Annotated in this window: 35 protein-coding genes and 1 tRNA gene; 15 read left to right on the plus strand and 21 right to left on the minus strand. The window is 31.2% G+C overall.

The features are described 5' to 3' along the window. Positions 1-115 precede the first annotated feature (115 nt). Entirely contained in the window at positions 116-649 is a 534-nt protein-coding gene (locus tag AABM47_RS00275) for a 3-hydroxyanthranilate 3,4-dioxygenase (RefSeq protein ID WP_338408917.1), read from the plus strand. Positions 650-811: 162 nt separating this feature from the next. Further along, a complete protein-coding gene (locus AABM47_RS00280; protein WP_338408918.1) occupies positions 812-2,365 on the plus strand; it encodes an aldehyde dehydrogenase family protein in 1,554 nt (517 codons plus the stop codon). Between the two features lie 66 nt (positions 2,366-2,431). Here AABM47_RS00280 and AABM47_RS00285 read toward each other — a convergent pair whose 3' ends face one another. Beyond that, positions 2,432-2,815, minus strand: coding sequence for a TraR/DksA C4-type zinc finger protein (locus tag AABM47_RS00285; protein ID WP_338408919.1), 384 nt, complete (start codon positions 2,813-2,815; stop codon positions 2,432-2,434). A 6-nt stretch (positions 2,816-2,821) separates the two neighbouring features. Then, positions 2,822-6,223: an isoleucine--tRNA ligase gene (gene ileS, locus AABM47_RS00290; protein WP_338408920.1), complete on the minus strand. Its 3,402-nt coding sequence runs from the start codon at positions 6,221-6,223 to the stop codon at positions 2,822-2,824. A 242-nt stretch (positions 6,224-6,465) separates the two neighbouring features. Here ileS and AABM47_RS00295 point away from each other — a divergent pair, with 242 nt between their 5' ends. After that, a complete protein-coding gene (locus AABM47_RS00295) occupies positions 6,466-7,557 on the plus strand; it encodes an acyltransferase (protein WP_338408921.1) in 1,092 nt (363 codons plus the stop codon). Here the strand turns inward: AABM47_RS00295 and recO are convergent. From recO to AABM47_RS00335, 8 genes are all read right to left on the minus strand, one after another. Next, a complete protein-coding gene (gene recO, locus AABM47_RS00300) occupies positions 7,537-8,262 on the minus strand; it encodes a DNA repair protein RecO (RefSeq protein WP_338408922.1) in 726 nt (241 codons plus the stop codon). The genes AABM47_RS00295 and recO overlap by 21 nt on opposite strands. Positions 8,263-8,269: 7 nt before the next feature. Further along, entirely contained in the window at positions 8,270-10,549 is a 2,280-nt protein-coding gene (locus AABM47_RS00305) for a two-component regulator propeller domain-containing protein (protein WP_338408923.1), read from the minus strand. Positions 10,550-10,655: 106 nt separating this feature from the next. Continuing rightward, a complete protein-coding gene (gene gdhA / locus AABM47_RS00310) occupies positions 10,656-11,999 on the minus strand; it encodes an NADP-specific glutamate dehydrogenase (protein WP_338408951.1) in 1,344 nt (447 codons plus the stop codon). Between the two features lie 312 nt (positions 12,000-12,311). Then, a complete protein-coding gene (dgt, locus tag AABM47_RS00315) occupies positions 12,312-13,655 on the minus strand; it encodes a dGTP triphosphohydrolase (RefSeq protein ID WP_338408952.1) in 1,344 nt (447 codons plus the stop codon). Between the two features lie 106 nt (positions 13,656-13,761). Continuing rightward, positions 13,762-13,986 carry a hypothetical protein gene (locus AABM47_RS00320; protein WP_338408924.1) on the minus strand — a complete coding sequence of 75 codons (225 nt, stop codon included), beginning with the start codon at positions 13,984-13,986 and terminating at the stop codon, positions 13,762-13,764. A 109-nt stretch (positions 13,987-14,095) separates the two neighbouring features. Continuing rightward, positions 14,096-16,528, minus strand: coding sequence for a ribonucleoside-diphosphate reductase subunit alpha (locus tag AABM47_RS00325; RefSeq protein WP_338408925.1), 2,433 nt, complete (start codon positions 16,526-16,528; stop codon positions 14,096-14,098). A 206-nt stretch (positions 16,529-16,734) separates the two neighbouring features. After that, positions 16,735-17,712, minus strand: coding sequence for a ribonucleotide-diphosphate reductase subunit beta (locus tag AABM47_RS00330; protein ID WP_338408926.1), 978 nt, complete (start codon positions 17,710-17,712; stop codon positions 16,735-16,737). A 274-nt stretch (positions 17,713-17,986) separates the two neighbouring features. Then, a complete protein-coding gene (locus AABM47_RS00335; RefSeq protein ID WP_338408927.1) occupies positions 17,987-18,553 on the minus strand; it encodes a DUF3109 family protein in 567 nt (188 codons plus the stop codon). A 140-nt stretch (positions 18,554-18,693) separates the two neighbouring features. Here AABM47_RS00335 and AABM47_RS00340 point away from each other — a divergent pair, with 140 nt between their 5' ends. Both AABM47_RS00340 and AABM47_RS00345 read left to right on the plus strand, forming a co-directional pair. Beyond that, positions 18,694-19,266, plus strand: coding sequence for a MarC family protein (locus tag AABM47_RS00340; protein ID WP_338408928.1), 573 nt, complete (start codon positions 18,694-18,696; stop codon positions 19,264-19,266). Between the two features lie 12 nt (positions 19,267-19,278). Further along, on the plus strand, positions 19,279-19,479 hold the full coding sequence (locus tag AABM47_RS00345) for a hypothetical protein (protein WP_338408929.1): 201 nt from the start codon (positions 19,279-19,281) through the stop codon (positions 19,477-19,479). 266 nt (positions 19,480-19,745) lie between these two features. Here the strand turns inward: AABM47_RS00345 and AABM47_RS00350 are convergent, their stop codons facing one another. From AABM47_RS00350 to AABM47_RS00360, 3 genes are read right to left on the minus strand one after another with little or no spacing between them, the layout of a single operon-like run. Continuing rightward, the gene (locus AABM47_RS00350) at positions 19,746-21,320 is read right to left on the minus strand and encodes a S41 family peptidase (protein ID WP_338408930.1); all 1,575 of its coding nucleotides are present in this window, start codon (positions 21,318-21,320) and stop codon (positions 19,746-19,748) included. Continuing rightward, positions 21,320-21,745 carry a dCMP deaminase family protein gene (locus AABM47_RS00355; RefSeq protein ID WP_338408931.1) on the minus strand — a complete coding sequence of 142 codons (426 nt, stop codon included), beginning with the start codon at positions 21,743-21,745 and terminating at the stop codon, positions 21,320-21,322. Before AABM47_RS00355 ends, AABM47_RS00350 begins: the two co-directional genes overlap by 1 nt. 4 nt (positions 21,746-21,749) lie before the next feature. Next, positions 21,750-22,346 carry a HupE/UreJ family protein gene (locus AABM47_RS00360; RefSeq protein WP_338408932.1) on the minus strand — a complete coding sequence of 199 codons (597 nt, stop codon included), beginning with the start codon at positions 22,344-22,346 and terminating at the stop codon, positions 21,750-21,752. Between the two features lie 128 nt (positions 22,347-22,474). Here AABM47_RS00360 and AABM47_RS00365 point away from each other — a divergent pair, with 128 nt between their 5' ends. Continuing rightward, positions 22,475-22,906 (plus strand): TerB family tellurite resistance protein, encoded by a 432-nt coding sequence (locus AABM47_RS00365; RefSeq protein ID WP_338408933.1) that lies wholly within the window; start codon positions 22,475-22,477, stop codon positions 22,904-22,906. A gap of 45 nt (positions 22,907-22,951) precedes the next feature. Here the strand turns inward: AABM47_RS00365 and AABM47_RS00370 are convergent, their stop codons facing one another. From AABM47_RS00370 to fbp, 5 genes are all read right to left on the minus strand, one after another. Then, positions 22,952-24,472: a hybrid sensor histidine kinase/response regulator gene (locus AABM47_RS00370; RefSeq protein WP_338408934.1), complete on the minus strand. Its 1,521-nt coding sequence runs from the start codon at positions 24,470-24,472 to the stop codon at positions 22,952-22,954. Then, a complete protein-coding gene (locus AABM47_RS00375) occupies positions 24,469-24,954 on the minus strand; it encodes a Rab family GTPase (RefSeq protein WP_338408935.1) in 486 nt (161 codons plus the stop codon). The genes AABM47_RS00370 and AABM47_RS00375 overlap by 4 nt, the downstream gene beginning before the upstream one ends. After that, positions 24,947-25,759, minus strand: coding sequence for a cell envelope biogenesis protein OmpA (locus tag AABM47_RS00380; protein WP_338408936.1), 813 nt, complete (start codon positions 25,757-25,759; stop codon positions 24,947-24,949). The genes AABM47_RS00375 and AABM47_RS00380 overlap by 8 nt, the downstream gene beginning before the upstream one ends. A 9-nt stretch (positions 25,760-25,768) precedes the next feature. Continuing rightward, positions 25,769-26,131, minus strand: a complete 363-nt coding sequence (locus AABM47_RS00385) for a fructose 1,6-bisphosphatase (protein ID WP_338408937.1) — start codon at positions 26,129-26,131, stop codon at positions 25,769-25,771. 82 nt (positions 26,132-26,213) lie between these two features. Further along, complete coding sequence (gene fbp, locus AABM47_RS00390) at positions 26,214-27,212, minus strand: class 1 fructose-bisphosphatase (RefSeq protein WP_338408938.1); 999 nt, start codon at positions 27,210-27,212, stop codon at positions 26,214-26,216. Positions 27,213-27,735: 523 nt separating this feature from the next. Here fbp and AABM47_RS00395 point away from each other — a divergent pair. The 3 genes from AABM47_RS00395 to AABM47_RS00405 all read left to right on the plus strand — a co-directional run bounded on the left by AABM47_RS00395 (position 27,736) and on the right by AABM47_RS00405 (position 33,017). Then, entirely contained in the window at positions 27,736-28,206 is a 471-nt protein-coding gene (locus tag AABM47_RS00395; protein ID WP_338408939.1) for a GNAT family N-acetyltransferase, read from the plus strand. Between the two features lie 13 nt (positions 28,207-28,219). Then, positions 28,220-29,473 carry an aspartate kinase gene (locus AABM47_RS00400; RefSeq protein WP_338408940.1) on the plus strand — a complete coding sequence of 418 codons (1,254 nt, stop codon included), beginning with the start codon at positions 28,220-28,222 and terminating at the stop codon, positions 29,471-29,473. A 142-nt stretch (positions 29,474-29,615) separates the two neighbouring features. Beyond that, on the plus strand, positions 29,616-33,017 hold the full coding sequence (locus tag AABM47_RS00405) for a hypothetical protein (RefSeq protein ID WP_338408941.1): 3,402 nt from the start codon (positions 29,616-29,618) through the stop codon (positions 33,015-33,017). Positions 33,018-33,025: 8 nt separating this feature from the next. Here the strand turns inward: AABM47_RS00405 and AABM47_RS00410 are convergent. Then, positions 33,026-33,099 (minus strand) — tRNA-Ala (locus AABM47_RS00410). Between the two features lie 89 nt (positions 33,100-33,188). Between AABM47_RS00410 and AABM47_RS00415 the strand changes: the two genes are divergently transcribed. Then, on the plus strand, positions 33,189-36,638 hold the full coding sequence (locus tag AABM47_RS00415) for a T9SS type B sorting domain-containing protein (RefSeq protein ID WP_338408942.1): 3,450 nt from the start codon (positions 33,189-33,191) through the stop codon (positions 36,636-36,638). A gap of 24 nt (positions 36,639-36,662) precedes the next feature. Beyond that, entirely contained in the window at positions 36,663-37,070 is a 408-nt protein-coding gene (locus AABM47_RS00420; RefSeq protein WP_338408943.1) for a hypothetical protein, read from the plus strand. Positions 37,071-37,251: 181 nt separating this feature from the next. Here AABM47_RS00420 and AABM47_RS00425 read toward each other — a convergent pair whose 3' ends face one another. Together AABM47_RS00425 and AABM47_RS00430 are read right to left on the minus strand one after the other, a co-directional pair. Beyond that, positions 37,252-38,937 (minus strand): DUF6029 family protein, encoded by a 1,686-nt coding sequence (locus AABM47_RS00425; protein ID WP_338408944.1) that lies wholly within the window; start codon positions 38,935-38,937, stop codon positions 37,252-37,254. Beyond that, entirely contained in the window at positions 38,937-39,407 is a 471-nt protein-coding gene (locus tag AABM47_RS00430; RefSeq protein WP_338408945.1) for a TlpA disulfide reductase family protein, read from the minus strand. Before AABM47_RS00430 ends, AABM47_RS00425 begins: the two co-directional genes overlap by 1 nt. 144 nt (positions 39,408-39,551) lie before the next feature. Here AABM47_RS00430 and AABM47_RS00435 point away from each other — a divergent pair, with 144 nt between their 5' ends. The 4 genes from AABM47_RS00435 (at position 39,552) to AABM47_RS00450 (ending at position 43,649) form a co-directional block, all read left to right on the plus strand. Beyond that, the gene (locus tag AABM47_RS00435; RefSeq protein ID WP_338408946.1) at positions 39,552-41,234 is read left to right on the plus strand and encodes an Omp28-related outer membrane protein; all 1,683 of its coding nucleotides are present in this window, start codon (positions 39,552-39,554) and stop codon (positions 41,232-41,234) included. Positions 41,235-41,286: 52 nt separating this feature from the next. Continuing rightward, on the plus strand, positions 41,287-42,018 hold the full coding sequence (locus AABM47_RS00440; RefSeq protein WP_338408947.1) for a T9SS type A sorting domain-containing protein: 732 nt from the start codon (positions 41,287-41,289) through the stop codon (positions 42,016-42,018). A gap of 15 nt (positions 42,019-42,033) precedes the next feature. Next, positions 42,034-43,086: an Omp28-related outer membrane protein gene (locus tag AABM47_RS00445; protein WP_338408948.1), complete on the plus strand. Its 1,053-nt coding sequence runs from the start codon at positions 42,034-42,036 to the stop codon at positions 43,084-43,086. Between the two features lie 113 nt (positions 43,087-43,199). Continuing rightward, on the plus strand, positions 43,200-43,649 hold the full coding sequence (locus AABM47_RS00450; RefSeq protein ID WP_338408949.1) for a 6-carboxytetrahydropterin synthase: 450 nt from the start codon (positions 43,200-43,202) through the stop codon (positions 43,647-43,649). Positions 43,650-43,822 lie beyond the last annotated feature (173 nt).

Genomic DNA, 43,822 nt, shown 5'->3' on the forward strand with positions numbered 1-43,822 from the left:
AGAAAGCACACTGATAATTACAAAATAAAAAGTACAATTTAATTTGTTTATTAAAGGTTAGTTTAGGCTAACCTTTTTTATTTTTAGTAACTTTGTGTTTCAAAAATAAATTGCTATGCCTACACAAAAACCATTCAACCTAAATAAATGGATCAAAGAAAACAGAGCTTTACTAAAACCTCCTGTTGGAAATAAAAATCTATATGTCGATTCTGGTGATTATATTGTAATGATTGTAGCCGGACCAAATGCAAGAAAAGATTACCATTATAATGAAACCGAAGAATTATTTTATCAATTAGAAGGTACTATTACAATCTTTATTCAAGAAGATGGTGTAAAAAAAACAATGGAATTAGGCCCTGGAGACATGTTTCTTTTGCCTGCAAAAGTGCCTCATTCTCCTATTCGATCGGCCAATTCAATTGGATTAGTAATTGAAAAAAAACGGGCTCATTTAAATTTAAATGATGGTCTAGTATGGTACTGTGATAATTGTAACCACAAGTTGCATGAGGTGTATTTTGAATTAAAAAACATTGAAATTGATTTCTTTAATCACTTCCACCATTTTTATACTTCAAAAAAATTGAGAACCTGTAAAAACTGCAGCACAGAAATGGAAACCGATTTAAGGTTTATAAAATAGAACTTTTTTTAAAATTTTTAAATCCTTAATGCCACGAGCCTTGTTAATGTATTTAAAAAATTAATATTAATACGGGAATTACTCTCTGGGTTAATTATGAATATGTCAAAAAAAACCCTTATTTTTGTTTCATATTAAACAAAATCATTAAATAAAGTTATAATGTCAACAATAGCCCAACAATTCGGAATGATTGAAGCACTAGAAAAACTAGGTGTAAAAGCCATAAACGAAGGAACCTCAACAGGAAACAATTGGTTTTCAAACGGAGAAATCATTGAAAGTTATTCGCCAGTTGATGGTCAATTAATAGGAAAAGTAAAAACAACAACTGCTGCAGATTACGAAAAAGTAATGCAATCAGCAACTGCTGCTTTTAAAACTTTTAGAACAATGCCTGCACCACAAAGAGGTGAAATTGTGCGTCAGTTTGGAAACAAATTAAGAGAATTAAAAGAGCCCTTAGGCAAGTTAGTCTCTTATGAAATGGGAAAATCACTACAAGAAGGTTATGGTGAGGTACAAGAGATGATTGATATATGCGATTTTGCTGTTGGTTTATCTCGTCAGTTAAATGGGCAAACAATACCTTCAGAACGACCTGGGCACGTAATGCGTGAACAGTGGCATTCTATAGGAGTTGTAGGGATTATTTCTGCATTCAACTTTCCCGTAGCGGTTTGGGCTTGGAATACCGCTTTGGCTTGGATTTGTGGCGATGTTTGTGTTTGGAAAGGTTCTGAAAAAGCTCCTTTATGTACAATAGCTTGTCAAAACATTATAGCTGAAGTTTTAAAAGAAAACAACTTACCAGAAGGTATTTCGTGCATCATTAATGGTAATTATAAAGTTGGTGAAATGATGACTACGGATGCCCGAATTCCGTTAATTTCTGCAACAGGTTCGACTCGAATGGGAAGAATTGTTGGAGCTAAAGTAGCCGAACGTTTCGGTAAATCTTTATTAGAATTAGGTGGAAATAATGCAATTATAATTACTCCAACTGCAGACTTAAAAGTAGTTGTTCCTGGTGCTGTATTTGGTGCTGTTGGAACTGCTGGACAACGTTGTACTTCTACCAGAAGATTAATCATTCACGAATCAGTATACGAAAAAGTAAGAGATGCTATTGTGGGTGCTTATGGTCAATTGACTATCGGAAATCCATTAGATCAAAAAAATCACATCGGACCACTTATCGACAAAGATTCTGTAAACACATATTTAGCAGCAATTGAATCAGCTAAAGCTGAAGGTGGAAAAGTATTGGTTGATGGTGGTGTGCTTTCGGGTAAAGGATACGAATCTGGTTGTTATGTAAAACCAGCTATTATTGAGGCAGAAAACTCCTTTAAAATTGTGCAACACGAAACGTTTGCACCCGTTTTATATTTGATGAAGTATTCTGGCGAAGTTGAAAACGCAATTGATATACAAAATGGTGTAGTTCAGGGGTTATCATCTGCAATTATGACTAACGAATTAAAAGAAGCAGAAAAATTCTTATCGTTTTCAGGTTCAGATTGTGGAATTGCCAATGTAAATATTGGAACTTCTGGTGCTGAAATTGGGGGTGCATTTGGAGGTGAAAAAGAAACTGGAGGTGGTCGTGAGTCGGGTTCTGATGCTTGGAAAGTATATATGAGACGCCAAACAAATACCATAAACTACTCAGACGAATTGCCTTTAGCACAAGGAATTAAATTTGATTTGTAGGAAATAGAACAAAGAAAAACCCTTCTAAACAATAAAGTTGAGAAGGGTTTTTATTTAAAGCAAAATTTATCGCTGCATGTTTTTAGCTTCAATGCTCATTGTAGCATGAGGAACAATTTTTAAGCGCTCTTTGTTAATAAGTTGCCCGGTTACTTTACAAATACCGTAGGTTTTGTTTTCAACACGAAACAGGGCGTTTTTTAAATCACGAATAAACTTTTCTTGTCTAATGGCTAATTGAGAATTTGCTTCTTTAGACATTGTTTCGCTACCTTCTTCAAATGCCTTAAACGTTGGTGATGTGTCGTCTGTACCATTGTTTAGGTCATTCATATAAGCACTTTTTATTAAATCTAAATCATATTGCGCTTTTGCAATTTTATTTAAAATCAATTCTTTAAATTCAGCCAAATCTGCGTCTGAAAATCTCATGTTTTGTTCTGATGTCATTTTATATTATTTGGAGATTAATATATTTGTTTTTATATCGTCAAATTCTATTTCTGTTCCATTATTTATTAAATCTACAAAAATTAAACTATCGGTTAGGGTTTCTGATTTTATATAAGCTTCATTACTTTTAATTGCTTCTTCTAAAATACCGTTTTTTTGCAATTCTACTTTTATTTTATCCGTTACTTCAAAACCACTATCTTTTCTAATGTTTTGAATTCTGTTCACTAACTCTCTAGCTATTCCTTCATTTTTTAATTCCTGACTGATGGTTATATCTAAGGCTACTGTAATTCCATTAGAGCTGGCAACCATCCATCCAGGAATATCTTGGGATGTAATCTCTACATCTTCAATGGTTAAATTTATGCTTTTTCCTTGAATATTTATAATTAAACTTCCTTTAGCGTCTATCTCACTTATTTGTTCTTTTGAAAAAGACTGTATCTCTTTGGTAATCAAACCTATATCTTTTCCGAAACGGGGTCCAAGCGCTTTAAAATTTGGCTTAATGTGCTTAACTAATACACCCGAATCATCGTCTAAAAGGATGATTTCTTTAACATTAACTTCGGCTTTTATTAAGTCTGAAACTGCTTCAATTTCGGCCCTTTGTTGCGCGTCAAGTATTGGAATCATTACTTTTTGTAAGGGTTGTCGTACTTTAATCATTTCCTTTTTACGCAACGATAATACCAATGATGAAACCGTTTGTGCTTTTAACATTTTACTTTCCAAAGATTTATCAACATATTTGTCAACATATTCAGGAAATTTAGACAAATGTACACTATCAAAATTTTCAGACTGTGTAGCTTGCGTTAAATCTCTGTAAAGTTTATCCATAAAGAAAGGTGCAATAGGCGCACTTAACTTAGAAACGGTTAGCAAACAGGTGTATAAAGTTTGATAGGCTGCAATTTTATCGGTTCCATATTCCCCTTTCCAGAAACGTCTTCTGCATAAACGAACGTACCAGTTGCTTAAGTTTTCTTGAACAAAATTAGATATTGCTCTAGCCGCTTTTGTAGGTTCATAATCGGCATAATAAACATCTACATTTTTTACTAAAGTATTTAATTCAGATAAAACCCAGCGGTCAATTTCGGGTCTTTCGTTTAAAGGAATTTCGGCTTCAGTATAGGTAAAGTTATCAATGTTTGCATATAAACTAAAAAAAGAATATGTGTTGTATAAGGTTCCAAAAAATTTACGGCGTACTTCTGCAATTCCTTCAAGATCAAATTTTAAATTGTCCCATGGATTTGCATTTGAAATCATATACCAACGCGTAGCATCTGGCCCATATTCGGTTAAAGTAGTAAATGGATCAACAGCGTTTCCTAATCGCTTTGACATTTTTTGTCCATTTTTATCTAAAACTAATCCGTTTGAAACTACATTTTTATATGCAATTTTATCAAAAACTAAAGTGCCTATTGCATGTAATGTATAAAACCAACCGCGTGTTTGATCTACACCTTCGGCTATAAAATCTGCTGGAAAATCTTGATTGTTGTCAATTTTTTCTTTGTTTTCAAATGGATAATGCCATTGTGCATAAGGCATCGCCCCTGAGTCAAACCAAACATCAATTAAGTCGCTTTCTCGTTTCATTGGTTTTCCAGATGCAGAAACCAGTACAATTTCATCTACTACATTTTTATGCAAATCAACTAAATCGTAATTTGAGTCACTCATATTTCCAGCTTCAAACCCTTTAAAAGGATTTTTGGATTGAAAACCCGCTGCTACTGATTTTTCAATTTCGTTATATAATTCTTCAATTGAGCCAACTAATATTTCTTCTGTTCCTTCTTCATTTCTCCATATAGGTAGTGGAATTCCCCAATATCTAGAACGTGATAAATTCCAATCGTTTGCGTTTTTTAACCAATTACCAAAACGTCCTTCTCCGGTTGCTTTTGGCTTCCAATTAATGGTTTCGTTGAGATTAAACATGCGATCTTTAACTTCGGTAACTTTTATAAACCACGAATCTAAAGGATAATATAAAATAGGCTTGTCCGTTCTCCAACAATGTGGATAACTGTGCACGTATTTTTCTACTTTAAAGGCTTTGTTTTCTTCTTTTAACTGAATGGCTATTTCAACATCAACAGATCGTTCTGGGGCTTCATTTTCATTGTAATATTCGTTTTTAACATATTTACCCGAAAATGTTGCTAAACCTTGAATAAATTTTCCTTGTAAATCTACTAAAGGCACTAAATTATCATTTTCATCCTTAACTAACATTGGAGGAATTTCTGGAATAGCTTCTTTTGCTACTTTAGCATCGTCTGCTCCAAATGTTGGTGCAGTGTGCACAATTCCTGTTCCGTCTTCTACAGTTACAAAATCTCCTGCAATAACTCTAAATGCATTTTCTGGATTGTCATTTGGGACTGCTAATTTCATCAATTGTTCGTAGCGAATGCCCACTAAATCAGACCCTTTAAATTGGGCTAAAATTTGGTATGGAATTTTTTTATCGCCTTCTTTAAAATTTTCATAATCTGAAGCTTTATTCGATTCAAAAAATCCTTTACTAAATTGTTTCCCTACTAAATTTTTAGCCAAAATTACTTTTGAAGGACAAAACGTATATTGATTAAACGTTTGTACTAAAACATAATCAATTTTTGGACCAACTGTTAAGGCGGTATTTGAAGGCAAAGTCCAAGGAGTTGTGGTCCATGCTAAAATATGAACATCTCCAAATTCCGTTAAAAAACTTGGCAATGATTTGTTTATTACTTTAAATTGAGCCACAACCGTAGTGTCAGTAACATCTCTATAGCTTCCTGGTTGATTTACTTCGTGCGAAGACAAACCTGTTCCTGCTTTTGGTGAATAGGGCTGTATGGTATACCCTTTATAAATTAAATCTTTGTTATAAATTTCTTTAAGCAACCACCAAACCGTTTCCATGTATTTGGATTTATAGGTAACATAAGGGTCTTCCATATCTACCCAATAGCCCATTTTTTCAGTAAGATCATTCCATACGTCTGTATAGCGCATAACCGTTTTCTTACAAGCTTCATTATATTCAGAAACCGAAATAGTTTTCCCAATGTCTTCTTTTGTAATACCTAATTCTTTTTCTGTACCAAGTTCTACCGGTAAACCATGTGTGTCCCAGCCTGCTTTTCGTTTTACTTGATACCCTTTTTGGGTTTTATAGCGACAAAAAATATCTTTAATTGCTCGAGCCATTACATGGTGAATGCCCGGTAAACCATTAGCTGAAGGAGGCCCTTCAAAAAACACAAAAGCTTGGTTTCCTTCGCGAGAAGTAACAGATTGTTCAAATATCTTATTTTCTTTCCAAAATTTAAGGGTTTCTGTTGCTACAGTTGGTAAGTCAAGTCCCTTATATTCAGTAAATTTTGTGCTCATTTTGTTGTTTTCTTAAATCAATTTGCGAAAGTAAGGAATTTTGAAAAAAAGAACAGCTATTTAGTTAAAATTCATCATTTTTTTATGATAATTATAGATTTATAAAGGCAATGCTAAAAATTATGAAAAAATTTCTTTAAAACATTAAGAGATATAGTTGCCCTTTATAATAAAAAATAAATCATTAGGAATATTAATATTTAAAAAATAAATTTGGAAACCATTCTAAACTAAAATTTTAAATGAAAAAAATTCCTAATATTACAGGATTAAGGTTTTTTTTAGCTGTTTGTGTTTTGATTTTTCATACGTCAGAATTTTGCAGTAAACACAATATTCCATTTTATAATAATTTACCAATATTTAATAAAGGATATGAGGCCGTTTGTATGTTTTTTTCATTAAGTGGTTTTTTAATTATAAGACAGCTCTATGTCGAAAAAAAATCATCTGATACTATTTCACTTAAGAAGTTTTATTTAAGACGGTCGTTGAGAATTTTTCCACTTTATTTTTTAATTTTATCTTATGGCTTCTTACATTATAATTTTATTCTTCCAAAATTTGGTTTTGAAGGTGACTTCAATAACAATTATAATTTAATTGAAGGAATACTCCTTTCGGTTTTTTTTATGCCAAATGTATTTGCTAGTATACACAGTCCTGGTGGAATAATTGAGATATTATGGTCATTAGGTGTTGAAGAGCAGTTTTATTTATTTATTGCCCCTATGTTATTTTTGATTCCTTTAAAAAAACATGTGCTTTTTTTATTGTTTTTTACATTTATATTTTTTGGTTTATATTTTTATGTTGAAGAAAGTTTGTTGTCCAAGTTTGGTATGCTATTTTTCTATTTTACTTCAAGTGGAATAATTTCAGTTTTGTTATTAGAAAAAAAGATTTTATTAAATAGTACCGTAATTCGTTTTATTTTAATTTCTCTTTTTATTATTTATTTTTCAACTACTATTTTTGTTGATTTTTTATCAAATGCAAATTATAATCTTGTAAGTATGCTTCTTTTTTCTATTGTAATTGGCTCATTAAGTTGCAATTCATATTTTTTATTAAATAATCATTTAATTACATATCTTGGTAAAATATCTTATGGAATTTATATGTTTCATCCTATTGTGGTTCAATTTACTGGATTGCTGTATCTCAAATTATTTTTGAAAATGGAAATAAACAGTTTTTTGATTATTCTTTTTTATAATATATTTGTAGTAGCTTTAACACTTATTATGTCTTATTTGTCTTACAAATATTTTGAGACTTTTTTTATAAAACTTTACCCAAAAAACTCTTCCCTAAGTAAAAACCTCCTTTAAAACCTCCAAAGATTTGGGTTTTTTAAACCCGTCTAAATGCGCAGCATAATAATCGAGAAGTATTTTTAAAAGAATTTGTCTTTCTGCAGCAGCAAAGTTTTTTTGGTTATCTTCAAATTTAACATCAATCAATCTGTTAAACAAACTTGTTTGATGTTGCGACAAACAACTTGTGCCTTGTAATGGAGAAAACACCCCTTCAATTGTTTCAAAATAAGCTAAGTCTCTTTGCGAAATGTCAGGATAAAAGCCTAAATATTTTGTTATTTCTAAAAGTAAAATTAAATGGAAATTAGAAACCTCATCGTTGGTGTCTAGCCATTGTAATGCTGTTTCGAGATATAAAAAAAGATTTTCGTTTTTTTCTTCTTCTTTGATGCTGTGGTGCAACACTTCTGAAAGAAAAATTACAATTGTACTTTTAAAGATATTTGTATTAATTGATTGATACGGAAAAGATAGTTTAACTTCTTTAAAATGTTCTAATGTACCTTTGTTTTTGTGGTGGGCTTCAATTTCAAGAATGTTTAAAAGCTGAAAATAAGCCATTTTGTTGGATGACGATTGTAAGGTCTTTTGAGAAGAAAAGGCATTTCTAACAAAGTAAGATTTAAGCCCGTCAGACTGTGTAAAACATTTGACAATAAGGCTTTTTTCTTGAAATTTTAATGTGGAAATTACAATGGCTTTTGTTTTTACTTGCATTTTAAGGTTACCGTATAATCATTACTTTTTTTACTTTAGTTTCAAGACCGTCATCTGATGAAATAAAAATCATATAAACCCCCGATGCAACTTTATATTTTCCAAAAGCACTGGTGTCCCATTCAATAGTTCCTCCTTCGGATGTTGTTTCGTATACCAAATTACCTTCAATATCTGTAATTTTAACATTCGCATCATTTATTAAACCACTTACTTTTACAGTGCCCAAAAAATCAGGGCGAACGGGGTTTGGATAAACAAACACATTGGCTAAATCATCACTTGGTTTTGTATTTGTACCTAAAAAAGATATTAATCCTTTTTCTGTGGCAAAAAAAACTTCCCCAGAGGCACCGTCAATTTCAATATCTAATATGTTATTACTAGGTAAGGGAGAGTTTTCATTTGTAAAATGATAACGTGTTTCTTGTCCATTAGGCGAAACTAAAAAAACTCCAGCACCAGCAATTGAAACCCATTTATTGTTAGCACCATCTACGGCAATATCTATAATGGATTGCTGGTAAAATAATTCTTGAGCTAATCCGTCTTCTTCAATAATTATGGCTTTAGCGGTTAACTCTGTTTCATTAATAAATTGATCAACAGAGGTTAAAACGCGCAACCCTCTATACGTTCCTATCCATAATTGATTGCTGTTGTCTATGGCCAAACATCTAACGCCTAAACTAGGCAAGTTACCTGCATCTTCAGCTTTTAAAAAAATAAATTTATTGTTGTAATTTTCATTAAACCCAATTAGGCCGTTTGCTCGATAAGATGGAATCCATTTTGTATTATTTTTATCCACAACTAATGGGGCATATAGTTCTGATGTAGCATCAACTAATTCGTTAGACAAATCTATAGATTGCCACTGACCATTTGATCTTAGAACTTTTAATCCCTTATTTACAAGAGCATTTGTCATCCATAAATTGCCGTCGTTGTCATATGCAGGCCCATTTATTCGTACAGAAATATATGTTGGAATTACTAATTGTTGATTTTCTAGCCCGTCTGGACCTGTGTTTGTTTCGTTAAAAATTGAAATATCTCCGTCTTTAATTCGCAGTAATCCATTATGATGTGACGCTATATATATTTCAGATTCATCATTTGGGTTTGCGGTTATATTGCTCAAAGTTGTTGCGCCTAATAATTGATTATAAGGGATAATGTTCCAACCGCCTTCATTGGAAAACTTACTTATACCTGCTTCTAGAAGGTTAGGGTGATATGTTATATCATAGCCTCCGTAGACTGCCCATAGTGACTCCGTCGTTTTTTTTATCCTAAAAATATAATTTTGAACAGGGCCGTCAGGAGATAACAATTCAAAGTTTGTGGGGTTTGATAATTGGGTTTGATACAGGCCCTCTTTTTTTGTTCCTATAAATAAATTATCGTTGATACTAACGGCACACGAAAATTGATTAATATTTTCTAGAATTTGTGTAATATGAGCAATGGTTGAAAACAAAATGTCTAAAACAAACACATGATTACTGCAGGTAATTACTAAATTATCGCTTGTTGAAATAAACTTTATTGCTTGTTGCGGAAGAGAAAATACTTGTTGAAAAGTTGTTCCGTTGTGTTTGTAAATTATATTATTAGCGTTTAACACTACTAATTGATTGTTAAAATTTGTAATTCCTTGCCAAAGCCCATTGTCAAAAGTTTGCCATTGACTATAATCTATTAAATTAGGATTTGCTATTAAAGCTGTTTTAATTCCTTGATTACTGGTAACTGCATATATTGAACCGTTATAAACGACGGTTTGTAACACCGGTACGTTTTCACCACCAGACCCTATATAATACGTGTCTTCAAACTCTAAATTTGAGAGTTTAAGAACACTTATTCCATAATTTGTTGAAATAAAAACTTTACCATCATGTTCATAAAAGTGATTTATTTTTTTGGCATTTGGAGGAACGGGCACTTGATTAATAATATCAACTTTATTAATTATTGTTCCGTCATTGTTTGCAATAATTAGCAAGCCATTATCATTTCCTGTTAGGGTTAAATTATAATTTTGACTGTAATAAACCGCCGTAATTGTTTGAGGTTTAAATCCATCAATTGAGTTTCTAATGTTTATATCGCCAGATGTAATGTTTTTTGAAAACAACGCATTTTCTGTTGCAGCTATTACTTTAGTATCTCCATAAGAAATGTCAATAATTTCATTATAAGAAAAATATCCTTTCCAAAGTTGATTGCTTTGTGAAAAAGATAAAACAGAAAAAAATAAGAATAAAAACGTCTTTTTCATTTGAATTATTTGAAGCAAATATAATACAAACGTTTGTATTATATTTTTATGATAAAAAAAGTCCTTCAATTGAAGGACTTTTTTTAAAATATATTAAAAAGCGTGTTTAAACCACTCCTTGAGCAAGCATAGCATCAGCAACTTTTACAAAACCGGCAATATTAGCGCCTTTAACATAGTCTACATAGCCATCAGAATCTTTACCATATTTGACACAAGCTTCATGAATATTTGCCATGATGCTTTTGAGTTTTTCATCTACTTCTTCGCTTGACCAGCTTAAACGTATTGAATTTTGAGACATTTCTAAGCCTGATGTTGCTACACCACCCGCATTAGATGCTTTTCCTGGCGCAAACAATATTTTTGCTTTATGAAATACTTCAATGGCCTCTGGAGTCGTTGGCATGTTGGCCCCTTCGGCAACACAGATACATCCGTTTGATACCAAAGTTTTTGCTTCGTCTTCGTTTAATTCATTTTGAGTCGCACAAGGTAAAGCTACATCACATGCAACTCCCCAAGGGCGTTTTCCTGCCACAAATTTTGCATTAGGATATTTTTTTACATATTCTGAAATTCTTGAGAAATCAACATTTTTTATTTGCATAATATGCGCAAGACGTTCCGCATCAATTCCGTTTTCATCGTAAATATATCCTGATGAATCTGAAGCCGTAACAACTTTTGCGCCTAATTCTGTTGCTTTTTCAATTGCGTATTGTGCTACATTTCCTGAACCAGAAACTACAACTGTTTTGCCGTTGAAACTTTCTCCTTTTGTTGCTAGCATGCTTTGAGCAAAATATACATCTCCATAACCTGTAGCTTCAGGACGTATTAATGATCCCCCGAATGAAATTCCTTTTCCAGTTAAAACACCAGAAAATTCATTTCTTAATCTTTTATATTGTCCAAACATAAATCCTACTTCTCTTCCTCCTACACCTATATCACCAGCAGGCACATCTGTGTTTCCACCTATATGACGAGACAACTCAGTCATAAATGATTGACAAAAACGCATGATTTCATTTTCTGATTTTCCTTTTGGATCAAAATCGGCTCCACCTTTTCCACCACCCATTGGCAATGTAGTTAAACTGTTTTTAAAGGTTTGTTCAAAAGCAAGAAATTTTAAAATGCTTAAATTTACCGAAGGGTGAAAACGAATACCTCCCTTATAAGGTCCAATTGCAGAATTCATTTGAATTCTATAACCTCGGTTTACTTGTGTTTTTCCATCATCATCTGTCCAGACTACTCTAAACATGATAACTCTTTCTGATTCTACCATACGCTCCAAGAGCATTTTGTTTTGGTATTTATCGTTTTGTTCAATAAAAGGGATAACTGTTTCAGCTACCTCTTTAACAGCCTGCATAAACTCTGGCTCGTTTGGGTTTCTTTTAGCAACCGCATCAATAAATGATGAAATATTTGCATTCATAATTGGTGTAATTATAGTTTTAGAAAACGTTTTCGTAATTGTTGACAAATATACATTTATTTGTAATAATAAAGTTTATTATTTAAAAAACTGGATGAAAATTAACCTCCTTTTATGAATTTCTTATTTTGATGCCAAATTTTACTTACTTGGTTTTAAAAATTTAAACAATTGCTTTTTAAATAATTATTTATTTAAACAATTAAAAATATGAGAAGGATAAATAATTAAAAAGATTTAGTTGGTGTTTTTATTTATTTAGAAAGTAAATTGAATTTATAAAAAAAAACAGTGTTAATGTTTTAAAAAAAATTAACAGTTATTAGATTCAATTGTGTTGTATAATTGTAATGCTTTTCCGTCAGTAAGCATTGAAACAAAGTGACAAATATGCAATAATCTTTCGTATAAATTTTCTTTTTGAAAATGATACCTTTCAGGTAATACCTTTAAAATTAATTTATCATAACTGGTTGCGTTACCGTTTATATTATTGTTGTATGCTGTACAAAATTTATCTAAAAGAGTATTGATAACTTTGTAACCAACCAATTCTTTTTCAAGAACTTCTCTGCTTTGATAAACGTTTTTAATGCTGATTTGAATGATGTCGTTCATTTGTGCAGCATACTGACTTTTATCCATCAGGGCATGTGGAAACTTTCCATTTAAAATAGCTTCTTCATTTTTAACAAATATTTTTACTGCATCTTGTATTAAACTTCCAATGGCTAAAGCTCTTAAATAACTAATCCTATCTTCTTTTGTAGTAAGGGCGTTGTATTTTTTGGTATCAATGCCGTTTTTGACTAATTTAATTAAATATTCTAAAGCAAATTCTTCTTGAATTAAGCCTAGGTTTATGCCGTCTTCAAAATCTATTATGGTATAACAAATATCATCTGCGGCTTCAACTAAATAGGCTAATGGATGCCTTTCAAACCCGATGTCGCCATTTGATTTGTTGGGCATAAGGCCTAATTCATTTGCAACATCACAAAAAAACAATTTGTCTTGTTGAAAAAAACCATATTTTTTATCGCATATTTTAGGTGTTGGTTTTTTAGGCAAGCTTTCCTTTGGGTATTTCATAAAAGCACCAAGGGTAGCATATGTTATTCTAATAGATCCTTCAATTCCTTCACGAGATGTTGTTAAAACTGAAAATCCGTTTGCATTGCCTTCAAAATCTATTAAGTCTTGCCACTCTTTATTGGTAACTTTGTCTTTAAATTGTTTGCCGTTTCCTGTTTTAAAATATTCTCCAATAACTTTTTCTCCTGAGTGACCAAAGGGTGGGTTTCCTATGTCGTGTGCTAGTGAAGCTGCTGCTACAATAGCTCCAAAATCATTCATTTGAAAGCCGTGAATTTCTGATAAATGAGGGTGTTTTTCGAGGATTTTTTTTCCGACTAATCTCCCTAAAGAACGTCCTACAACAGACACTTCTAAGCTATGAGTCAATCTGTTATGAACAAAATCTGTTTTTGACAAGGGGATAACTTGGGTTTTGTCTTGCAAACTTCTAAAAGCCGAAGAAAAAATGATTCTGTCGTAATCTACCTCAAAACCAAGACGTGTTTCGTCTTCTTCTTTTCGAAGTCTCTTACTTGTATCGCCTTGCCTTTTTAAGGATAATAATTGTTCCCAGTTCATCATAAAAATATGTTTTATTTATATCAAAGTTTTTCATACAATGATGGATGTAATACCAACTTATTAGCCCTAATTTGGAATGTAATTAAAAGTAACCCTTTCTCTTTTATTCTTTAAGATTAGCTAAAAAGAAATTTCGTGATTTTTTTGGATACTTATCATAACTTATATCGCTAGGGTTTTCAATAATAGTTTTGATGTTTACCTCATCTCCTATTTTAAATGATGCAACAGTGTATTTATAATCTAATAAATAAGGGCCACAGAAAAAGTTTCCGTCTGTATCTTGCTCAATTATTCCTGTATGAACGCCTTTTTTTTCTTTTGACATGATTGTTGTATTTTTATTTTTTCAAATGTACAAATTGTAATTCTAATATAACAAAACAGCCCTCAAATTAATGAAGGCTGTTTTTCACTTTATTTTTTTCTCTATTACCTTAAGAACCACACATTTCACAATCATCTATATCAGCATTTTTTGCTAATTCAATCATTGCTTTGTATTCATCTGCTGTCATTTCTACAGGTTCGTTAACAACCGCTATAGATTCCAATTCGGGTTTAATCATTGGTTTTTCTACAACTGCTGTAGGTTCTGTTTTTTTATCGTTATTTAGGGTAAACTTAATTGCGTCAACAGCAGATTTTGTTCGCAAGTAATACATCCCTGTTTTTAAGCCGCTTTTCCAAGCATAAAAATGCATTGAAGTTAACTTAGAATAGTTGGCATCTTGCATAAACAAGTTCAACGATTGCGATTGGTCTACAAAATAACCTCTTTGTCGAGACATATCAATAATGTCTTTCATTGAAAGTTCCCAAACGGTTTTGTAAAGTTCTTTTAAATCTTGAGGAATATTGAGGTCTTGAACAGAACCGTTGTTACGCATTAAATCTTGTTTTAAGGTTTCGTTCCACAAGCCTAAATCTACTAAATCGTGTAATAAATGTTTGTTTACTACTATAAATTCGCCCGATAATACTCTTCTAGTATAAATGTTAGATGTGTAGGGCTCAAATGCTTCATTGTTTCCAAGAATTTGTGATGTTGAAGCGGTTGGCATTGGCGCTACTAAAAGCGAGTTTCTAACGCCATTTTTCATGACTTCTTTTCTTAAACTTCCCCAATCCCATCTGCCTGATAATTCTTCATCTTTGATATTCCAAAGATTGTGTTGAAACTCTCCTTGAGATATAGGAGATCCTTCAAATGTAGAATAAGGCCCTTCTTCAATTGCCAGTTCCATAGAAGCTGTTACGGCTGCAAAGTATAAAGTTTCAAAAATTTCTTGATTTAATTTTTTTGCTTCATCGCTTGTAAATGGCAAACGAAGTAAAATAAAAGCATCCGCTAATCCTTGAACACCTAATCCAACTGGTCGATGACGAATATTTGAGTTTTCAGCTTCAGGAACTGGATAATAATTTCTGTCGATAACCTTGTTTAAATTGCGTGTAACTCTTTTGGTTACTTTAAACAATAAGTCATGATCAAACTTTCCGTTTTCAACAAACATAGGTAACGAAATAGAAGCTAAATTACAAACCGCTATTTCATCTGGAGCAGTATATTCCATAATCTCAGTACAAAGATTTGAAGAACGAATGGTTCCTAAATTTTTTTGATTTGATTTGCGGTTTGCTGCATCTTTATACAACATGTATGGTGTTCCTGTTTCTATTTGCGATTCGAGTATTTTTTCCCAAAGCTCATGTGCTTTGATTGTTTTTCTTCCTTTTCCTGCTTTTTCGTATGACGTATATAGTGCTTCAAATTCATCGCCATAAACGTCACATAGTTCAGGGCATTCGTTTGGACACATTAAGGTCCAATCAGCGTTTTCTTGCACGCGTTTCATAAATAAATCTGAAGTCCACATCGCAAAAAACAGATCTCTTGCACGCATTTCTTCCTTGCCTGTGTTCTTTTTTAAATCTAGAAATTCAAAAATATCGGCGTGCCACGTTTCAAGATAAATAGCAAAACTTCCTTTACGCTTTCCACCACCTTGATCTACATATCGAGCTGTATCGTTAAATACACGAAGCATAGGCACAATGCCGTTTGAAGTTCCGTTTGTTCCTCGAATATAAGAACCTGTGGCTCGCACATTATGAATAGAAAGTCCTATTCCGCCCGCTGATTGTGAAATTTTAGCGGTTTGTTTTAATGTGTCATAAATACCGTCAATACTATCGTCTTTCATCGTTAATAAAAAACAAGATGACATTTGAGGCTTGGGCGTTCCTGCGTTAAATAGCGTTGGTGTTGCGTGTGTAAAAAACTTTTTAGACATTAAGTCATATGTTTCTAAAACGGCTTCAATATCGTTTAAGTGTATGCCAACCGAAACGCGCATTAACATATGTTGGGGTCTTTCAACAATTTTTCCGTTTATTTTTAACAAATAAGAACGTTCTAATGTTTTAAAACCAAAGTAATCGTAATTAAAGTCTCTGTTATAAATAATATAGGAATCTAGAACGGCAGCGTTTTCTTGAATTACTTCATATACTTCTTGAGATAAAAGAGGTGCGTCTTTACCCGTTCTTGGGTTTACATAATTAATCATTTCTGTTGCTGTTTCAGAAAATGACTTCGTTGTGTTTTTGTGTAAATTAGAGACTGCTATACGAGCTGCAAGTTGTGCATAATCTGGGTGAGATATAGTCATAGAGGCGGCAGTTTCTGCGGCAAGATTGTCTAGTTCTGACGTGGTAACTCCATCATACAGTCCTTCAATTACTCGCATGGCAACTTTTACTGCATCTACTAAATCATTTAAACCATAACACAGTTTTTTAATTCGGTCTGTGATTTTGTCAAAACTTACGGGTTCTTTGTGACCGTCTCTTTTTACTACGTACATAATGTTTTTGTTTTTAACAATAAAAAATCCCTTTTCTATTGTTGGTTTATTTGTTAAGTTTTTTTGTGCTAGCATTGCTGCGTAGCGCTGATAAAAATATAAATTCTTTTAAGGTATACTTGTTTGACAAAGAATACTAAAAAGGATGCCTCCAACGCCAAAAAATGGTCGCCTAAAGAGGTTGGGGTTTTGTTTAAAATAAAATATTAAAAATCAGCGTCGAAACTAATTTTTTGTGCTTCGCTATCAGTATTCATTACTCCTGCCTTTTGATATTCTGCAACGCGTTTTTCAAAGAAATTTGTTTTTCCTTGAAGTGAAATCATGTCCATAAAGTCAAATGGGTTTGATGCGTTATAAACTCTATCGCAACCTAATTCTACTAATAATCTATCGGTTACAAATTCTAAATATTGAGTCATTAAGTTGGCATTCATTCCTATTAAACTTACAGGAAGTGATTCCGTCACAAACTGACGTTCAATATCTAATGCATCAACTATAATTTCTTTTATTCTTTCTTTTGAAACTTTATTTATCAAATGGTGGTTGTGTAAATGAACTGCAAAATCGCAATGCATCCCTTCGTCACGAGATATTAATTCGTTTGAAAAAGTTAAGCCTGGCATTAAACCTCGTTTTTTTAACCAATAAATAGAGCAAAACGACCCTGAAAAAAAGATTCCTTCAACTGCTGCAAAAGCGATTAATCTTTCGGCAAAAGAGTCTGAGTCTATCCATTTAAGAGCCCATTCTGCTTTTTCTTTAATGGCAGGAAAGGTTTCTATGGCGTTAAACAATTTACTCTTTTCGGCTTCGTCTTTTACATAGGTATCAATCAATAGTGAATATGTTTCGCTATGAATGTTTTCCATCATGATTTGAAAACCATAGAAAAATTTAGCTTCTGGGTATTGCACTTCATTTACAAAGTTTTCGGCTAAATTTTCGTTTACTATTCCGTCAGAAGCTGCAAAAAAAGCTAAAATATGTTTGATGAAATATTTTTCATCTTCATTTAATTTATTATTCCAATCATGTAAATCAGTATGTAAATCTATTTCTTCGGCAGTCCATATACATGCTTCTTGTTTTTTATACCATTCCCAAATATCCTGGTGTTTTATTGGAAAAATTACAAATCGGTCTTTGTTTGGCTGAAGAATTGGTTCTATAAATGACATAGGGCAAAAGATAAAGGTATTATTAATAAATTTGATGTTTACAAAGTTTGCATTTTTATGTTAAAAATGAAAGTCAAACTTATTCACAATCAAGGAAAGTTTTTAACAAAAATGAAAAATGAAATTTATGCTATAAAGTTTTAAAGTGTTGATTTTAAGCTTTTTATGAAAATTAAATTATTTGTTATATTTACCTATACCATCAATGAAATCAATTGGTGAGAGCGTTATAAACAATAAAAAAATAATGTTTATTGTTTTTTTATTCGCAATTTTATTTTTTCATTTCTTGAGCCACTTTTTCTAAATCATTATACCAGTCTTGTCCAAATTTTCTAATAAGTGATTCTTTTAGAAATTTATAAACAGGAACATCTAATTCTTTTCCTAAAGAGCAAGCATCGTCACAAATATGCCATTTGTGATAATTTACGGCAGAAAAATCGGCATATTCTTTTACACGAATGGGATATAGGTGACATGAAACAGGTTTTTTCCAATCAATAATTCCTTGATTATAGGCTTGTTCAATACCACAAAGAGCCGTTTTTTTATCAAATATTACATAGGCACAATCTTTGCCCTCAATTAAAGTGGTTTCGGGTTCACCGTCTACACCTATTACAGAAGTGCCTAGTTTTTCAATAGCTTTTCTACCCTCTGGCCTAAGCAGTGATTTTATTTTTGGATAAATAGATTCTAATTTTTTTACTTCTAAAGCCTCTAGTGGTGCTCCTGCATCTCCATCTACACAGCAAGCCCCTTTACAGGCAGAAAGATTACAAACAAATTCTTTTTCTAAAATATCTTCAGAAACGATGGTTTTATTTAGTTGAAACATTATATAGTTTTATTGCGCAAAGATAGGAAATGATTTATGTTTGCTTAGTCCTTATTTTGATTTTGATTTTTACAAAGGTATCGTTAAAATAAAATGCAACGTGAAACTATATTCATATCTTTGCGTAAAAATTAGAACAAATGATACATTGGAAAGAAATATTTACGATTAGCATGATTCTTTTTGCAGTAATAGATATTATTGGTAGTATTCCTATTATAGTTGATTTAAAAAGCAAGATAGGCCATATCCAATCAGAAAAAGCATCAGTTGTGGCAGGGTTTATTATGATTTTGTTTTTATTTGTGGGTGAAGAAATTTTAACTTTAATAGGTGTTGATGTAAATTCCTTTGCGGTTGCTGGTTCTTTTGTGCTGTTTTTTTTAGCTTTAGAAATGATTTTAGGAATTCGATTATACAAGGAAGACAATCCTACTACCGCATCAATAGTACCTATAGCTTTTCCATTAATTGCTGGTGCTGGAACCATGACTACATTACTTTCATTGAGAGCCGCTTATGATAAAATAAACATTATAATTGCTATAGTTATCAATATTATAGTGGTTTATGGCGTATTAAAATCGTCTGGTAAAATAGAGCGTATACTCGGTGCAAATGGATTAGGGATTATTAGAAAAGTATTTGGGGTTATTTTGTTAGCTATAGCCGTAAAACTTTTTGCGTCTAATGTAAAAGGGTTGTTTTTATAAAAAAAATGAAAAATGAAAATATTTAGTAGTGTTGTAATTGTGTTGGCATTAATTTTAATTGTGTTTAATTTTACAAAAGTAGATTTTGACAATCTGTTTAATGGGGAAAGTTCCGTTGCATTAATTGGAATTGTTTGTGGTTTTTGTGCGATTTTTTTAATGCTTATTTTTTTATTGTCTAAAAAGGTTGAAGAGAAAATAAAAAATAAGTAAAACACGAGAAAAGCAATTGAATAAACTTTTATAGGTGTTTGGGTTTTATGAATCACTACATGCCTAGCCTTTTAATTGAAGACACTCTAAAGCTATAACAAGGTTAGATTGCTTTAGATCTCTGGCTGGCGTTTAAGAAACAGATTGTCAATAATCTCTATGTTTTAAGTAAAAAATAGTGTTTAATTATAGTTTTTATAGAAATATACATAATTAAACTCGTTTCGCTTTATTTTCTTGTAAATTAATTGAGTGAATATCTTATTTTATTTTGTAGATAATGCTTTTTGAACCATTGCATCATTTGAAAGGATGATTTGATAGTACGAATCTTCATCAAATAATTGACGAATAAATTCGGCATACAAATAGTTTTTTGCTTTTTGTTTCTGATTTGTAAAATTAACAGAAAAGCCTTTTAAAGAAATATAATCGGAAAACGTATTTAAGTATTTGTCTTTGGACATTATTTCATTTTTTAATTTTTCTTTGGTTAAACCGCCAAAAAAATTGCGTTTTTGATCTAATTGTTCAAAGACAAAATAACTTATCAAACCTGATTGCATTATTAAAAATGTAGCTTCGTCTCCTTGCTTAGCTTCAAAGGGTACAAAAACATCGGGTGTTATGCCGCCGCCGCCAAAAACAATTCTTCCTTTTTTAGTTTTAAATTTTAAACTGTCTGCTATCTTTATACTGTCTGCTTCGTATAATTCACCGCTTTTGAAGCGTTTTTCAAATTCATTGAAGTAGCCTTCTGCTTTATCGTCGTATGCTTTTTGAATAGACCTTCCTGATGGCGTGTAGTAACGAGCAACTGTTAAACGAATCATAGAGCCATCACCAAGAGGCATTTCACGTTGTACTAACCCTTTGCCAAAAGAGCGTCTTCCTACAATTGTACCTCTATCATTATCTTGTATGGCTCCTGCTAAAACCTCACTTGCTGAAGCGCTATTTTCATTAATTAAAATGGTGACTTTCCCTGTTTCAAAAGCGCCTTTACTTGTGGCATAGGTGTATTCTGTATTTCCTTGCTTGTTGATGGTTTTTACAATTAATTCGTTATTGGGCAAAAATTCATCTATCATTTCTGAGGCTATCTCGAGATAACCCCCGCCGTTGTCGCGCAAATCAATAATCAATTCTTGTGCACCCTTATTTTTTAAATTTAAAATGGCTTTATGAAATTCGTCAAAAGTGGTTTCGGCAAATCTGTTCACTTTTATATAACCTATTTGAGCGTTAATTAATTTGGCTATATCAACACTTTTTATAGGGATAATATCCCTTACTATATTGACTTTAAATTTTTTGTTTGAAGATTTACGATAAACTGTCAATTGAATTTTTGACCCTTTATCCCCTTTTAGTTTGGAAATTAATGTTTCTGTAGAATGTTTTTTGTTAAACAGCTGAAAATCATCAACAAATAAAATTCTATCTCCGGCTTTTATACCGGCTTTGTATGATGGCCCTTTGTAAACAGGTTTTATTACTACAAGAGAGTCTTTGTACATATAAAAATTAATTCCTATGCCTACGAAGTCTCCTTTCATATCTTGATTTACTTGCTCAAAATCTCTTTTTGATATGTAAACGGAGTGTGGATCTAGGCTTTCTAAAATACGGTTAACTGTTACATCAACAATTGAGTCGGTATTCACATTGTCTACGTATTCATTTTCAATAAAATTTAATAATTTATTTATTTTTTGCGTTTTTGTGTTTTTGGAAAACTGTGCCTTTGGCAAAAAATTTGTAATAAAATTTCCCAATATTAGCCCAATAGCAATTGCTAGGCCTATAATTATAGGAATAAAAATTTTATTGATTTTCATTATTTTAAGTCCTCCATTAATTCTACTTCTACCCCGGCTTTTCTTAAAAAATCTAACCCTGTAGAGTCTTTATATTCTTGGCTATAAACTACTCTTTTTATTCCTGATTGGTGAATTAATTTACTACAATCTCTACATGGAGACAAAGTGATGTATAGTGTTGCTCCTTCACATGATTGTGTTGAACGTGCTACTTTTAGTATGGCATTCGCTTCGGCATGAAGAACATACCATTGTGTATTATTGTCATCGTCTTCACAGCAATTTTCAAACCCTGATGGTGTTCCATTATAACCGTCAGAAATAATCATTCTATCTCTAACTATAATTGCTCCAACTTGTTTGCGTTTGCAATACGACAATTGCCCCCATTCTTTTGCAATTCTTAAGTAGGCCTTATCGTATTTTATTTGTTTATTTAACATATTATTATCTGTTCCAAATTTGATTTTTAATTATCGTAGGTAAAACTACGCCAATTACAAATGCTGACATAACCAAAGCCCAATCTTTTTTTGAAAATCTAAAGAAAATTTGTGTGACATATGCTATAATTAAAACAGCTAATACAATAATAAGTTGAGCCGCTTCTATGCCAAGTGCAAATTCTAAAGAAGGCACTAATTTGTCGGATGCATTTCCTGGCAAAATGGCCTTAAAATAATTTGAAAACCCTAATCCGTGAATGATCCCAAAGAGTAAGGTTATAACGCCTATAAATGATATTGTATTTTTATTTTTTAAGGTTTTACCGGCTGTTATTAAATGGTAAAATGCTGTAACAAAAATTGTTACAGGAATAAGAAATTCAATAAAAATTGAGTTTACTTGGATTAAATTATAAACAGCTAAAATTAATGTAAATGTATGCCCAATAGTAAAAAGGGATACCAAAAGTAAAACTTTTTTCCAATCATTAAAAGTGTATGGAATCATTAATGCTATTAAAAACAATACATGGTCGTATGCATTAAAATCGAGAACGTGGTCTAATCCGACTTTAAAATAAATCCAAAATTCTGACATTTTTATTTTTTTTGTGATATCAAAATTACAATATATATTTTAGAATTTTTTAAAGAAAACTAAAAGGTTGTAAATAATTTTAATTAAATTCCAAATAAAAGTATATTTGCATTTTAAAACTAAACATTATGTCATTTTCAGATTTATTTGATAACGAATTTAAGAATAGAAACAAAGGTCATTTTTCTGCAATTGTAAGAGTTGCGTTGTCTGATGGTCAAATTACTATTGAAGAAAAAAAATTTTTAGACAAATTAGCCGTTAGGTTAGAAATTTCTCAGGCAGAATATGAAGAAATATTAGAAAAGCCTACAAAATATCCTATTAATCCTCCTGTTTTACATACACAAAGGTTAGACCGACTATATGATTTATCGCGAATGGTTTTGGCAGATCACGTTTTAGGCACAAAAGAGAAAGCGCTTTTAACTCGTTTTGCTTTAGCGTTAGGGTTTACACCAAGTAATGTGTCTTATATTGTTGATAAAGCATTGTCATTGTTAGACTTAAATGTAGACTTAGATACATTTTTATATGAAATGACACATATGAATAAATAAAACGGTTTAATATTATATGTTAAAAATAAAAAGAGGACAGTTTAATTATTGTCCTCTTTTTATTTTTAACACTTTATTAATTGAAGTAAATAAACTTTCAAATGAAATTGGTTTAACCAAATAGTCCGCTACGTTTAATGAACTGCTTAACTCTTTATCTTTATCTATATCATAAACGCTTAAGGCAATTATTTTTGTCTTTTTTAAATGCATATCATTACCTATAAATTTAATAGCGTCAAAACCGCTCATTATTGGCATGTGTAAATCCATTAAAATTAAGTCATAGTGCTCTTTTTTGGCCATTTCAACAGCTTGCTGACCATTTGATGCGACATCCATATAAAAACCTCCGTGATTGATTAATAGCTTCATTAAAATTAACTGATAAACCTCATTATCATCTGCTATTAAAACGTTAAATTTCTTTTGTAAATCTATTTTTACAAACTTAGGTTGAATCTTGGTTGAGTTTCGCATATTAATACTAATCTCAAAAGGGAGAGTTATTTCGAAAGTAGAACCTTCGTTTACTTTTGAATTAAAAGAAAAGGTTCCTTTCATTAGTTTTATAAGGTTTACAACTATAGACATCCCTAAACCAGAACCCTGAATATCTTGATCATGCAGCTTTTCAAAACTTTCAAATTTATCGTTACTACCTTTCTTAAAACCAATTCCCGTGTCTTTTACAATAAATTTTAATCTTACCCTCTTTGCCCTTCGGTAATCCAAATTTATTTCAAAAACTACTTTGCCACTATCAGTATATTTGTATGCATTGTCAAGAAGGTTTTGTATTATTTGTAAAATTCTATTAAAATCACCTATTAAAAATTTAGGAACATTGTTTGATTTTTTAATTTCAAAATGAATGTTTTTTAAAATGAATTTTTCCAAATATACACGCTCAACATTTTTTATCAATACATCTATGTCAAATGAATTGTTTTCTATATTTAATTGACCATATTCTATTCTAGACAAATCAAAAACGTCGCTTACAAGCCTGTTCATGTGAGACATAGATTCTCGGATTGTAACAATTAATTCTTTTTGTTCGTTAGAAAGGTTTTCTTTTCTAAACAATTCTAACAATCCGATTACCCCTGCTATTGGCGTTTTTAAATCATGACTTATATTTGCTATAAATTTGTTTTTAAATGTTTTTTCTTGGATTAACTTTTTATTTTTTTGGTTGGTATAAAAATCCGTAATGAACAATGTGTTTTTATCTTGGGTTACCTCTTCAATTTCATTGTAATAGTCTGATTTATCAAAAATAAGCATAAATGGCTTTTGATTACTAGAGCCTGTATTAATAATGATATCAACAATTAAATTTATTTTGTTTATTTCTAATACTATTGTTTTGAACGTTTTTTGAGTAGGATTTTGTGAAATAATTTCTGCGAAAAACTCAAAAAAAGGATGTATTTCAAATATTGTTTTTGCATTTTTAACCGGAAACAAAATATCATTTGAGGCAATTATAGTTCCGTCATGGTCAAATTCTATGGTTTGAACAGCCTTATTTAAATATGCTTCTATTGTTTTTGAAATCATAAACTATGTAATATATTTATTCCCATTTGATTAAAAATAGCGTCAACATTATCCCTTGTTTTAGCACTTGTAAAAAAATCTATAGGATCGTGAAATTCTGTTAAAAATTCATCTTTATCAATTAAGTCTAACTTGTTTGCAATGGTAAGCAACTGCGCTTTTGGGTAATTTGTTTTTAAATAATTTATTTCGCTATCTATATTCATATATGTAGAGCTTCTTGTAGGATCAATAACATAGATAAACCCCGCAGTACCTATTAAGTATGATTTTCTAATTTTTTTAATAGAATCTTTTCCTTCTAAATCCCATATAACAAAGCTCAATATTGAGTTGTTTATTTTTATTTCTTTTTTGAATACATGAGCACCAATGGTTACTTTGTAGTCTTCAGAAAAAACATCGCTTACAAGCCTTCTAATCAAAGATGATTTTCCAACACCAAAATGGCCTATTAACACTATTTTTTTAGAATTAATCATTGAATAAGGTTTCTATAAATTTATTAGTCCTATTAGTTTTTCCTATTATTTCTTCTTTTTTGTTTTTGGAAGCAAAATTTAAAATTTTATCTTCTAATTTATCTTTAATTTCTGAATTAAAAGGGCCTGAAATTACTGCAGCAACATAATAAGACGATATATTTTGAATGTATATGTTATAAAACTCATATTGAATAAGTTCTAAACTTTGTGCTTCTTTTGTAAAAGCGTCTTCAACAAAGCTTTTAATTGCTGTTAGCATTCCGGCTATCATGTCTTTGTCAATATTTTCTTTAACTTTTGAAACATTTGCAATTAACAAACCAGAACCTTTTTCAATAATAAAAACTTGTTCAACTTTAGTTTTGCCCAGTTCAGAAAGTATTCTTTTTTTTTCTGGAACCCCTGTTAAAAGCACTTTTATTTTTCGTGCCATTTTTTTAAAGGAAAATCTGTTTTTAGCTTGATTATTAATACTATCTGTTAATTTTTTAATTTCTTGTTGAATGTATTTTTTAATCATTTTACCAATAATAGGAAACAACACATCAACCACTTGATCTTGAGATTCTCTTATTTGTGTTTTTAATGCCTCTGTTATTATGGGGCTCTGTTTTAAAGGAATTTCTGCTATATAAGTTTCAATTTTTTTATTTATAATTGGTTCCAGTTTTTTAGAAAGCAACTCTTGATCATTTGTGTTTTTTTCTAACACTTCGATTTTTTCAAAAATATCAAACGCTAATTTTCTGTCCTCGCTTAGAAGTATATCTTTTAGCCTTATTAATTTTTCTGAATCATTCATTTTAAAACATTAATAGTTCAATATTTTTTCTCCCATAGAAACTAATAAAGAGCCTAATTCCTTTTTGTTTACTTTATTGTGATTTAATTCTTCTGCTTTTTCATTTAATTTATCATCTAATTCTGTAATTCTTATGTTTAAATCGGTTGATAAATTATCAATGGTTGTTGAAAGTTCTAAATGGGTATTTTCAATCAAAGCCTGTATTTCTTCTTTTCTTTTTTCAATATGCTTTTTAATAGTATCAAATTCAGAATCAATCTGTTGAATCTGTTCTCCAAAAATTAAATTCTTTATTGTTTCTAACCGTTGAGCAGATTCATTTTTGCTTGCTGTATCAATATTTATTTGATTGTTTATTTTATTAGTCATATTTGGATAGGTTTTTATTGGTGTTTCAAACTTGTTTTTGTTATCAATATTATCAAAATATTAAACAATGAAATAGATGAATTTATTTCATGAACTCTTCTGCTTTACATACCATATTATAACTCCCGCAGAAAAACGGAACTCTTTGATGCAGCTCTGTAGGTTCAATTTCCATAATTCTAGTATGACCGTCAGAAGCTTTTCCACCAGCTTGTTCTGCTAAAAAAGCCATTGGATTACATTCATATAACAAACGAAGTTTCCCTTTTGGTGCTTTAGAACTTGTAGGATAAATATATATACCTCCTTTTATCATATTTCTATGAAAGTCAGAAACTAAACTTCCTATATATCTCGACGTATAAGGTCTATCACCTTCCTCAGCTTGGCAGTATTTTAAATAATCTTTTACTCCTTGTGGAAATTGTATATAATTACCCTCATTAATTGAATAGATGTTTCCGTCTTTAGAAAATTGCATGTTAGGATGTGATAGGTAAAATGTTCCAATTGCTGGATTTAAAGTAAAGCCGTGAACACCGTGGCCTGTTGTATATACTAGCATTGTTGAGGTACCATAAATAACATAGCCTGCCGCAACTTGGTTTACCCCTTTTTGAAGAAAATCTGCACTTGTTACAGGAGTTCCAACAGGAGTAACTCTCCTAAAAACAGAAAAAATTGTTCCTACAGAAACGTTTACGTCAATATTTGAAGAACCGTCTAAAGGATCCATTAATACTACATATTTATTTTGATTATTTTCATCTAAACTGTTAATTGAAATAAACTCTTCTTCTTCTTCTGAAGCAATACCACAAACAATATTTCTATTTATTAAGGTCTGAATAAAAGTTTCATTTGCAAATACGTCTAATTTTTGTTGGTCTTCACCTTGTACATTCTGTTCACCTACTGCTCCTACAATGTCAACTAGCCCTGCCTTATTTACTTTATAATTAACTACTTTGGCCGCTAATCGAATTGAATTTATTATCCTTGATAACTCTCCTGTTGAATATTGAAAAGATGTTTGATTTTCAATAATAAATTCTCCTAATGTCTGATTTTGACCTTTCATCTATGTTGGTTATTTTATTTTCACAAATATCGCGTTTTTTACGCTACAATAAACACTTTGTCCTAAAAAAAATACATTTAATGTTTTTTTGACAAAAAAAACTAAATAAATGCATGATTATTTGATTATTATATATTTTTTTTACTAAGGAAAACCCATGTACTATTGAGAAACAACATAATTTGAAAGACTTGAACGTTACTGGTTTAAATATATCAAAATAATGCCTTTTTTTATACAAAAATGTTTTTTTTTTGATTTTTCTTGTTAAAAGACAAAAATGGTTAAAAAATTTTGCACAAAAAAAGATTAAATGGTTAAAAAAAATTTCCAAGACATATCAATTTGAGGCAATATTTATTTATTTTATATTAGATAAGTCTGATTGTTTTTTAAGCACCCTTTTCTTAATAAGGGTTAGGTTTCAACTAAAAAAGCAACAAATTTTTTATAACAAAAATTTAAAATTTGTGAATCTGTTTAAAATTTGATTTTTATGAAAACAATTCTTTAATTTTGTTTTATGAAAATAAGAAAAGGAACGCCAAATGATATGCAAGCCGTACTTGAATTAATTGTTGAGCTAGCTGTATTTGAAAAAAGCCCCAATGCAGTAATCGTTACTAAAGAAGATTTAATACGAGACGGGTTTTCTTCTACTCCTTTGTTTTATACTTTTGTTGCAGAAAATGAAGAAGGTGTTATCGGCATTGCGCTCTATTATTATCGATACTCAACATGGAAAGGAAAAACCTTACATCTCGAGGATCTAGTTGTTAAAGAAAGGAGCCGTGGAACAGGAGCCGGTTTTGCACTTTATCGTGAAATTATAAAACAAGCCAAAATTGATAAGGTAAGAAGAGTTGAATGGAATGTTTTAGATTGGAATGAAAATGCTATAGCTTTTTATGAAAAATCTGGAGCAAAGGTGCTTAAAGATTGGTATGTGGTTCAAATGGATGAAGTTGGAATCGATAATTTTATAAAATTTTAAAACGTATTCAAGAATGAAAATATTCAAATTTGGTGGTGCATCTGTAAAAGATGCTGAAGGGGTAAAAAACGTTTTATCTGTGTTAAAACAAGTTGGTCATGAAAATGTTTTGGTTGTTATTTCTGCCATGGGGAAAATGACAAATGCTTTAGAACTTGTAAATCAAACATATTTTGAAAAATCTAGTGAATTTAATGCTGCACTACAAGAAGTAAAAAAATATCACAATCAAATATTGATGGATTTATATGAAGATGAAAATCATGAGGTTTTTTATGATGTAAATAGTCATTTGTCTGATCTAGAATATTTTTTGAGAAGCAATAAATCACCAAACTATAATTTTGTTTATGGTCAAATTATAGGCTATGGAGAAATCATATCGACCACTATAGTAAGCCATTATTTTAACGAACAAGGCTTAAAAAATAAATGGATAGACGTAAGAGACTTTATTAAAACAGATGCTAATTACAGAGAAGGAAACGTTGATTGGGATCAAACCCAAAAGTTGATTACTAAAGGTATTGAAAAGAAAAGTTTAAATATTACACAAGGTTTTTTAGGCTCAGATGAAAACAATTTTACAACAACTTTAGGAAGAGAAGGTTCTGATTATACTGCTGCTATCTTTGCTTATTGTTTAAATGCGGAAAGTGTAACTATTTGGAAAGATGTGCCAGGCGTAATGAATGCAGATCCGCGGTTTTTTGAAAATGCCCTTTTATTAAATCAAATTTCATATCGCGAGGCTATTGAATTAGCTTTTTATGGTGCAAGTGTCATTCACCCTAAAACATTACAGCCGCTTCAAAGAAAAGAAATTCCGCTTTTTGTGAAATCATTTATTAATCCCCTCTTAGAGGGTACTCAAGTATCAAAAGGAGCTGATTTAGATCCTGAGATTCCTTGTTTTATTATTAAAAAAAATCAATTATTACTCTCATTATCGTCAATAGATTTTTCTTTTATGATGGAAGATCACATGAGTGAAATTTTTGCTTTATTTGCCAAATATAAAATCAAAGTAAACTTAATTCAGAATTCTGCGATTAGTTTTTCGGTTTGTATTGAAGATAAATACGGCAATTTTGATGTTTTAAAGCCCCATTTGGCTAAAAAATTTGTGATTAGTTTTAATGAAAATGTATCGCTATATACTGTTAGACATTTTAATGAGGAAGCTAAGGAAATTGTTGAAAAAAATAAAACTATTTTATTGAAACAAATTTCTCATGGCACATTACAAGTTGTAACTAAAGAGTAATATTTTTTTCAAAAGTTTTTGAAGATAAATGTCTTAAAACGACAAGAAAAAAAGACTGAATGCCTTATTGCCTTGCATACAAAACAATATTTCTAAAACCCAAAAATTATACTACTTTTGATTATTGTGAGTTATAGTATTTATGGGTAACAAATGGTTTATAGTGTTTTGTTTTTTTGTGGTTTCGGGCATTTTTGCTCAAGAAACACAATCCCTTTTTAAATCAAAAGAAATTTTAATTTCAAAAGATTCTATTATTCTAGAAAAAGCAAGTCTCAACAAAAGATTTTTTGAAATATTAAATAAAAAAGGATCCCCTATTGATTCTGCTTTTTACTATATAAATTATAAAACAGGGAAACTGTTTTTTAAAGAATCTTTTAAGTCCAAAGACACATTAGAAGCTAAATATCTCGTTTTTCCATCTTTTTTAACTAAAACCTATTCCATATACAATGAAGAAAAGGTGGTTTCGAACAAAGCTGGGCAACTATTTGCAATAAAAAACACAAACAAAAATGAGTTTAAACCTTTTGATGGTTTAAATACCAACGGAAGCATTACAAGAGGCCTAACAATGGGTAACAATCAAAATGCTACTGTAAAATCAAACCTAGACCTTCAAATTTCTGGAAAATTATCAGACAAAGTTGGCTTACGAGCTTCTATTCAAGACAGTAATATTCCTTTGCAAGATGGTGGATATTCACAAAAATTAGATGAGTTTGACCAAGTTTTTATTGAATTGTTTTCAGACAAATGGAACATACGAGCAGGAGATTTATTTTTAGAAAACCGCCAAAATTCTTTCTTAAATTTTAACAAAAAAGTTCAGGGTATAAATTCTCACTTTACATTTGGGTCAGAAGATAACAAAACAGATGCTTTTGCTTCGATAGCTTTGGTAAGAGGACAATATGCTAGGAGTTCTTTTACAGGTCAAGAAGGTAATCAAGGCCCTTATAAATTAACAGGCAATAACGGTGAATTATATGTGTTGGTCATTTCTGGATCTGAGCGTGTTTTTGTAAACGGCGTTTTATTAACTCGTGGAGAAAACAAAGACTACACAATTGATTATAATGCTGGAGAGGTTGTTTTTACTTCGTTATTCTCGATAACTTCAGAAATGCGTATCAATATAGAGTATCAATATTCAGAAAGAAACTACACACGTTTTATAACGTATACAGGTGTAACACATGAAACTAAAAAATGGTCAATTGGCGGTTTTTTATATTCCGAAAATGATGTAAAAAACCAACCTTTGCAACAAAATTTATCACAAGAACAAATTACTGTTTTGCAAAATGCAGGAGACAATTTATCGTTGATGAATGCCCAATCTGCATATTTAGACAGTTATTCTGAAAATAAAGTTTTGTATAAAAAAGGAATCGTTAACGGTTCTGAAATTTTTGAATATTCAAACAATCCTGATGATGAATTGTACAGCGTGCGTTTTAGTTTAATAGGAGTAAATCAAGGGAATTATATTTTAGCTAATACTCAAGCTATTGGAAAAATATATGAATATATTGAACCGGTTAACGATATTCTTCAAGGAAACTATGAACCAATTATTCAATTAGTTGCGCCAACAAAAATTCAAATAGCCACAATTTTAGGCGCCTATAACCCATCTGAAAAAACAAGTTTTGATTTTGAGTTTGGAGTGAGTGCTAATGATCTCAATTTATATTCTGTTCTAAATGACGATGACAACAATGGCATTGCTGGTAAGGCAAGTTTTAAACAAAGACTACTGTCTAAAAAAACGACCCTTGATGCTTTTGGAAATTTTCAGTTTATCCAAAATGATTTTAAAACCATAGAACGCTTGTTTACTATAGAGTTTAATAGAGATTGGAATTTAACTACGCCTATGGGAAATCAACGTTTATTAACATCTGGATTTCATTTAAAATTCAACACAAATGGTTTTGTAAAATATCAATTTGAAAACTTGGCTTTTTCTAAAAATTTTTCTGGAACAAAACATAGCTTCTTGGGAAATTATAAATACAAAAATTTAACGATTTCAAACATGAGTAGTTCAATGAAAAGTGATGGAGATTTTTCTAATTCTGAATTCATAAGACACCAAACCACAGCAAAATATCAATTTAGGAAAAACTGGGTTGGCAGCAAGATTAATTTGGAAGATAATTCTGAAAAAATAATTGAAACTAATACTTATTCATCTTTAAGTCAAAAATTTATTGAATATGGTGCTTTTATTGGTCGTGGAGACACAACCCAAGTTTTTGTAGAATTAGGGTATTTGCAGCGAAAAAATGACAGTTTACAAAACGGAAATGTTCAACGTGTAAATCGTTCAGATTCTTATTATTTGAATTCACAAGTAATAAAAACAGACCAAAGAAATTTAGAAATTTATGTAAAATATCGAACCTTAAGTTATAATGATTTAAGTAAAAAAGAAGAGCCTTCTTTAAACTCTAGAATTGTATATAACGACAGGTTTTTTGATCAATTAATTCAATTATCTACAATTTATGAAAATTCTTCTGGAACAATTGCACAACAAGAGTTTACGTATTTAGAGGTGGAACCCGGACAAGGAGTTTACACGTGGAACGACTATAACAATAACGGGATTCAAGAATTACAAGAATTTGAGATTGCTCCTTTTGTAGATTTGGCAAAATATGTGCGCGTATATTTACCTAATCAAGTATTTATTCGAACACATCAAAATAAATTTTCTCAAGCATTGACTTTTAATTTAAACCAATGGCAAAACAAAACAGGGTTTTTAAAGTTTATATCCCGGTTTTACAATCAAAGCTCATTGCTCGTCGACAGAAAAATCATTAGAAACGCAAACAATTTTGATTTAAATCCATTTTCTAAGTACGATGAAAATGTAATAGGATTAGAAAGTAGCTTTAGAAACAGTTTGTTTTTTAATAGAGGTAAACAAAACCACTCGTTTACTTATAATTTTTTAATAAATGATGCCAAAAATTTACTCTCTGTTGGTTCTGTTGAAAACAAAGCTAAATCCCATCAATTTCAATATCAGCATTTAATAAAAAAATTATGGCTTTTTTCTTTGTCTGGTAAAACTATACTTAGTGAGTCCATATCTGAGAACTATGGTAATAAAAATTTTAAAATCAATGGTGTACAGGTGTTTCCAAAAGTTTCTTATTTGTACTCAAAAAATGCCAGTTGGGATATTTTTTATGAATTTCAAAATAAAAAAAATAAAATAGGTGTGCTTGAACGGTTAACACAAAGCCGTTTTGGAACATCATTTACAATCAATAGTGATAAAGGATTTAGTTTCAATGGCGAATTTTCGCATTACAACAATTTATTTGATGGTAATTCCTTATCGGCAGTCGGTTTTCAAATGCTAGAAGGGCTTCAAGTTGGAAAAAATCAAACTTGGCGGTTATTGTTGCAAAAAAAAATAACAACTTATTTAGACATTAATTTTAACTACTTGGGTAGAAAAAGTGAAACCTCTAAAGCTATTCATACAGGAAGTGTGCAGTTAAGAGCTTACTTTTAGTATTACTGTGGAGAAGATGGGATTCGAACCCACGACTTCTTGCCTGCCAGGCAAACACTCTAACCAACTGAGCTACATCCCCAAATGTGAATTTAAAATATTCCGCAAGATATAAAAATAAATTAGTTTTATATATTTTCATTACTTTTACGTTTTAAAATAAAACAAACAATGCGCATTCTTTTATTTATTTCCCTTTTTTTTTCACATTTTATTTTTGCACAACTTAGCAACAAGCACTGGATTCCACCAATACACGCAAGAGACGCCTCTGTTGTGTCTGATCATTACCTTTACCTTTCTACGCCAAACCCAATTCCTTTCCTAGTTAATATTACCTATGGTAACGGAACAGCTATTCAAGGATCTCCTTTTACAATATCACAAGGAAACCCACAAACAATTCAAATTGGTTCTGGCCAACCTTCTGCAATGTTTATGGACATACAAGATGTAAATATACCAACAGATTCTGGTGGTTTAGTACTTACAGGAACAGAGGATTTTTATGCAACTTTTAAGGTTCGGTCTCAAAACCATGCTGAAATATTAGTGTCAAAAGGAATTCCGGGAATTGGTACTAGCTTTAGATTGGGTAGTTTGCCACAAAATAATACAGGTTTTTCAAGAAATTTTGTTTCTAGTTTTATGGCAACCCAAGACAACACAACCGTAACGGTTTCTGATTATAATAACGGTGTTGTTTTTGCCTCAGGTAGTGGTGATATTAATTTAGATTCTCAAACTTTTAGTTTAAATAAAGGCCAATCTGTTGTTTTATCTGGCTATTCTGATAACAGTCCAAATTTAACTGGATTTGTTGGAGCTTTATTAGCTTCAGATAAACCTATAGCAGTTGTTACAGGAAATGCCCTTGCGGGAATGTTAAGCCAAAACGATGGGCAAGATTTTAATTTAGACCAAATAGTGTCTGTCGAAGAGGTTGGGGTAGAATATATAATTGTTAAAGGAAATGGAAGTGATAATTCTGAATTGCCTCTAGTTATAGCAACACAAGATAATACAGATGTGTTTGTAAACGGAAGTGTTACACCTATTACTAATTTAAATGCAGGTGATTATTTTTTAATCCCATCTTCAAATTACCAAGGATCGAATAACAATCAAAATATATATGTTACATCTAGCAGCCCCATTTATATGTATCAAATATTAGCCGGTTCACAAAGTGATGCTACAAACGGCCTTAACTTTATTCCTCCGTTGAGTTGTTTTTTTCAAAAAAGTGTAGACTTAATACCTAGTATAAACACTATTGGGAACACTAATTATTCTGCCGATATTATTGCTTTAACGTATGCAAATGCCATAGTTTCTATTAACGGAACCCCTACGTCATCTGTTTCCCAATCTGTTCAAGGATCTGCGCAATGGGCTACATATAGAATTCCTGGTTTTTCTGGAAATGTGGTTGTAGAATCTACCGGACCATTAGCCGTTGGTGTTTTTGGAGCTTCTGGGGCCGCTGGGTTTTCGGGATATTATTCCGGTTTTGGAAGTGAGCCAAAAGATACTGAAACTATTCTTTGTTCAAGTGGTACAACAAATTTATTAGATGAAATTGAAGGTAATCCTGCTTCAGGTGGAACTTGGACTCCGCCACTATTTTCTGGAACTGATTTTTTTGATCCAAATAATGATTTGCCGGGCATTTATAATTACTCGTATATTGGCGATTGCTCTATTATTGATGTTGATATTACCGTTTCTGTTGAACAAGCTCCTTTTGCCGGAAATGATACAAATTTAACTGTTTGTAGAACGGATACTCCTGTTGATTTATTTCTCTTACTAGGCGCGGGTGTAACAAATGGAGGTATTTGGTCTCCCACTTTGACAAGTGAAACAAGTTTATATGATCCTGCTGTTGATGTTTCAGGAAATTATACGTATACTATTGCGGCCAATGATGTCTGTGATGAAATTATAGCTACAATTACAGTCCTTAATAATCCTATACCAACTATTGCTGCAATTACCAATTTGGAAGCTTGTGATGACGACATAGATGGAGACGATACAAATGGTTTTGCAACTTTTAATTTATCATCTAAAACCACCGAAATTTTAAACGGACAAAGCGGTGTTGCTATAACCTATCACATCAATCAATTGGATGCAAACGCAAATATTAACCCATTGAACAACTACTACTCAAATTCGCAATCGGTTTATGTTCGTTTAACCAATACAAGTACAAATTGTTTTAACATTACTTCATTTAATTTAATAGTAAACCCAATTCCTTTTGTAAGCCAAGCTGTTAATTTAAAACAATGTGATACCGATGTAGATGCAATAGCCGATTTTAATTTAAATTTTGCTCAGCTTTTAATTTCGTTGGATACAAGTCTTGTTTATTCGTTTTATACAACTTTGTTAGAGGCACAAAATGGGACTAGCCCAATACTTAATACACAAACGTATACCGCTGCAAATAATAGCGTTGTATGGGCCATTGCCGTAAATACAAACGGTTGTAAAAGTAGAATTATACAGGTAAATTTATTGGTTTCAACTACTGTTCCTGTAACCAATATTGTTTTAGAAGAATGCGATGTTTTTATTGACGCTAATGACCCAAATAATGATGGATTTGATTATTTTGATTTAACTGGCGCTTCTTCTCAAATACTGTCTCAATTTCCTGTGGGTCAAAGCCTACAAGTTTCTTTTTATGAAAATGTGTCCGATGCTTCTGCCGGACAAAACGAAATAAACACATCTATTCCTTATAGAAATAGCATTGCAAATAACCAATTATTATGGGTAAGGGTAGACAGCAGTGTCAACAACGAATGCTTTGGTTTAGATCAATACGTTAATTTGATTGTAAATCCGCTTCCGGCAATTAACTTGGGCTCTGACTTTAATATTTGCTTAAATCCTTATACGGGTAGTGGCTTTCAAACTATTAATGCTACTCCAATTAGTCCAGGAAATTATAGCTATACCTGGACGCCCACAAACCCTACAATAAATTCTTTTGGAAACCAATCTGCCGTTTATACTGTTACGCAATCTGGCACATATAGTGTGGTTGTTAAAAACACAGATACAAATTGTACTGAAACAGATAGCGTTAGTGCTTCTTTATCTTCGGAGCCAGAAAGTGTAAGTGCCATATTAACTACTCCTTTTTTCTCACCAGGGTTAGCGTCCATTGAAGCCTTGCCTGTAGGAGGTTATGGTGTTTATGAATATAGCATAGATAGTGGATTAAGCTGGCAACCTAGTTCCGTTTTTAATGGATTGTTAAATGGTACGTATACAGTATTGGTTAGAGACATTGATAATCAGTGTGGAATAGTAGAATCACAGGCAATACTAACGGTTACCTATCCTGCTTTTTTTACTCCAAATGGGGATGGTTATCATGACTTTTGGAATATTTATGGTTTACTTGATTCGTATGAAGCAAATATCTATATATTTGATCGATATGGTAAATTAATAAAAGAAATTAAATCTAATTCTATAGGTTGGGATGGAACTTTTAATGGCAAACCTGTATTGTCGTCTGATTATTGGTTTAAAGTTCAATACACTCAAAATGAAATAAGGCAAGAATTTAAATCGCATTTTGCTTTAATACGTTAACGAAAAACCCAAAAATATTATAGTATGAAAATACAATTTTTTGTTTTTTTTATTTTTATTTTTGTTTTTGTTTTTGTTGGATGTAAAAAAGAAGAGACTGCTAGTATAGTAAAATTTGAAACAAAAAACATGTCTTATAGGGATGCTGAAATAAACAAAAAAGTTTATGCCATAAATTCTGAAATTACTAATGATAAGATTATGGGTATTTGGACAACTGGGGAAAGCAGAAATGCAACTTTTGAAATTAAATCTAATTCCATTTATTACGTTGACAACTTTAAGGATTATCGCTATGAATTAAATAACGATACAATTGAAATAAAATATTCAGATTATACTTATCGTGCGAAAATTTTTCTGAAAAATGACACTTTGATCATGAAATCAAAAGAATATAGCCTTGCGAAATACTGGCGTTTTAAAGAATGACTATCGCTAACTGCTCTTTTAAACGATAGTAAGCTTCCGATTCTTGCTAAAGTTAAATTTCTTAGGTTTTTTTTAAGATTTTACTTGGGTGTATATGTAAAAAATCATTGTAACTGATGCAAAATGACAAATAAAAAGGATAGTTTTAAAACTATCCTTTTTTAATGCGAAAATTATTTATTTAAAACGAAGTGCTTAACGAAACCGAAATGCCTTTGCTTTCTGGAACAAACCTACAAACACCACCAACACAAACTAAACCACCTCTTTGTCTGCCATAGTTTAAGGCAACTCTTGAGGAGCCTTTTCTAAAACTTCCTCCTAGGTTATAGTAATGAATTTGTTTCTCTTTTAATTTATTACCATAGTTGTACATGTCGTAGATATAAAAAGACAGTTTGGAATTGAAATTAAATTCAACTGTTGCTCCAGCCCAATTTTTTAAATCTGCATCAGCCCATAAGTGCTCTGCTTGAATCCGAATAGATTTTGATGTGTTAAACTTATATGAAACATCTCCTGCTATAACATTAGTTTTAACTAATTCACCGCCAACTAATAAGCGTTGGTCATAATATTGATTGACATACATAATGTTACCGTGAAGACTCTTGTTTAGTTTTTTAGTAACTTCGATGTTAAAATCTGAAAAGTATTTTTGACTAACTCCAAAGAAATTAGTACTGTAATATTTTGGATTGTATTTATACTCTCCTGGTAAATTATACCAACTCGAATAATTAACTGCTACTTTTGTGCCATATTTACCTCCAATTTTGCTGCCTTTTTCAAAAGTATAAAACACATCTATTTGACCTCCGGTTTCTCCAGCTTTCATTATTGTTGGATCAATATAATCAATTCTGTTTTGAGCTTGATGAACATAAATATTAGCCAGGTTATAATGATGTTGCTTGGTTAAAGCTGGAACAAAATTTAATATCTTATCATTATAGTTAATACTAGTCGAGCCTCCGTTTTCTGGATAAACATCGGGTTCCCTTTCAGAATAAAAACTCATGTTTTCTATTCTTCTTAAAGTCAGATCAACTCCTAATCCTTTTTGTGAATAACCTGTATTTAATTGAAAGGCATTCCCTTTTTTTACAAAATTGTTTTCTAATTCATTAAACAAAATTGTAGCATCTTTTGATTTTGTACTGTGTTCAAATGATGCGTAAAAAGATTTATAGCTGTAATCCAATCTGCTTGAAAATGCATTTGTTAAAGCGTCAAATTCAGGTTGCTCTATTTTAATTTCATCTTGTCTGCCAACATAGCTAAACCCAATAGAGACATCAGAAAATTCTAATTTTAAAACCTTAGAAAGATTAAAATTAGAGTTAAAAGCAATTATTTTACCCTTAGAAACATCAAATCCGCTTCTTTGTTGACCAGCTAATGCTGTTAATCTTATGTTGTCCGAAGGAGTGTAAATTATTCGTGCTCCTCTAATGGCGTTGTTTATTCCTAAAGCCCTATCCTCCCAAGTTCTCAAAATCATTCCGCTTCCAAACTGCTCATAAATATGACCCGCTGTAACGTCTAATTTATTGGTTTTATAATTGAGATAAAAAGTACCAATATTTGTCCCTTTTAATTTTGGATTGTAATTTAGCAATGCGTTTTTTTCATAACCCTCAGCTAAAATACCCCCAGACAACCTGCCATAATTATAATTTAGGTTTAAATAATTATTAGATCGAAACCTGTTTTCAAAAGCAAAATCTCCTAATTCAGAATCGTCTAAATAATATTGAGAATTAGATTCAATGCCACCAAAAAATCTGCCTTTTATGTCTTCTTGTGCATGCATTTTTACTACGAAACTTATAAAAAAAATGCTTATTAAGTATTTGTAATTCATTATAATTCTTTTAATTCTTCATATAATTCTTCAACAGCTCCATCAGAGTATCCGTTATGGATTTTAACAATTTCTTTATTTTTAACAACTATTAAAAACGGAACATTTGTAATCGATAGTGCTCTTTTAAGGTCTTGATTTTTATCTAGTAAAACGGTATAAGTCCATCCTTTACCGTTAACCATGGGTGTAACTCGCTTTTGAGTTCTTGAATCATCAACCGATACTGCAATTACCTCTACATTTAATTCGTTTTGCCAATCATTATAATATTCATTAATGGCCTGTAGTTCTTGAATACAAGGAGCGCACCATGTTGCCCAAAAAGAAAAAATATATAATTTGTCTTGCTCGACAAAGTCGTTTTTTACATTTAAACTAAGATTATCTAGATTTTTTAATGATATATCTGGCATTTGTTTTTGACCAAATATTGAAAAAGAAATGAATAAAATAAATGCGTACTTCATTGTTAAATTGTTAAATTTTAGCAAACATACAAATAATTTGTACAAAAAAAACTCATATCAAATGCTAATCGGATTTAAATATTTATTAAATAAAAATATTGTATGTTTGTTATATTATTAACTTTTTAACTAAATATATTTATTGTGAATAAAACTTTACTTACTTTTTGCATAATTTCCCTTAGCTCTATTTCTTTTGCTCAAACAATTGTAAGCACTACTTCTCAAAACAAAAAAGTTGTTTTAGAAGAGTTCACAGGGATCCATTGTGTTTATTGTCCGCAAGGCCATGCTATTGCGCAAGGAATGAAGGATGCTGACCCAGATAATGTGTTTTTAATAAATGTTCATGTTGGTGGATATGCAACTCCCTCTGCTGGAGAACCAGACTTTAGAACCCCATATGGAACCGCAATTGCAGGCCAGTCTGATTTAGCCGGATATCCTGCTGGGACAATAAATAGATTTTTGTTTCCTAGTTATTCTCAATCTGCTGGTACAGCTATGAGTAGAAACTTTTGGTCAGCTGCCGGAAACACCATAAAAACTCAAAGTTCTTATGTTAATGTGGCGGTAGAATCTTCTATTAATGTGCAAAACAACCAATTAACCGTTCATGTTGAAGGATATTATACAGGTTCAAGCCCTGTTTCAACAAACAAATTAAATGTTGCCATATTACAAAACAATACCAAAGGACCACAAACAGGAGGTAATGCAGGAAACTTATACAATCATAAACATAGACTCGTGCATATGGTTACAGGTCAATGGGGTGAAAGCATTACAACTACTACAATGGGCACTTTTGTAGACAAAACATATACCTATACATTGCCTGCTAGTTATGTAGGCGTACCGGTAGACATTGCTGAATTAGAAATTGTTGCTTTTGTAACTGAAACACAACAAAATATTATTTCTGGAAATGGATCAACCCCAACATTTACAGGTATTATTGGAAACGATGTTCATTTAACATCTATTGATAATGTTCCAAGTCAATGTATTAACAATATAGCTCCAAAAGTTAGTATTAAAAACATAAGTCAAACTCCATTAACATCATTAAACATTAATTATGATATTAATTCAGAAAACCCACAAGTGTTTAATTGGACTGGAAGCTTAGGTGTTATGCAAACTCAAGAAATTCAACTGCCAGCAATTACCTATTCTATTTTACCAACAAATATAGTCAATGTAACCTTGCCAAGTGATGCCAATAATACCAATAATGTTATAACTACTAGTTTTAATAAATCTGCAGAAACAACAAATAATTTAAATTTATCGATTCAGACAGATGATTGGGGAACAGAATGTTCTTGGAATATTAAAAACTCTTCTGGAGTTGCTGTTCTGAGCGGAGGTCCATACGGCCCTGACCAAAGCCCGGGCAGCTATAACATTCCTATTTCTTTACCTGTTAGTGATTGTTATTCATTTAATTTAATTGATTCTTATGGTGATGGAGGTGGAGCAGTTTCTTTGACTGATTCAAACAACCTTGTTGTGTATTCAACGCCTGGAAATTATGGCTTTGGTGTCTCTAGAGCCTTTGCTATTCAAGGTTTCCTTAATGTAAAGTCAGATGAGTTGGAACATTTTTCTCTTTTCCCTAACCCTTCTAACGGAATAATTTCTATTTTTTCTCCATCTAATGTTGATATTACTATTTCAGACGTTACCGGTAAAATTGTTTTTAATGCAAAGCAGCTTATTAACAGTAGTGAAATAAATTTAACTCATTTAAATAGAGGTGTTTATTTTGCCAAAATAAAATCAGAGACTTCAGAAAAAAACGAAAAAATTATAATAAAATAAATATTTTATGTCTAACCCAATTTCTTAGGTTAGATATAAAAAAAACAATACTATGAAAAAAACACTTTGTGCCTTAGCTTTTTTAACTTTTACATCTTTTTTTGCTCAATTTTCTGTAAATAAACTAGATGGAACACCTATTATAGACGGTGACGTAATAACCTATACGGTCGCTACAGATCCACAATCGAGTTTGGACTTTCATGTTGTTAATACTACTTCCTCACCGATTTTGACTAAAATTCAATTTGTAAGTGCTACATTTTATGATGGCACTAATTTTCAATTGTGTTATGGCACAGACTGTTATGACAATGTTGTTGTTGGTCAATCCTATCCAAATGCTGCATATGAAATACCGGCAAACGGACAAAACGGAAATTTTGATCATTTCTTAAATACAAATGTTGGCGATGGTACTAATTATCCAATGGATTTTGTGTTTAAATTTTATACGCTTGATGCTGCTGGAAATGAAATAGGAGCTGCTATAAATTTCACTTATAGATATAACCCTAACCTAAGCAGCGACTCTTTTGTGTCTGAAATAAAAGAAATCGGTGTTGATTTAAAAAACACATTAGTAGAAAATAATCTTGAGTTTAACGCTGAAAAAAATGTGTCAATTAAATTATTTGACATAAACGGAAAAAATGTTTATAACAATACATTTGAAAGCGGAAATCATCAAATTGATTTAAGCCATTTGTCTTCTAATATTTATTTTTTAAATTTTACTAATGAAGAAAACAAAAAAGCTAGTGTAAAAATCATTAAAAAGTAATACCCATTAATTCTTATGAAGTTTATTAAATTACTTGTTTTATCTTTAATTCTATTTGTTTCAAATTCTTGTTCAGAAAACTATACTGTTCTTGAGTCTGTTGAGTCTATAATTGTTACTGCAGATAATTCATTTTCATTAATTAATGAAACTGTTACACTATCTGCCTATACTTCTACAGGTGAAGATGTTACTGCTGTTTCAGTGTTTTATATAAACAACAATGCTCTAAACAGCAATGTATTTACATCAAATACCATTGGCGAATTTACAGTAACCAGTAGCTATTTAGGAATAATTTCAGCCCCTGTTGTTATTACGTTTCATGATGGTACTCAAGTTAATTTTAGAAAAAGAGTGTTATTAGAAGATTATACAGGTACCTGGTGTGGATATTGTACGCGTGTTGCTTATGCAATTGAACAAGTAAACGCTATTACAGATGATGTTGTTGCTGTTGCGATACACAGATCAAGTTCTATTCCTACAAATTCTAATTATGATCCCTATAATTATGACACGAGTGCCTTAGAGAATCTTTTCCCTATTTCAGGCTATCCAAAAGGGCTAATTAATAGATTTACTCAATGGACAACTCCACAAGAAAACAATTTGGCTCAGGTTACATCGTTAACTCAAGGAGCAAACCCTAAACTTGGCCTTTCTATGAATAATACTGTTGTTGGAAACAATATACTTTTAGATGTCAAAGTAAAGTTTAGCAACAGTTTTACAAACCTAAAGTTAGTCGTTTATGTTTTAGAAAATGGCTTGGTTTATTCTCAAAAAAATTATACCTCGTATTACGGTGGTGTTAACCCAATTACAAATTATGTTCACAACCATACTTTAAGAAGTTGTATTACTGATTTATTTGGAGATTCTATAAATAATACTGAACCTTTTAGTGGCAATGTTTACACTAAATCATTTGACATTCCTGTTCCGGCTAATGTGTCTAATGCTAGTAATATTGAATTTGTAGCTTTTGTTGTAGATGAAAACGGAAATGCATTAAATGTTAGAAAAGCAGCTAAAAATGAAAATCAATCTTTTGAGGAGCTTTAAGTTTTATACTGTTAAGCATTAAAAAAGGCAGTCTTTAATTAGGCTGTCTTTTTTATTTAATAATGCCTCTTTAAAATTGCTATTTTTAGTACATTTGCAGAAATAAAATTACAATGAGCTACATAAGAATAACCAAGGCTTTTAGCTTTGAAACTGGACACGCTTTATATGGCTACGACGGAAAATGTAAAAATGTTCACGGGCACAGTTATAAATTGTCAGTTACAGTCATTGGAAAACCTATTACTGACAAAAACAATGTAAAATATGGAATGGTTATCGATTTTACCGATCTAAAAAAAATTGTTAGAGAAGAAATCGTAGATGTTTTTGACCATGCTACCGTTTTTAATAAAAACACACCACATGTAGAATTAGCGCATGAACTAAAAACACGTGGACATCATGTAATTTTAGTTGAATATCAACCTACAAGTGAAAACATGGTTGTTGATTTTGCAAAAAAAATTCAAAATAGACTTCCTTCACATATTACTTTACACTCTTTAAAGCTTCAAGAAACAGACACCTCTTTTGCAGAATGGTATTTGTCGGATAATTAAAAAAGTATTTAATGATCAATGTATAGCATGATACTCAAGGCTTATGCCTTTCCCAACCGTTATTTTACAAAAACACCCCCTAATTTAGTGTAAATTAGGGGGTGTTTTTTATTGGTGTTGCGCTTGGCATTACACTTTTTTTTCTTATTTCTTTACAATCATAAATTCTGAAC

It is taken from the genome of uncultured Flavobacterium sp. (genome assembly GCF_963925415.1).
Classification (GTDB): domain Bacteria; phylum Bacteroidota; class Bacteroidia; order Flavobacteriales; family Flavobacteriaceae; genus Flavobacterium.

What these genes read in the sequence shown, in the direction of transcription:
- AABM47_RS00275 (WP_338408917.1), top strand. Translation starts at nt 116, where the DNA reads ATGCCTACACAAAAACCATTCAACCTAAATAAATGGATCAAAGAAAAC.
- AABM47_RS00280 (WP_338408918.1), top strand. Translation starts at nt 812, where the DNA reads ATGTCAACAATAGCCCAACAATTCGGAATGATTGAAGCACTAGAAAAA.
- AABM47_RS00285 (WP_338408919.1), bottom strand. Translation starts at nt 2,815, where the DNA reads ATGACATCAGAACAAAACATGAGATTTTCAGACGCAGATTTGGCTGAA.
- ileS (WP_338408920.1), bottom strand. Translation starts at nt 6,223, where the DNA reads ATGAGCACAAAATTTACTGAATATAAGGGACTTGACTTACCAACTGTA.
- AABM47_RS00295 (WP_338408921.1), top strand. Translation starts at nt 6,466, where the DNA reads ATGAAAAAAATTCCTAATATTACAGGATTAAGGTTTTTTTTAGCTGTT.
- recO (WP_338408922.1), bottom strand. Translation starts at nt 8,262, where the DNA reads ATGCAAGTAAAAACAAAAGCCATTGTAATTTCCACATTAAAATTTCAA.
- AABM47_RS00305 (WP_338408923.1), bottom strand. Translation starts at nt 10,549, where the DNA reads ATGAAAAAGACGTTTTTATTCTTATTTTTTTCTGTTTTATCTTTTTCA.
- gdhA (WP_338408951.1), bottom strand. Translation starts at nt 11,999, where the DNA reads ATGAATGCAAATATTTCATCATTTATTGATGCGGTTGCTAAAAGAAAC.
- dgt (WP_338408952.1), bottom strand. Translation starts at nt 13,655, where the DNA reads ATGAACTGGGAACAATTATTATCCTTAAAAAGGCAAGGCGATACAAGT.
- AABM47_RS00320 (WP_338408924.1), bottom strand. Translation starts at nt 13,986, where the DNA reads ATGTCAAAAGAAAAAAAAGGCGTTCATACAGGAATAATTGAGCAAGAT.
- AABM47_RS00325 (WP_338408925.1), bottom strand. Translation starts at nt 16,528, where the DNA reads ATGTACGTAGTAAAAAGAGACGGTCACAAAGAACCCGTAAGTTTTGAC.
- AABM47_RS00330 (WP_338408926.1), bottom strand. Translation starts at nt 17,712, where the DNA reads ATGTCATTTATAGAACCAATTCTTCAGCCAAACAAAGACCGATTTGTA.
- AABM47_RS00335 (WP_338408927.1), bottom strand. Translation starts at nt 18,553, where the DNA reads ATGTTTCAACTAAATAAAACCATCGTTTCTGAAGATATTTTAGAAAAA.
- AABM47_RS00340 (WP_338408928.1), top strand. Translation starts at nt 18,694, where the DNA reads ATGATACATTGGAAAGAAATATTTACGATTAGCATGATTCTTTTTGCA.
- AABM47_RS00345 (WP_338408929.1), top strand. Translation starts at nt 19,279, where the DNA reads ATGAAAATATTTAGTAGTGTTGTAATTGTGTTGGCATTAATTTTAATT.
- AABM47_RS00350 (WP_338408930.1), bottom strand. Translation starts at nt 21,320, where the DNA reads ATGAAAATCAATAAAATTTTTATTCCTATAATTATAGGCCTAGCAATT.
- AABM47_RS00355 (WP_338408931.1), bottom strand. Translation starts at nt 21,745, where the DNA reads ATGTTAAATAAACAAATAAAATACGATAAGGCCTACTTAAGAATTGCA.
- AABM47_RS00360 (WP_338408932.1), bottom strand. Translation starts at nt 22,346, where the DNA reads ATGTCAGAATTTTGGATTTATTTTAAAGTCGGATTAGACCACGTTCTC.
- AABM47_RS00365 (WP_338408933.1), top strand. Translation starts at nt 22,475, where the DNA reads ATGTCATTTTCAGATTTATTTGATAACGAATTTAAGAATAGAAACAAA.
- AABM47_RS00370 (WP_338408934.1), bottom strand. Translation starts at nt 24,472, where the DNA reads ATGATTTCAAAAACAATAGAAGCATATTTAAATAAGGCTGTTCAAACC.
- AABM47_RS00375 (WP_338408935.1), bottom strand. Translation starts at nt 24,954, where the DNA reads ATGATTAATTCTAAAAAAATAGTGTTAATAGGCCATTTTGGTGTTGGA.
- AABM47_RS00380 (WP_338408936.1), bottom strand. Translation starts at nt 25,759, where the DNA reads ATGAATGATTCAGAAAAATTAATAAGGCTAAAAGATATACTTCTAAGC.
- AABM47_RS00385 (WP_338408937.1), bottom strand. Translation starts at nt 26,131, where the DNA reads ATGACTAATAAAATAAACAATCAAATAAATATTGATACAGCAAGCAAA.
- fbp (WP_338408938.1), bottom strand. Translation starts at nt 27,212, where the DNA reads ATGAAAGGTCAAAATCAGACATTAGGAGAATTTATTATTGAAAATCAA.
- AABM47_RS00395 (WP_338408939.1), top strand. Translation starts at nt 27,736, where the DNA reads ATGAAAATAAGAAAAGGAACGCCAAATGATATGCAAGCCGTACTTGAA.
- AABM47_RS00400 (WP_338408940.1), top strand. Translation starts at nt 28,220, where the DNA reads ATGAAAATATTCAAATTTGGTGGTGCATCTGTAAAAGATGCTGAAGGG.
- AABM47_RS00405 (WP_338408941.1), top strand. Translation starts at nt 29,616, where the DNA reads ATGGGTAACAAATGGTTTATAGTGTTTTGTTTTTTTGTGGTTTCGGGC.
- AABM47_RS00415 (WP_338408942.1), top strand. Translation starts at nt 33,189, where the DNA reads ATGCGCATTCTTTTATTTATTTCCCTTTTTTTTTCACATTTTATTTTT.
- AABM47_RS00420 (WP_338408943.1), top strand. Translation starts at nt 36,663, where the DNA reads ATGAAAATACAATTTTTTGTTTTTTTTATTTTTATTTTTGTTTTTGTT.
- AABM47_RS00425 (WP_338408944.1), bottom strand. Translation starts at nt 38,937, where the DNA reads ATGAATTACAAATACTTAATAAGCATTTTTTTTATAAGTTTCGTAGTA.
- AABM47_RS00430 (WP_338408945.1), bottom strand. Translation starts at nt 39,407, where the DNA reads ATGAAGTACGCATTTATTTTATTCATTTCTTTTTCAATATTTGGTCAA.
- AABM47_RS00440 (WP_338408947.1), top strand. Translation starts at nt 41,287, where the DNA reads ATGAAAAAAACACTTTGTGCCTTAGCTTTTTTAACTTTTACATCTTTT.
- AABM47_RS00445 (WP_338408948.1), top strand. Translation starts at nt 42,034, where the DNA reads ATGAAGTTTATTAAATTACTTGTTTTATCTTTAATTCTATTTGTTTCA.
- AABM47_RS00450 (WP_338408949.1), top strand. Translation starts at nt 43,200, where the DNA reads ATGAGCTACATAAGAATAACCAAGGCTTTTAGCTTTGAAACTGGACAC.